51 protein-coding genes and 1 tRNA gene (1 of these 52 running past the window's edge) are annotated in these 57,671 nt (G+C 40.3%); 35 read left to right on the forward strand and 17 right to left on the reverse strand.

Going from position 1 to position 57,671, the window contains the following annotated elements; all coding sequences use genetic code 11:
- Positions 1-103 precede the first annotated feature (103 nt).
- Both D5018_RS08245 and D5018_RS08250 read right to left on the reverse strand, forming a co-directional pair.
- Positions 104-1,168, reverse strand: a complete 1,065-nt coding sequence (locus D5018_RS08245) for a DUF1800 domain-containing protein (protein ID WP_121838537.1) — start codon at positions 1,166-1,168, stop codon at positions 104-106.
- A 132-nt stretch (positions 1,169-1,300) separates the two neighbouring features.
- Positions 1,301-2,128 (reverse strand): ankyrin repeat domain-containing protein, encoded by an 828-nt coding sequence (locus D5018_RS08250; RefSeq protein ID WP_165905023.1) that lies wholly within the window; start codon positions 2,126-2,128, stop codon positions 1,301-1,303.
- A gap of 167 nt (positions 2,129-2,295) precedes the next feature.
- On the opposite strand from D5018_RS08250, the gene azu reads away from it, so the two are divergent.
- The 4 genes from azu to D5018_RS08270 all read left to right on the forward strand — a co-directional run bounded on the left by azu (position 2,296) and on the right by D5018_RS08270 (position 6,423).
- Complete coding sequence (azu, locus tag D5018_RS08255; RefSeq protein WP_121838539.1) at positions 2,296-2,748, forward strand: azurin; 453 nt, start codon at positions 2,296-2,298, stop codon at positions 2,746-2,748.
- A gap of 675 nt (positions 2,749-3,423) precedes the next feature.
- The gene (locus D5018_RS08260) at positions 3,424-4,401 is read left to right on the forward strand and encodes a DUF1852 domain-containing protein (protein ID WP_121838540.1); all 978 of its coding nucleotides are present in this window, start codon (positions 3,424-3,426) and stop codon (positions 4,399-4,401) included.
- 28 nt (positions 4,402-4,429) lie between these two features.
- The gene (locus tag D5018_RS08265) at positions 4,430-5,455 is read left to right on the forward strand and encodes a methionine synthase (protein WP_121838541.1); all 1,026 of its coding nucleotides are present in this window, start codon (positions 4,430-4,432) and stop codon (positions 5,453-5,455) included.
- Positions 5,456-5,535: 80 nt separating this feature from the next.
- A complete protein-coding gene (locus tag D5018_RS08270) occupies positions 5,536-6,423 on the forward strand; it encodes a LysR family transcriptional regulator (protein ID WP_121838542.1) in 888 nt (295 codons plus the stop codon).
- 13 nt (positions 6,424-6,436) lie between these two features.
- On the opposite strand, the gene D5018_RS08275 is transcribed toward D5018_RS08270, so the two are convergent.
- Both D5018_RS08275 and D5018_RS08280 read right to left on the reverse strand, forming a co-directional pair.
- Positions 6,437-7,636 carry an FAD-dependent monooxygenase gene (locus tag D5018_RS08275; protein ID WP_279386880.1) on the reverse strand — a complete coding sequence of 400 codons (1,200 nt, stop codon included), beginning with the start codon at positions 7,634-7,636 and terminating at the stop codon, positions 6,437-6,439.
- Positions 7,637-7,667: 31 nt separating this feature from the next.
- Entirely contained in the window at positions 7,668-8,651 is a 984-nt protein-coding gene (locus D5018_RS08280) for an ankyrin repeat domain-containing protein (protein ID WP_121838543.1), read from the reverse strand.
- A gap of 254 nt (positions 8,652-8,905) precedes the next feature.
- On the opposite strand from D5018_RS08280, the gene miaB reads away from it, so the two are divergent.
- From miaB to D5018_RS08315, 7 genes are all read left to right on the forward strand, one after another.
- Positions 8,906-10,330, forward strand: coding sequence for a tRNA (N6-isopentenyl adenosine(37)-C2)-methylthiotransferase MiaB (miaB, locus tag D5018_RS08285; protein WP_121838544.1), 1,425 nt, complete (start codon positions 8,906-8,908; stop codon positions 10,328-10,330).
- A gap of 103 nt (positions 10,331-10,433) precedes the next feature.
- On the forward strand, positions 10,434-11,489 hold the full coding sequence (locus D5018_RS08290; RefSeq protein ID WP_121838545.1) for a PhoH family protein: 1,056 nt from the start codon (positions 10,434-10,436) through the stop codon (positions 11,487-11,489).
- Positions 11,479-11,934, forward strand: coding sequence for an rRNA maturation RNase YbeY (gene ybeY, locus D5018_RS08295; RefSeq protein WP_121838546.1), 456 nt, complete (start codon positions 11,479-11,481; stop codon positions 11,932-11,934). Before D5018_RS08290 ends, ybeY begins: the two co-directional genes overlap by 11 nt.
- 29 nt (positions 11,935-11,963) lie before the next feature.
- Positions 11,964-12,824, forward strand: a complete 861-nt coding sequence (gene corC / locus D5018_RS08300) for a CNNM family magnesium/cobalt transport protein CorC (RefSeq protein ID WP_121838547.1) — start codon at positions 11,964-11,966, stop codon at positions 12,822-12,824.
- On the forward strand, positions 12,825-14,360 hold the full coding sequence (gene lnt, locus D5018_RS08305; protein WP_121838548.1) for an apolipoprotein N-acyltransferase: 1,536 nt from the start codon (positions 12,825-12,827) through the stop codon (positions 14,358-14,360).
- A 414-nt stretch (positions 14,361-14,774) separates the two neighbouring features.
- Positions 14,775-16,682 (forward strand): DUF1800 family protein, encoded by a 1,908-nt coding sequence (locus tag D5018_RS08310; protein ID WP_121838549.1) that lies wholly within the window; start codon positions 14,775-14,777, stop codon positions 16,680-16,682.
- Between the two features lie 2 nt (positions 16,683-16,684).
- Entirely contained in the window at positions 16,685-18,157 is a 1,473-nt protein-coding gene (locus D5018_RS08315) for a DUF1501 domain-containing protein (protein ID WP_207819236.1), read from the forward strand.
- 102 nt (positions 18,158-18,259) lie between these two features.
- On the opposite strand, the gene D5018_RS08320 is transcribed toward D5018_RS08315, so the two are convergent.
- Positions 18,260-19,591: an ankyrin repeat domain-containing protein gene (locus D5018_RS08320; protein ID WP_121838550.1), complete on the reverse strand. Its 1,332-nt coding sequence runs from the start codon at positions 19,589-19,591 to the stop codon at positions 18,260-18,262.
- A gap of 146 nt (positions 19,592-19,737) precedes the next feature.
- A complete protein-coding gene (locus D5018_RS08325; protein WP_121838551.1) occupies positions 19,738-20,238 on the reverse strand; it encodes a zinc ribbon-containing protein in 501 nt (166 codons plus the stop codon).
- A gap of 134 nt (positions 20,239-20,372) precedes the next feature.
- Here D5018_RS08325 and leuS point away from each other — a divergent pair, with 134 nt between their 5' ends.
- Genes leuS through nadD form a run of 4 tightly spaced genes read left to right on the forward strand, consistent with a single transcriptional unit; the run spans position 20,373 to position 25,150 of the window.
- Complete coding sequence (leuS, locus tag D5018_RS08330; protein WP_121838552.1) at positions 20,373-22,952, forward strand: leucine--tRNA ligase; 2,580 nt, start codon at positions 20,373-20,375, stop codon at positions 22,950-22,952.
- A gap of 23 nt (positions 22,953-22,975) precedes the next feature.
- Entirely contained in the window at positions 22,976-23,467 is a 492-nt protein-coding gene (locus D5018_RS08335) for an LPS-assembly lipoprotein LptE (protein WP_121838553.1), read from the forward strand.
- A 13-nt stretch (positions 23,468-23,480) separates the two neighbouring features.
- Positions 23,481-24,512: a DNA polymerase III subunit delta gene (holA, locus tag D5018_RS08340; protein ID WP_121838554.1), complete on the forward strand. Its 1,032-nt coding sequence runs from the start codon at positions 23,481-23,483 to the stop codon at positions 24,510-24,512.
- Entirely contained in the window at positions 24,509-25,150 is a 642-nt protein-coding gene (nadD, locus tag D5018_RS08345) for a nicotinate-nucleotide adenylyltransferase (protein ID WP_121838555.1), read from the forward strand. Before holA ends, nadD begins: the two co-directional genes overlap by 4 nt.
- On the opposite strand, the gene D5018_RS08350 is transcribed toward nadD, so the two are convergent.
- Together D5018_RS08350 and D5018_RS08355 are read right to left on the reverse strand one after the other, a co-directional pair.
- Positions 25,120-26,094, reverse strand: coding sequence for a hypothetical protein (locus tag D5018_RS08350; protein WP_133309257.1), 975 nt, complete (start codon positions 26,092-26,094; stop codon positions 25,120-25,122). The genes nadD and D5018_RS08350 overlap by 31 nt on opposite strands.
- 85 nt (positions 26,095-26,179) lie before the next feature.
- The gene (locus D5018_RS08355) at positions 26,180-27,088 is read right to left on the reverse strand and encodes an alpha/beta fold hydrolase (RefSeq protein WP_121838599.1); all 909 of its coding nucleotides are present in this window, start codon (positions 27,086-27,088) and stop codon (positions 26,180-26,182) included.
- A gap of 443 nt (positions 27,089-27,531) precedes the next feature.
- On the opposite strand from D5018_RS08355, the gene D5018_RS08360 reads away from it, so the two are divergent.
- The 5 genes from D5018_RS08360 to D5018_RS08380 all read left to right on the forward strand — a co-directional run bounded on the left by D5018_RS08360 (position 27,532) and on the right by D5018_RS08380 (position 34,157).
- The gene (locus D5018_RS08360; protein WP_121838557.1) at positions 27,532-29,076 is read left to right on the forward strand and encodes a hypothetical protein; all 1,545 of its coding nucleotides are present in this window, start codon (positions 27,532-27,534) and stop codon (positions 29,074-29,076) included.
- A 26-nt stretch (positions 29,077-29,102) separates the two neighbouring features.
- A complete protein-coding gene (locus D5018_RS08365; RefSeq protein ID WP_121838558.1) occupies positions 29,103-29,723 on the forward strand; it encodes a protein-tyrosine phosphatase family protein in 621 nt (206 codons plus the stop codon).
- A gap of 134 nt (positions 29,724-29,857) precedes the next feature.
- Positions 29,858-31,288 (forward strand): YfcC family protein, encoded by a 1,431-nt coding sequence (locus D5018_RS08370; protein WP_121838559.1) that lies wholly within the window; start codon positions 29,858-29,860, stop codon positions 31,286-31,288.
- Positions 31,289-31,434: 146 nt separating this feature from the next.
- A complete protein-coding gene (deoD, locus tag D5018_RS08375; protein ID WP_121838560.1) occupies positions 31,435-32,136 on the forward strand; it encodes a purine-nucleoside phosphorylase in 702 nt (233 codons plus the stop codon).
- Positions 32,137-32,939: 803 nt separating this feature from the next.
- Positions 32,940-34,157, forward strand: coding sequence for an ankyrin repeat domain-containing protein (locus tag D5018_RS08380; RefSeq protein WP_121838561.1), 1,218 nt, complete (start codon positions 32,940-32,942; stop codon positions 34,155-34,157).
- A 102-nt stretch (positions 34,158-34,259) separates the two neighbouring features.
- Here the strand turns inward: D5018_RS08380 and D5018_RS08385 are convergent, their stop codons facing one another.
- Entirely contained in the window at positions 34,260-34,781 is a 522-nt protein-coding gene (locus D5018_RS08385) for a lipocalin family protein (protein WP_121838562.1), read from the reverse strand.
- Between the two features lie 168 nt (positions 34,782-34,949).
- Between D5018_RS08385 and rsfS the strand changes: the two genes are divergently transcribed.
- The 7 genes from rsfS (at position 34,950) to D5018_RS08420 (ending at position 41,836) form a co-directional block, all read left to right on the forward strand.
- Positions 34,950-35,279 (forward strand): ribosome silencing factor, encoded by a 330-nt coding sequence (gene rsfS, locus D5018_RS08390; protein WP_121838563.1) that lies wholly within the window; start codon positions 34,950-34,952, stop codon positions 35,277-35,279.
- A 14-nt stretch (positions 35,280-35,293) separates the two neighbouring features.
- Positions 35,294-35,764 (forward strand): 23S rRNA (pseudouridine(1915)-N(3))-methyltransferase RlmH, encoded by a 471-nt coding sequence (gene rlmH, locus D5018_RS08395; protein ID WP_121838564.1) that lies wholly within the window; start codon positions 35,294-35,296, stop codon positions 35,762-35,764.
- A 34-nt stretch (positions 35,765-35,798) separates the two neighbouring features.
- Entirely contained in the window at positions 35,799-37,655 is a 1,857-nt protein-coding gene (mrdA, locus tag D5018_RS08400) for a penicillin-binding protein 2 (protein WP_121838565.1), read from the forward strand.
- Positions 37,655-38,761, forward strand: a complete 1,107-nt coding sequence (gene rodA, locus D5018_RS08405; RefSeq protein ID WP_121838566.1) for a rod shape-determining protein RodA — start codon at positions 37,655-37,657, stop codon at positions 38,759-38,761. Before mrdA ends, rodA begins: the two co-directional genes overlap by 1 nt.
- Before the next feature lie 18 nt (positions 38,762-38,779).
- Positions 38,780-39,775, forward strand: coding sequence for a lytic murein transglycosylase B (gene mltB / locus D5018_RS08410; RefSeq protein ID WP_121838567.1), 996 nt, complete (start codon positions 38,780-38,782; stop codon positions 39,773-39,775).
- Positions 39,762-40,541: a septal ring lytic transglycosylase RlpA family protein gene (locus tag D5018_RS08415; protein ID WP_121838568.1), complete on the forward strand. Its 780-nt coding sequence runs from the start codon at positions 39,762-39,764 to the stop codon at positions 40,539-40,541. Before mltB ends, D5018_RS08415 begins: the two co-directional genes overlap by 14 nt.
- Before the next feature lie 131 nt (positions 40,542-40,672).
- Positions 40,673-41,836, forward strand: coding sequence for a serine hydrolase (locus D5018_RS08420; protein WP_121838569.1), 1,164 nt, complete (start codon positions 40,673-40,675; stop codon positions 41,834-41,836).
- 44 nt (positions 41,837-41,880) lie between these two features.
- Here D5018_RS08420 and D5018_RS22245 read toward each other — a convergent pair whose 3' ends face one another.
- From D5018_RS22245 to D5018_RS08430, 3 genes are all read right to left on the reverse strand, one after another.
- Positions 41,881-42,009 (reverse strand): hypothetical protein, encoded by a 129-nt coding sequence (locus tag D5018_RS22245; RefSeq protein WP_279386881.1) that lies wholly within the window; start codon positions 42,007-42,009, stop codon positions 41,881-41,883.
- A 107-nt stretch (positions 42,010-42,116) separates the two neighbouring features.
- Positions 42,117-42,539 (reverse strand): hypothetical protein, encoded by a 423-nt coding sequence (locus D5018_RS08425; protein WP_121838570.1) that lies wholly within the window; start codon positions 42,537-42,539, stop codon positions 42,117-42,119.
- Positions 42,540-42,562: 23 nt separating this feature from the next.
- Entirely contained in the window at positions 42,563-42,922 is a 360-nt protein-coding gene (locus tag D5018_RS08430) for a glutathione S-transferase N-terminal domain-containing protein (protein WP_121838571.1), read from the reverse strand.
- Between the two features lie 190 nt (positions 42,923-43,112).
- On the opposite strand from D5018_RS08430, the gene D5018_RS08435 reads away from it, so the two are divergent.
- The 6 genes from D5018_RS08435 (at position 43,113) to D5018_RS08465 (ending at position 49,825) form a co-directional block, all read left to right on the forward strand.
- Positions 43,113-43,189 (forward strand) — tRNA-Trp (locus tag D5018_RS08435).
- Positions 43,190-43,687: 498 nt separating this feature from the next.
- Complete coding sequence (locus D5018_RS08445; RefSeq protein WP_121838573.1) at positions 43,688-44,506, forward strand: hypothetical protein; 819 nt, start codon at positions 43,688-43,690, stop codon at positions 44,504-44,506.
- A gap of 427 nt (positions 44,507-44,933) precedes the next feature.
- Positions 44,934-46,367: a hypothetical protein gene (locus D5018_RS08450; RefSeq protein WP_121838574.1), complete on the forward strand. Its 1,434-nt coding sequence runs from the start codon at positions 44,934-44,936 to the stop codon at positions 46,365-46,367.
- A 124-nt stretch (positions 46,368-46,491) separates the two neighbouring features.
- Positions 46,492-47,061, forward strand: a complete 570-nt coding sequence (gene ahpC / locus D5018_RS08455; RefSeq protein WP_121838575.1) for an alkyl hydroperoxide reductase subunit C — start codon at positions 46,492-46,494, stop codon at positions 47,059-47,061.
- Between the two features lie 81 nt (positions 47,062-47,142).
- Positions 47,143-48,684, forward strand: a complete 1,542-nt coding sequence (gene ahpF, locus D5018_RS08460; protein ID WP_121838576.1) for an alkyl hydroperoxide reductase subunit F — start codon at positions 47,143-47,145, stop codon at positions 48,682-48,684.
- A 322-nt stretch (positions 48,685-49,006) separates the two neighbouring features.
- Positions 49,007-49,825, forward strand: a complete 819-nt coding sequence (locus D5018_RS08465; RefSeq protein ID WP_121838577.1) for a hypothetical protein — start codon at positions 49,007-49,009, stop codon at positions 49,823-49,825.
- Positions 49,826-49,833: 8 nt separating this feature from the next.
- On the opposite strand, the gene queG is transcribed toward D5018_RS08465, so the two are convergent.
- Positions 49,834-50,991 (reverse strand): tRNA epoxyqueuosine(34) reductase QueG, encoded by a 1,158-nt coding sequence (gene queG, locus D5018_RS08470; RefSeq protein ID WP_121838578.1) that lies wholly within the window; start codon positions 50,989-50,991, stop codon positions 49,834-49,836.
- A 218-nt stretch (positions 50,992-51,209) separates the two neighbouring features.
- Between queG and D5018_RS08475 the strand changes: the two genes are divergently transcribed.
- Positions 51,210-51,893, forward strand: a complete 684-nt coding sequence (locus D5018_RS08475) for a hypothetical protein (RefSeq protein WP_133309258.1) — start codon at positions 51,210-51,212, stop codon at positions 51,891-51,893.
- A 61-nt stretch (positions 51,894-51,954) separates the two neighbouring features.
- Here D5018_RS08475 and D5018_RS08480 read toward each other — a convergent pair whose 3' ends face one another.
- From D5018_RS08480 to D5018_RS08490, 3 genes are all read right to left on the reverse strand, one after another.
- On the reverse strand, positions 51,955-53,643 hold the full coding sequence (locus D5018_RS08480) for an NAD-dependent malic enzyme (protein ID WP_121838580.1): 1,689 nt from the start codon (positions 53,641-53,643) through the stop codon (positions 51,955-51,957).
- A 38-nt stretch (positions 53,644-53,681) separates the two neighbouring features.
- The gene (locus tag D5018_RS08485; RefSeq protein ID WP_121838581.1) at positions 53,682-54,143 is read right to left on the reverse strand and encodes a YehS family protein; all 462 of its coding nucleotides are present in this window, start codon (positions 54,141-54,143) and stop codon (positions 53,682-53,684) included.
- Between the two features lie 443 nt (positions 54,144-54,586).
- Positions 54,587-55,828 carry an ankyrin repeat domain-containing protein gene (locus D5018_RS08490; RefSeq protein WP_121838582.1) on the reverse strand — a complete coding sequence of 414 codons (1,242 nt, stop codon included), beginning with the start codon at positions 55,826-55,828 and terminating at the stop codon, positions 54,587-54,589.
- Positions 55,829-55,972: 144 nt separating this feature from the next.
- On the opposite strand from D5018_RS08490, the gene D5018_RS08495 reads away from it, so the two are divergent.
- Positions 55,973-57,481, forward strand: a complete 1,509-nt coding sequence (locus D5018_RS08495; protein WP_121838583.1) for a S10 family peptidase — start codon at positions 55,973-55,975, stop codon at positions 57,479-57,481.
- A gap of 110 nt (positions 57,482-57,591) precedes the next feature.
- Here the strand turns inward: D5018_RS08495 and D5018_RS08500 are convergent, their stop codons facing one another.
- Positions 57,592-57,671: the end of an ankyrin repeat domain-containing protein gene (locus D5018_RS08500; RefSeq protein ID WP_121838584.1), read on the reverse strand. It continues 1,420 nt past the right edge of the window; the window shows 80 of its 1,500 coding nt (coding positions 1,421-1,500); the start codon falls outside the window, past its right edge — the gene reads right to left on this strand; it ends in the stop codon at positions 57,592-57,594.

Here is a 57,671-nt window from a genome sequence, read left to right on the forward strand (position 1 = left end):
GATCAACGAAGAAGTAACCAAGTTTTTTAATCAAGTCATGCAAATGGATACTTTTACATTACGCCAAGAGGCTATTTCAACTGAAAAGTTCCCATGATTTTAGCTAAAAATGAACTCCGAAACTTGAATTTAAAGCTCTACAGGTCGAGATGACAAATTCTCGTGGAGATTTGAACTTTTGTCGCTCTTGATGCCAAGCTTCATCTGACTTAATCAAAGTAATCATCACTTCTTTTAAGTTGCCATCAGTTGCCATCCAGCGGTCGGTCATTTTTTTGATGAGGGATTCAGGCGGATTATCTGAGACAAAATGACGGGCAAGTTGAGTGGATACATGTTTTGCAGTCGCTGGATGACGAGCCACAGCTTTAATCATCGCAATGCCTTGCGCTTCGCCACCTTGCCGATAGGTTTTACCGAGCAACACTCTATGACCAGGCTCATGACCATTGGCTCTGAACATGAATCCGATTGTATCGTCTCGCTGCGGTCTTGCCACGCTCCACCCTGTTATACCTTTTGCCATTTCAATTACATCGGCTTGAGTGTAGCCAGAACCGACTCCCATGGTATGTAACTCCATCAACTCACGCCCTAAATTTTCATTCAGGCCTTTACCGCGTTTACCTATTCTTGAATTCGGACCAAAAGACTTATCGTTGTTCAGATATACCAACATCGCTGGGTGATGCATTACCGCCAACACCATGTCATGGAAAGAACCAAACATGTGAGGTGCTATAGCTTCACGCTCAAGGGTTGGTGCCAATACTCGCATCATTTGCCCTTGAGCGGTCACGCTAAAATGATTCGACCAAAAATCCAGTAGTCGCCACGCTAGTGATTGATCGGAATGAATCGACCTGAGCAAAGTATCGCAGCATAACGCCCTAAAATTACCACCAAGATACTTACGGATTTGCTTTTGTTGCTTAGCAAAATCTTTCGCTTGTTCCGACTCTGGTTCTTTCTTAATCAAGCGTTTTTGTTGTTGATAATTGGCTAAATGAATCGAAAGTTGATCAGAATTAGGCAGCTTTTCATTAAAGCTGATTGGCTGTAATTGATCGATGAGATATTGAACAGGATCATGACTGGCTTTTTCCAGTTCTCCTTTTCTTGCTCCCAGACCAAAACGATTAACCGCGATAACGGCATCTGCTGACATGATTAAATTCCCTACAATCTAATATTGTTAATTTGACCATAGAGAATCTGTCTGAGAAGTCGAGTAGCTTTACAAGTCTTTACTTTTGTTTAATGTCGATTGGAATAGATAATCCCTGCAACGATCTGCGTTTTACTTAGCTCTATAGTTCACTTTCTTGGATTCTGGCCATGTATAACTAACATCTTGTTTAGCATCGCTGTCTCCCTGTTGCATGAAGATGTCAACAATATCTCTCCCCTTGTCATCTAACACTTTCAAGTCACTACTCAATCTTTCTCCAGTAAGTGTAAACACCTCTTGTACAACACCTTGTGATTGAAGAAATGCATTATAAGGTCCCATTGACTGTTGCTTTTCAGGATCAAAATCCTTCAAGGTATGATCAGCCTTTTTGTTGAGAAGAAACTCAATAACTTTATAATGCCCCTTAAGGCAAGCAATAAATAGGGGGGTACGCCCAGAAACACCTGTCGTCGAGCAAGTTACCCGCTCGTTAATGTCTGGTTTCCCATTATACAATAGTTCAACAACCTCCAATTTACCTGTGCGACAAGCAAGCCAGAATAAAGAAATCGATGGGTAGACTAGACCATCTATTTCACAATTTATTTTAGTGTTGGCTAATGTTTCAATGTCATACTCCATAATAAAGTCATCGATTTTTTGTACATTTCCTTTGTAACCAAATGCCAATGCCATTTCCTTCATTTCATCTTCGGAAAAGGTAACCTTAGCCTTTTTGGCCTTAAAACTGTCTAGCGTCTCTGAGTGAGAGCCCACTTCATCTGGTATTTTTTGATGAAACCCCCTTTTTTCTTCAGCAGCAGCTTGATTTGGCTCAACTTGATAATACAAACCACTTTCATCGTTAACTAAACTCGATCTATCCTGTTGTGACTCTTTTTTTTCAGCAGGGTTAACAGCTAAAGCCTCTCTCTCTGCACGACAAACTGACATTTCATATATCCTCTTTCGCTTACACATAACTCATAAAATAAATGACTGTGGTATTAAACAAAACAAAAAATCGTTTTATGTTCAGTTAGTTGAAAGGTATGAAAGTTGATCGCTTTCACTCTCTAGGGCGTATTTAGGTTTGATTAACTGAATAAGGAAGTGAAGTTATGAAAATCAAATTATGGTTAGCATCTACAGCCTTAGCTTTTTCATTTAATGCTTTTGCAGGCACTTGCTCGTTTGATATTGCCGTGATGGATGCACTCAAATTTAGCAAACCGAGCATAACAATTTCAAAATCTAAATGTGACAAGGTAACTATTAATCTCATGCACATAGGTAAGTTACCCAAAACGACAATGGGTCATAACTGGGTACTAACGAAGTCAACTGATGTTGAAGCCGCAGCATTAGCCGGTCAAATGGCAGGAGTCGCAAGTAACTTTGTGTTAATGGGCGATAAGCGAATAATAGCTTCGACCAAAATCATTGGTGGTGGTGAGTCAACCAGCATAACTTTTGACACTAAGATGCTAATGACCGGCGGAGGATATACCTACTTTTGTAGTTTTCCCGGTCATCACTACATAATGAAGGGAATGTTTATTGTTAATCCCTAGATGTCGTTCCCAATTAGATTTTTGATTGACCGACATACAAAGCAGTCGTTACTGCGTTGACCGACATACACTGCTGTCGTTACTGCGTTTAGTTCACTAAACTTCAAACTTTGTGCCTTGATTTTGCAAATTTTAGGCAGTAACAAATCAAAAAGTCTTTAATTGGGAACGGCCTCTAGCCTTTCTCAATGCCCGCATTAAAAGCGGGCACTTTTATTTAACCACCCAATTTTTTAACTCACAAAAATATATTTTTACTCACCTTACCAAGTAAAACATGAATAAAACTCATAACGCCATGAATAAATACCATTATTTTTCATTTGAAAATATAAGTATAAATTCCCTTCAAACTAAAAACATCAGTTGGCTACGTTCTCAAGAGTAGAAACGCAGTAATGCCAGTTTTGTATTGCGGTAAAAAATGATTGCTAGCAAGGCGTAGCTTGCAGCAAATAGTTGCTCTACTTGCAAAAGTTACAACGCAGCTAGCGGGCATTTTTACAAGCTTGTGGGCGTAGAGCGTTTCAGCCATTCGGTGAATGATTAAGACATTGAAATTATTACCAACTCAAATAGATATTAACTTATTGAGCGTTCAACTGATGTTTTTAGGTTCAAATATGTACTTTTAAACAGAGTGAATAAAACATATCTAAAAAGGACTTAATCGCCATGAGCACAGATTTTCGATTTAACATTAACAGTATTCGGCTCGATGAAGATTATCAGCCCTCAAACAGTACTCGCATCACGACTAATTTTGCTAACTTAGCAAGAGGAGAGCATCGCCAGCAAAATTTACAAAATGCGCTAACAATGATTGATAACAGTTTTAATGCTTTAGCTCATTGGGACAATCCTACTGGAGACCGTTATTCAGTCGAGCTTGAAATCATTTCTGTTGATATGGATATAAAGGGAAGTGGACAAAGCTTTCCATCAATTGAAGTATTAAAAACCAACATCATTGATCATCAAACCAATCAAAGGATTGAAGGGATTATTGGAAATAATTTCTCTTCTTATGTTCGTGATTATGATTTTAGTGTGCTGCTACTGGAGCATAATAGAGATCAATCTAAATTCAGCGTGCCTGATAATTTTGGTGAGCTACACGGCAAGCTATTTAACTATTTTGTTAATTCAGAGGCATATAAGGCACACTTCAACAAGCTGCCCGTTATTTGTTTGAGTGTTTCCGATAACAAAACCTATCACCAAACTGAAAATAAGCACCCAATCTTAGGCGTTGAATACTTACCAAATAGCTCATCACTTACTGAACAATACTTTAAAAAAATGGGCTTAAAAGTTCGCTATTTTATGCCTCCTAACAGTGTGGCACCTTTGGCATTTTATTTCTTTGGTGACTTACTGAATGATTACAGTAACTTAGAGCTTATCAGTACCATTAGCACGATGGAAACATTCCAAAAAATATATCGCCCTGAAATATATAACGCCAATGCTACGGCAGGTAAATGCTTTCAGCCTAATTTAAAAAACCAAGATCATTCATTAACTAAAATTGTTTACGACCGAGAAGAACGTAGCCAATTGGCAATCAAGCAGGGGAAATTTGCACAAGAGAATTTCATCAAGCCCTACCAAACCGTTCTCGAAAAATGGTCAGCTAATTACGCATTTTAATTCACTCAACCGAACGGCTTTACATTTAATGAAAACACTATTACCTACATCTACAGCCGGCAGCTTACCAAAGCCATCTTGGTTAGCTGAACCTGAAACACTTTGGTCACCTTGGAAAATGCAAGGCCAACAATTAACTGATGGTAAACAAGATGCTTTACGCCTAACACTACAAGAGCAGTCAGTGGCTGGTATTGATATTGTCGGCGATGGCGAACAAACCCGCCAACACTTTGTCACCACTTTTATTGAACACTTATCTGGTGTTGATTTCGAAAATCGTAAAAGCGTCAAAATAAGGGATCGCTACCAAGCTAGTGTACCCACCGTAATCGGCCCTGTTAGTCGCCCAAAACCTGTTTTTGTGGAAGATGCCCAATTTTTACGGAAACAAACTGATCAACCAATAAAGTGGGCTTTACCCGGCCCAATGACCATGATAGATACCCTTTACGATGACCATTACAAAAGTCGAGAAAAGCTTGCTTGGGAATTTGCGAAGATTCTCAACCAAGAAGCTAAAGAGTTAGAAGCCGCGGGTGTAGATATTATCCAATTCGATGAACCCGCTTTTAATGTATTCTTCGATGACGTAAACGACTGGGGCATTGCGTGTTTAGAAAGAGCTATCGAAGGCCTAAAATGTGAAACGGCGGTACACATTTGTTATGGCTATGGCATAAAAGCAAATACTGATTGGAAAAAAACCTTGGGCGCAGAGTGGCGACAGTACGAAGCTATTTTGCCAAAACTGCAACAATCAAACATTAATATCATTTCTCTTGAATGCCATAATTCTCATGTTCCTATCGAACTTCTAGAATTGGTTAGAGGAAAAAAAGTAATGGTAGGCGCTATTGATGTTGCAAACAGCGCCATAGAAACACCTGAAGAAGTCGCCGAAACACTCCGAAAAGCCCTCAAATTTGTTGATGCAGATAAGCTATACCCTTGTACCAACTGTGGCATGGCTCCCTTGCCTCGACAAATCGCGAGAGAAAAACTAGCCGCATTAAGCGCTGGTGCCGAGATTGTCCGTAACGAACTAAAATAATTCCCTCTCCGACTATGACCATTTGTCAACAGATGGCATTATGGTCTGATTCGAATTCAAAAGGAAAGTGGAGACAGCAGGTGCTAGAGCGTACCCATTTGGAAATATTAACAGCCATAAAAGAACATGGAACACTCACCAAGGCGGCCGACGCTCTGCATTTAACTCAATCCGCGTTAAGCCACAGTATTAAAAAGCTGGAAGCTCAGCTCAATACTGCTATTTGGGAAAAAAAAGGCCGTGAATTAAGGTTAACGGCAGCTGGAGAGTGCATTCAATCTCTCGCCATTAGAGTATTACCCCACTTTTCACATACAGAACTTTTGCTAGACCAAATAGCAAATGGAGAAAGTGGCAGCCTACGCATCGGAATGGAGTGTCACCCTTGTTATCATTGGTTACTAAGAGTAATCGAACCATACCTTAGTCGATGGCCAAGTGTAGATATAGATGTTAAGCAGGAGTTTCAGTTTGGTGCGCTTGGTGCTCTCCAAAATTTTGAAATTGATGTACTCATTACACCTGATCCATTATTTACCCCCGACATTCAATATACTCCTGTGTTTGGCTACGAGCATATGCTTGTAGTTTCGAGATTTCACCCATTAGCCAATCACGCTTGGGTTGCGCCAGAGGAATTAATTAATGAAGTTCTTTTTAGTTACCCTGTCGAACCACAGAGATTGGATATCTTTAGCCAATTTTTAACTCCGGCAAAATGCACAGTGAGAAAGCACAAAATCATTGAAACGACTGAAATCATGTTGCAAATGGTTGCAGCAGGCAGAGGCGTTTGCGCGCTTCCTGGCTGGTTAGTTGAGCAATACTCCAAAACCATGCCAATAAAAAGCGTTCGCTTTGGTGAGCATGGCATCGACAAGCAAATCTATATTGGAACCCGTAAGCACGAAGAGCAGATTGATTATCTAAATGATTTCATTACTCAGGCTCAACATGCAAGAACATAAATTAGGGCGTGCCCTAAAATCCAAGTGCATATTTCAGCACTTTTTGTTTGATGGGAGAATCAATATTCGCCACCTTCAGCGCTAGGTTTCTTATCGCTTTAATTGGCATTAAATTGTTGCTAAACGTTTTGTAAAACATATCCATACCGGTTTGCATCAACAGGTTATCTTTATATCTCTGGTTTTGGTATTCAGCTAATACTGAATTTTGATACCAGATTTGATTTTCACCCAAAGCTTCGGCAACTACAGACAATAAAGCATCAACATCTTTAAAGCCTAAGTTAACACCCTGCCCTGCTAACGGATTAATGGTATGCGCGGCATCACCTAATATCACCACGTTATCAGCATAATACTGATTGGCATGACGACGAGTCAGTGGAAAGCTGCCTTTATCTAACACGATAAAGTTTGGATCGAGTCGCTCTGGGAAATGAGCTCGAATTTGCTCAGCCAATTGCACAGGATTGAATTGCATTAATTTGGCAATAGTTTGTGGCGAGTCATACCACACTAACGAAGCATGATTATCAGGTAATGGTAATAAACTACGTGGCCCATTCGGCGTAAATTGCTGCCAAGTGACATCTTGCTGTGGTGTTTGAGTTTCAATATTGATCAACATGCACGCTTGTTGATAATCCCAACCTGTAATGCCGATTCCGGCCCATTGACGAACACTAGAGTTGGCACCATCACAACCAATTAATAAATTAGCAATGCACTGTTTGCCTGACTCAAGACTGACCTTAACCTGCTGAAATGATCCTTGCTGATATTCAAACTGAGTAACTATTTCGGGATAAAGGATTTCCACATTATCCATTTGCTCAAGTTGTTCCCACAAGCCCAATTGAATAACTCGATTTTCTACAATATGACCTAAATGATCTTCGTGAATTTGTTCACAATGAAACTGGGTGATAAAGCCGTCTAATTCCCAAGTTTCCAATCCACGATAAACAGCATGTCGCTTTTTAAACACACCATCCCAAGCACCCAAGCGATTCAATAACTTTTCAGATGCCGCGCTAATAGCCGAAACTCTAACGTCTAATGGCTGATTATCATCAAACGCTTTGGGCTCAATACTTTCAATAACTGAAACTGAAAGCCCTAATTGAGCTAAACCAAGTGCTGTTGCTGCACCGACCATACCACCGCCTATCACAATGGCATCTTTGTATTTTAGTTGAGAGTCCTTGGTCACAAGTATCAAATCCTAGGAAGTTTGAGTCAGTTTACACTCCAGAAACAGTATTGTTAAGAAAGCCTTCTATTAAAAGTTTTCGCATCAATTGATAAGTATCAATCAATTGTTCTTTTTGCTCTTGGTTAAAATTATTAGAGCTTTGTTGAGCTCGGTACGCCCTATCAAGTCGAGCTAGAGGATCGTATTCTCGCTCTTGTGCTATTGAGTAGCCAGGCTTAGCTTTATAAGACAATAGAAGTTCCAACATCTTAAGGTCAAAATTATCAACCGCAAAATCAACAGCATTGCAATTATAACCTGGTATTGTCGGATTCGTTCGAGGATGAACACTGGCACCAATGGCAAGAAGATTTTTTGCCGTATAATAGCGGCGATTTATAACTGCCAAGTGTAAGGGTGTTAAGCCTTCACGGTTGTATGTCGATAGTCGACGTGGCGACAGTAAAAAACGATAACGAGGTATCAATTGAAAGTGGCCATATACCGCCACTGTATGAAGTTCAGTCTGTCCATTTTGATCCAAACGATCAGGAAAAAACATACCCCGCTCAGCAACATAATTCACCCCTTGCATAGCTCGCTGTATTTCTTCTTTGGTGTTGGGTTCATTAACAGCTGATATGGCATGCTGTAGAGGTGTACGACGATCGGATGGGTATTCTTTTACAACCGAGTATGAGAGGCCACGTTCCTGTAAAGCTCGAAAAAAATCACCTTCACAACTGTTGTATACATCTCTAATTGCATCGGATGTAGTTACCCCAAAGTATTTACAAATGGCAGTGGAAATAACGTCAACAAAAGGTAAGTCATCAGGTTCAAAGATATCTTGACGAATAACATCATAACAACGATTATTCGATATTCTTATTTTATAAGCCCTCAATCCAAGACGGGTTTCTACTTGTACTACATCTCCATCTCGAATTGCCCCTCTTCTACATGTAGCAAGTTGTAAGCTATTAGCAACTGTTGAATATTCATTAAATCTTGCTGATATTGCTTCTGCCATAACTTATTCACTTATTTAGGTTTATACTCGAAGCACCGATGGCGTCGGGTAAAAGTTGAACGACCACAGACATTTACACACACAGCGATTTTTTTTCAAATTAATAAATATTCATTAAGGTAAAAATTAATTCTGAGCTATTAACTCAAGTATTTACAAACTAAATCACAACCTCAGAGTACAAAAGCTGGTCAGGCGAGTAATCTGGCGGTAAAATATGCCGCTATTTTTTGAGGTATGAGTAACACAAACTGATGAGTAAAAAACTCCACATTAAAACCTGGGGCTGTCAAATGAATGAGTATGACTCAGCTAAGATGGCCGATTTAATGGATGAATACGAAGGTTATACCCTGACCGATGAAGCTGAAGAAGCGGATGTTTTGCTTCTGAACACTTGTTCAATCCGTGAAAAAGCACAGGAAAAAGTGTTTCATCAGTTAGGTCGTTGGAAAAACCTAAAAGACAAAAATCCCGACTTGATCATTGGTGTTGGTGGTTGCGTTGCATCACAAGAAGGTAAGCACATCAAAGAGCGCGCTCAGTGCGTTGATTTGATCTTCGGCCCACAGACCTTGCACCGTCTACCAGAAATGGTTGACCAAGTTAAGCGTGGTGAAAAAGCGGTTATTGATGTCAGCTTTCCAGAAATTGAGAAATTCGACCGTCTACCAGAGCCAAAAGCTGAAGGCCCAACCGCATTCGTTTCTATCATGGAAGGCTGTAGTAAATACTGCTCATTCTGCGTAGTGCCTTATACGCGAGGTGAGGAAGTCAGTCGTCCATTAGATGATGTGATCTTAGAAGTGGCACAACTGGCTGAGCAAGGCGTCCGTGAAGTTAATTTACTTGGTCAAAACGTGAATGCTTACCGTGGGGCCACCTTTGATGGTGAAATCTGTACTTTTGCTGAATTACTGCGTTATGTAGCGGCAATTGACGGCATTGACCGTTTACGTTTTACCACCAGCCACCCCATTGAATTCACTCAAGACATCATTGATGTTTATGCTGATACCCCTGAGTTGGTAAGCTTCCTTCACTTACCTGTGCAATCCGGTTCTGATCGTATTCTTGCGGCAATGAAGCGTGGACACATGGCACTTGAGTATAAATCGATCATTCGTCGTCTACGTAAAGCTCGTCCTGATATTCAAATCAGCTCTGACTTCATCATTGGTTTCCCTGGTGAAACTCAACAAGACTTCCAAGACACGATGAAGCTGATTGAAGACGTAAACTTCGACCATAGCTTCAGCTTTATTTACAGTGCTCGTCCGGGAACGCCTGCGTCTGATTTACCTGATGATGTTGATTTAGAAGAAAAGAAACAACGTCTAGCTATTCTACAAGATCGCATCACCCAACAAGCTATGCGATACAGCCGTCATATGATGGGCACAGTGCAGCGTATATTGGTTGAAGGTCCATCGGTTAAAAACCCAATGGAGCTTCGTGGCCGTACCGAAAACAACCGCGTGGTTAACTTTGAAGGTCAACCTCAGCACATTGGTAAATTTGTCGATGTTGAGATTGTTGACGTTTACACCAACTCACTACGTGGTAAATTTGTACGAGCTGAAGAAGATATGGATCTTCGCCGTGAATTACGCCCATCTGACGTACTTGCTAAACATAGAACAGAAGATGATTTAGGTGTAGGAACATTCCAACCTTAATCCATACAAAAAAATTAACTAAACTTAAGGGCAGGGACACTGCCCTTTTTTGTCAACTTTGATAAGATAAACTAGATTAATTGATTTCATCTTGGAGACTTGCTTGTCCAGTAAACTGACTACGTTAAATCTGTACCTAGAACCTGCCGAACCACGTCGTCTTGCTTCTTTATGCGGCCCTTTCGACGATAACATCAAACAAATTGAGCGTCGTGTTGGTGTTGAGATCAGCTACCGTGATAATCACTTTACTATTGTTGGTCAGCCACAAAATACCCTAACTGCAAATAATTTGCTGCGTGATTTATACGTTGAAACTCAACCTGTTCGTGGCAGCACGCCAGATATCGAACCAGAACAAGTGCATATTGCTATCCAAGAAGCGGTATCGGTTGAAGCCTATGATAGTTCAGATGATAAAGAACTATTTATCAAAACTAAGCGCGGTGTCATCAAGCCAAGAAACCCAAACCAACGCCAGTACGTTGCTAATATTGTTCGTCACGATATTACCTTTGGTGTCGGGCCAGCAGGTACGGGTAAGACCTACCTAGCTGTAGCAGCTGCTGTTGATGCTCTTGAGCGTCAAGAAGTACGCCGTATTTTGCTGACTCGCCCAGCGGTTGAAGCGGGTGAAAAATTAGGTTTCTTACCCGGTGATTTAAGCCAAAAGGTCGATCCTTATCTTCGCCCTTTATACGATGCATTATTTGAAATGCTTGGCTTTGAAAAAGTGGAGCGTTTGATTGAACGTAACGTAATTGAAGTTGCTCCACTGGCTTATATGCGTGGTCGTACATTAAACGATGCCTTTATCATTCTTGATGAAAGCCAAAATACTACGGTTGAACAAATGAAGATGTTCCTAACCCGTATTGGTTTTAATTCTCGCGCGGTGATCACAGGTGACGTTACCCAAATCGACTTACCTCGCAATACCAAGTCAGGACTGCGTCATGCGATTGAAGTGCTAAGTAAAGTTAACGAAATCAGTATCAACTTCTTTGCTTCCCACGATGTCGTACGTCACCCTGTTGTGGCTCGTATCGTTGAAGCTTACGAAGAACACGACATGCACCAACAAGCCGCCAAAGCACGTCGCGAACAAGCCGAAAAGAAAGCCCAACAATCTGCAGAAGGCGATATAAATGAAGCTTGATGTCGATTTACAATTGGCTTGTGATGCCTCAAATCTACCATCGCAAGCTGAATTTGAACTTTGGGCTAGCACTGCTATCCAACATCATATGTCGGTAGCAGAGCTAACGATTAGAATTGTTGAAGCAGAAGAAAGTCAGCAACTCAATCATCAGTATCGCAACAAAGATAAGCCCACTAATGTGTTATCTTTTCCATTCGAAGCACCAGAAGGCATTGATTTACCTCTGCTTGGTGATTTAATAATCTGTGCTGATGTGGTAAAAAAAGAAGCGGAAGAGCAAAATAAACCATTACAAGCCCATTGGGCGCATATGGTTGTACATGGCTGTTTGCATTTGCTAGGGTATGACCATATTGACGATAACGAAGCCGAAGAAATGGAATCGTTAGAAACCGAGCTTATTGAAAGCTTAGGATTTGAAAACCCGTATAAGGAAAAATAACAGGTCTAATATTGACCTAATGAAAGACTATGAATGACGATATCCCCCCGAGTACCCACGCCCAGAAAAAGGGCTGGTTTGATAAAGTAAGCCAACTGTTTCAGGGCGAACCTCAAAACCGAGAAGAACTCGTTGATGTGATTGAAGACGCCGAAGAGCGAGATTTAATCACCGAAGACACTCGCGAAATGATCAAAGGTGTTTTAGAAGTGTCCGATTTACGCGTGCGCGATATTATGATCCCACGGGTTCAAATTGTCACTTTAGACATTGATGATTCCATTGAAACGCTTCTCAATACCGTTATTTCCTCTGCTCATTCACGCTTTCCGGTGATCAATGATGATAAGGATCACATCGAAGGTATTCTCCTAGCGAAAGATTTACTCAAATACGGTTTTAATCAAAGCGATGAACCTTTTGAGCTCAGTAAAGCGATTCGTCCTGCAGTTGTAGTCCCTGAATCCAAACGCGTTGATATTCTCCTTAAAGAATTCCGCAGCGAACGTTACCACATGGCCATCGTTGTTGATGAATATGGCGGCGTATCTGGCCTAGTGACCATTGAAGATATTCTTGAAGAAATCGTGGGGGAAATCCAAGACGAATTTGATCACGATAGCGAAGAAGAGTGTGAAATTCGTAAAATCAATGATTCAGCTTATATGGTCAAAGCGTTAACGCCCATTGATGACTTTAATGAACAATTTGGTACCGAGTTTAGTGATGAAGAGTTCGACACTGTCGGTGGTTTGGTTTCCCACGCATTCGGTCATCTACCTGAACGTGACGAAAACATCACCATAGGTAGCATTAATTTCAAAGTTACTAGTGCTGATACCCGACGCTTAAACCAATTAAGAGTTAAGTTTTTGAAGGATCAAACTTAAGTGAGTTTTATTTCTAAATTACACGGCCACAAGTGGACACGCTTTGTGGCCGCTTTTTTAGCCGGCGCTTCTTGTACTCTATCTTTTGCTCCCTATGATCTTTGGGGAGTTTTGCCAGTTGCATTTGCGATAAGCCTTTACCTTGGCCGTACACTGGGTGCAAAACAGGGCTTTAAGCATTGGTTGAGCTTTGGGTTTGGATATTTTGCTGTAGGTATCAGCTGGGTCCATGTCAGTATGGCTGAGTTTGGAGGTATCCCCCTGATTGCCTCCATGCTATTAATGGCATTATTGGCGCTCTATCTCGCTCTTTTTCCAGCTTTTGCAGGCTATTTGAGCCGTCAAATTTGCAAAGATAATCATTGGCAGCATGATGTGCTTTTATTTCCTGCGCTTTGGGTATTAATGGAATGGGCAAGAGGTTGGGTATTAACAGGCTTTCCTTGGCTTTGGGCTGGTTATAGCCAAACTCAAGGGCCGTTATCCCCTGTGGCAGCTGGATTTGGTGCAATTGGTTTAAGCTTGCTATTAGTTACGCTGGCAGGTGCTTTAGCACAACTATTCCAAAAGCGCTGGCAAGCGATTGCTGTTTATACGCCATTACTATTAGTTCTCATTGTTATAGCTCCCAAATTCTCAAATGTCACGCCAACTGGAAGCAACATGAAAGTGGCGATGATCCAAGGGAATATTCCGCAAAGCACAAAGTGGCAACCTGAAATGTTGTGGCCAACCTTGCTGAAGTACATGGATCTATCTCGAAATAACTACGATGCAGATGTGATTATTTGGCCTGAGGGAGCCATTCCTGCACCAGAGTATAAAGTTAGTGATTTTTTAGCGAACGCCAACCAATCAGCTAATTTAAATGACAGTGCGATTGTTACAGGCATTATTAGTCAAACAGGGCCACAAACCTTTTATAACTCGCTTGTTGTCTTGGGAAATACTCGCAAAAAGCATCAAGCAAATGGTGACTATACCCCTCATAGTGACAACGAATACCGTAAACATCACTTGTTGCCTATTGGTGAGTTTGTGCCATTTGAAAGCATACTAAGACCTATCGCACCGTTATTTGATTTACCTATGTCTTCGTTCACTCGTGGGAGTTATGTTCAGCCAGATTTACTGGCTTTGGGTTATCACATTACACCCGCAATTTGCTTTGAAATCACCTTTCCTGAGCAAGTAAGAAACAACCTAAAAGCCAACAGTGACGTGATCCTTACTGTTTCTAATGACGCTTGGTTTGGTACTTCTATTGGGCCATTGCAGCATATGCAAATCGCTCAAATGCGAGCGATTGAGTTAGGTAAGCCCGTACTTAGAGCAACGAACAATGGTGTTACTGCCGTTGTTAATCCTAAGGGTAAAATCACAGAACAATTACCTCAGTTCAAAACTGGAATATTAAGAGCTAACGTACCGCTAATGAAAGGGGAAACCTTATTTTATAAGCTCGGTCAATTGCCAGTATTGCTGCTTTGTGGACTAGTTGTCGCCATAGGGTTTGTTTACAGTCGTAAAAACTAAAATTCATTAACAATGGTTCGGACACTTTTTATAAGCAATTGAATTTACAAAATTTTATGAATTGAATCTGAAAACACAGATTCATTAAAATTCAATGACTTACTAAATATTGAGGCACGACCAATCAAAAACTGTCCGAAGTATTGATTAAGCAACTCTATTGATATGAATAGAAAGACCCATAATGTCTGTGTTATGGGTCATTTTGATAGAACTCCACCAGCTTCACACTCTGAATTTATCACCATAAATTTTCACAACGACAATATTTCTTTGAAATCATATAGATACGCTCAACCCCCCAATTTAATTGATGCTTATCAACAAAAACATAAATTTTCAGCTTGAAAATTTAAATAATTGTTGTAACTTTGTTCAGTCACTTCATGCATTATTATAAACAGAGTCGCAGATATGAACACAAAAGAGCAAGCCTCCCGCTTTTTAATGCAAGCTACCTTGGGAGCGAACTACCCACTGATTGAAAAGGTTAGTCAAGATGGTATAAATAACTGGCTCGATCAGCAGTTAGAACATCGAGTTGAAGAAGAAAATGGTTTTGTAAAAGATGGTTTCTACCAAAAAACCCATGATATATGGCGTGGTAAATCAGAAACAAAAGGCTTTAAGAAAAAACTGATCGATGCCTATACCGAATCCAACATCAATGGCGCGGGCAATAACCCTGCTCTTCCATACAATTACTACTTTAGACAAGCATGGTGGCATAAAACCTTAGTACAAGGCAATTTAGCCGAAGATACAAACCTTGATAATGATTTTACTGAGCAGCCAAAAATCTCAGAAACTGAAGCCAATGCTGATAACTTAGTTCGTCACAGAGTGGCTCAAGCATTAAGCGAAATTCTCGTCATTTCTGATAACTCGATTCTCGAATTAGATGCAGAAGGCATGGCAAGCTACTATGACTTGCTTTACAAGCACGCTCTAGGTTCATACAAAGACTTATTAACGGATGTGTCATTACACCCTTGCATGGGCGTGTACCTCACTCACATCAACAATCGCAAAGCTGAACCAACTAAAAATATTCACCCTGATGAAAACTACGCCCGTGAGATCATGCAGCTATTTACCATTGGTTTGTTTGAGCTAAATCCTGATGGCAGCCATCAGCAAGAAAATGGCAAGGATATTCCGACTTATAATAACGATGACATTAAAGAGATGGCGCGAGTATTCACTGGAATCAAGGCATCGGAATACAATTTTGAATACCCTAATGCTGTTCTGAACTTTGATGGCGAAGATGTAAGAATGGCTGACATTAACGGTCAAGAAATTGATTTTAATGATGGTATAAATAACTCAGTCAAAATGATCCCTTATGTATCAATGATCAAGCCAATGGCAACCGAAGATGATTATCATGATCTTGAACCTAAGAAGCTCCTAAACGGGTGGATTGACTTACCAAAACGCACAGCAAGTGGTGGTTCAGCAACCTTAGCCGACATCAAAGCAGCTGTATCTCGATTAGTTGAGCACAAAAATACTGCACCTTTCATCGCGAAAAAGCTCATTCAGCAATTGGTCACATCGAACCCTACCCCAGCTTATGTTAAGGCCGTTGCCAGTGCTTTTGGTAAATCAGGTAATTTAAAAGCCGCTGTAAAGACCATTTTGACTTATCCGCAGAGCAATGTTGTTACCATTGGTGATTCCGATATTAGCAATATCCAAAAGTTAAAGTCTCCTTTATTGCGCGTTACCCAATTACTTCGTGCTTTCAATGTAAGTAATGAGCAAAAGCGTTTATGGTTGATCGGGAGTGATATTAAAGACGATTTGAATCACCATATTCTATCTTCGCCGACGGTATTCAACTTTTATAAGCCTGACTTTATTCCCCATGGTGATATTGAAAAAGAAAATAAAGTGGCACCAGAGTTTGAGCTATATAACGCCCATACTTCAATTAGCTATGTGAATATGGTTTACCGTTGGTTATTTGGTGAAGCATTACCTTTAGTTAGCACTCAAATCAAAACAGGGGTAACCCCTCCGCACGTTGTGCCAGAACTTGATGCCGAAACATTACTGGCTAATACCCAAAGTAAACTAAACCTCAACTTTGATGCTGAGCTTCCACTAGCAGCCGATAAAAACAAATGGTCACAACTTATCGAGCGTGTTTCGTTAATTTTGACAGGCAAAGAACAAAGTTCAGTCAAAACCAACATTCTTGATGCACTTGATAAACAGAACGATCCTAGTAATCCAAATAACAGCCTTTGGATTGTCCAAACAGTGGTATTTATGATCGCTGTTTCACCTGACTTTGCTATTCTGGAGGCTTAATCATGTCAAACAAAAATTATACTAGACGTCAGTTTTTACACACCTCCACAGTATTTATGGTGGGAACTACGGCTATGCTGTCTGGTTGCGGTGGCGGTAGTGACAACGCTGGAACTCCGGTAACACCACCTGTTACACCTCCGGTCAATCCACCTGTTACCCCTCCTGTAGCAGGGCCACTAAAAGTGGCTAAACAGGCCAAAAGCTTAGTATTCATTATGCTTGATGGCGGTAATGACAGCTTTAACATGCTAGTGCCTCGCACCACTGCTGATTACAAGGAATATGAAGATACTCGTGGTGGTTTAGCTATCGCTAAAAACGAGTTACTTAACCTTAATGATGTTAGCTTTCAGCAAGGCAAACAATTTGGTTTACACCCAGCCTTAGAGAAAACTCAAAAACTGTTTAATGATAAAAAACTATCATTTATCGCTAACGTCGGCCCTATGGTTGATAAAGTGACTAAAGCCGAATATAGAGCTAATTCAAAGCCACTTCCGCTCGGTTTAATGTCACATTCAGATCAATTTAAACACTGGCAAACATCTCGCCCAAGTGAACGCTTAAATTCGGGTTGGTTTGGCACAATTGCAGATGTGGTTCAGCCTGACAAAGCCAATGATGCTATCTCAATGAACATCTCATTAGCTGGCAGTAACATAATGCAAAATGGCGTGGAAAGCCGTGAATATGCCATTACCAAATCGGGGAGTGTAGGCTTAACCGTTAAGGACAATTCAAACCCAGCGCTTAAAGAGCTTAACGATGTTCTATTGAAAGGCTTTAACGATATGCTTGAGTCAACTTCTGGTTCAAGTTTCGATAAAACCTACGTCAATGGGGTGAAATACTCTCAAGTTCAATTTGAGAAATTTGAAGATGCCACTAAAGCCATCACTGTTGACTGGAAAGGCGGTGATTCAGAGCTCGCCCAACAGCTTGAAATGGTTGCAAAAACCATCAAAGCTAGAGCAGCTTTGGGGATGGCAGGGCAACAACAGACGTTCTTTGTACGCTATATCGGCTGGGATCACCACAGTGAATTACTCAAAACCCACAATAGGATGTTGGGTATCGTGGATGACGCGCTTTCAGGCTTCCAGCAAGCATTAGAAGATCTAGGAGTTGCAGAAGAAGTGGTTACCTTTACCGGCTCGGATTTTGGTCGCTCATTAACCTCAAATGGTAACGGTACTGACCACGGCTGGGGCGGTAACACCTTAGTCATGGGTAATGCTGTTAAAGGTGGTGAGGTATATGGTAAATATCCTGCACTTAGCTTAGGCGACGCCAATCCTTTAGATGTTGGCGGTGGAGTTATGATCCCAACCACTTCAACCGATGAAGTTTATGCCGAGTTAGCTATGTGGTTTGGGGCAGAAAAAGCCACACTACCTAAGCTATTCCCTAATTTAGGTAACTTTTATGATGTAGCATCTGATAAGAGCCCGTTAGGTTTTATTAAAGCATAATTTTTTCTTAAATGGCTCGATAGCTCTAATGTTTCGAGCCATTATAGATTTAAAGTATGATGCCTTCTGATACAAGTTGAATAAGGGCGCATTAATAGTTCATCATACCTCTGTCGATTTTGATTTAATTGTGGCACCCGCAGCAGGTGGAACACTTAATTTTGAATCGATAAAATGCTTCGTCTCTGCGCTAAAATTTTTCCAGACTTTTTTACGATCTTTAAACACCTTAAAAGCTTCAAAATCTCCTTTAAGCAATAAGCCTATTAAGTCGAAAAACTTTTGTTTGACTAAGCAATAAACAAAGCAGTCTTGAAGCTTGTCCACATTTTGCTCAACTTTACTATCGATTAATTTGTAATATTCTTTAACCTCTCTTAAACCTTTAAACTGAGCAATTAGAGCTTTATTTTCTTTTATATTCTTTGCTGAAAATCGATTATCTTTAAATAATCGAAAAGCGATGCCCCAATACTGCTCTTCCGCCGCTTTGGCGATAAGACTGTCACTAGAAAAACTCGCATCCGCTCTCAATCGGCTTCCTTCCATCATATGCCCAACGACTTGAAACGGCGTATACCCATTACTGTTTTTACACTCTAGCCGTGCCCCTCTCTCGATAAGCACCACTGCACTGTTGAAACAACCATACGAGATAGCAAAATGCAATGCAGTATTGCCCCATTTATTCTGCTCATTAATACCGGCTTTCCCATCGAGTAGCGCAGTAGTTAATTCAGAAGAATTCCGTTTTGCCGCCAGCATTAAAAGACGATTTCCGGACACTTGGCATCGAATATCCAAGCGAGCGCCAGCCTCAATCAGTATTTTTGCAACACATTCTGGGTGCCGATAGTCGTCATTAAGAAGTCTAAATAGTGGTGTGAGTTGTTGCTTTGAACAGTGGTCAGGGACATAACCTCTTTCCAAAAATGCCCTTAACTGTTCAGGTGAATTTAAAAATACACACAGTTCGATGTATGTGTTCTTCGTTGGCTCAGCTAATTTTGTGCCAGTTTCATCAGCATGTTCAAATATGGCCTCAATCATAGTTCGAGATGCCTTTTGATGGCAGGCAAGCTCAAGCGGTAAAACGGTATCGCAGGGAGTATTTATCCCTTGTCTACGAATTATGGCAATTGCACGATCGACATCATCTTGAGTAAATGCCAATTTTAATGCCGCATTATTATCTGTAGAAAGTTGATAATCTTTTATCGTTGAAGTGCCCGATGTCTTTTTTTCAGGGGCAGAAGCAGCCATAGATAAGCTATGTTCAAGACTATCAGTTTGAGTGAGTTTATATTCACGCTCGTTTATTTTAGTTTGCTGGCTTGGAGAGCTCTTACCCTCTTTTCTTCCTAAAGTACGATAATAATCTGGGGCTCCATAACTACTACGGATACTCACCTCTCCAGAACCAACCCCAGCCATAAGCACCTCGACTCGCTACTAATATAACCTCGAAGTACTTTCGATTTTTATTATTTTGAGTGATTCAAGCCCTCTGACAACCTACGCTTTTGAGCTGAGAAGGTAAAGGCTAGATTAATTTAAAGTCATCAGCATAAAATCACAATTTAAGGATTTAACGGTAACCTTATAAACTGTTCACCATCACACTCAGGACAACTTGAAATCACTGAAGGAAAATCAATTTCAACACCATGACCACAGTCTTCACAAATCATTCTACCTTGGCTGACTATTTCCCCTGCTTTGTATGCACCTGCCATTTCAAGCTCTTTAGATAACTCATGCCACTCCACTTGACTACGGTCTGTGATTTCACCTAACCAATGAAATAAGCTGTTTTCCAGCATCAGGAATGTTGGGCTAGCGCTAACTTCTTGTTCATGCTGGTGCTTGACGAATTCAGAGATCTCACGGTGCAGAAACGCTTTAACCAAGTCCAGCTCAGCATCATCAATATCTTCTTTTAAAGATAAAAACGTCGCCCCTTGCTCCACCGACTGTATTAGATCATTGGCTGTTAACGAAGGATCATTTTCATACTTATGCTTAACTTGCTGAATAAGCTGCTGGTATAAATCTAACAAGGCTTGCTTTTTTTCTTTCATCGTCTTCACTCCTTAATTTAGAGGAATTCATCAAAATATTGTTCAAGCAGACTCATATATAGTTTATCCTATGCTCATTTCCTAACACTAACCTAGTGTTAGATCAAATTAATCAGCATTGCCGGAAAAAATTGATGCAAGAGCAATATACTCCCTCGGAAATCGAATCGAAAGTTCAGCAACACTGGGCTGAGCAAAAAACCTTTGAAGTCACTGAAGATCCAAGCAAAGAAAAATTCTATTGCCTGTCTATGTTCCCATACCCATCAGGCCGTCTGCACATGGGTCATGTTCGTAACTACACCATTGGTGATGTGATCGCTCGTTACCAGAAGCTTCAAGGTAAAAATGTACTTCAACCAATTGGTTGGGACTCTTTCGGTCTACCTGCTGAAAACGCCGCCATCAATAATAAAACGGCACCAGCACCATGGACATACGAAAACATTGATTACATGAAAAACCAGCTAAAAATGCTGGGATTTGGTTATGACTGGAGCCGTGAACTTGCGACCTGTACTCCAGAATACTACCGCTGGGAACAATGGTTCTTTACCAAGCTTTACGAGAAAGGTTTGGTATACAAAAAGACTGCACAAGTGAATTGGTGCCCGAACGATCAAACCGTTCTAGCCAATGAGCAAGTACAAGATGGTTGTTGTTGGCGCTGTGATACCCCAGTAGAACAAAAAGACATTCCACAGTGGTTCATTAAAATTACTGCTTATGCCGAAGAGCTACTGAATGATTTAGACAATCTACCTGATTGGCCGGAGCAAGTTAAAGCCATGCAGCGCAACTGGATTGGCCGCAGTGAAGGCTTAGAAATCACTTTTAATGTGAGCGACAGCGAAGAGTCATTTGATATCTACACCACTCGCCCAGATACCCTAATGGGCGTGACTTATGTTGCGATTGCAGCCGGTCACCCATTAGCTGAACAAGCGGCAGCAAATAACCCAGAACTAGCAGCCTTTATCGAAGAGTGCAAAAATGCTTCAAGCTCTGAAGCGGACATCGCCACTATCGAAAAGAAAGGGGTATTTACAGGTCTTTACGCTACTCACCCCATTTCAGGCAAACAAGTTCCAATTTGGGCTGCGAACTTTGTATTAATGAATTACGGTACTGGCGCAGTAATGTCAGTTCCAGCACACGACCAACGTGATTACGAATTTGCTAACGCTTATGGTCTGGAAATTGAAGCTGTAATTAAACCTGCCGATGCAGAACTAGACATCAGTGAAGCGGCATTCACTGAAAAAGGTGTGCTATTCAACTCTGGTGAATTTGATGGTCTAGAGTTCGAGAAAGCCTTTGATGCGATTGCCACTAAGCTAGAAGCTGAAGGTAAAGGCACTCGTAAAGTTAACTATCGTCTGCGTGACTGGGGTGTATCTCGTCAACGTTATTGGGGTGCACCTATCCCAATGGCGACCTTGGAAGATGGCACGGTAATGCCAATTCCAGAAGAGCAGCTTCCAGTTGTTCTTCCTGAAGACGTGGTCATGGATGGCGTTCAAAGCCCAATCAAAGCCGACAAAGAGTGGGCGAAAATCCAAATCAATGGTCAAAACGCGTTGCGTGAAACAGATACCTTCGACACCTTTATGGAGTCAAGCTGGTACTACGCACGCTACTGTAGCCCACAAGCCGATCAAATGTTAGATCCAGCTAAAGCGAACTACTGGTTGCCTGTCGATCAGTACATTGGTGGTATCGAACACGCTTGTATGCACTTGTTGTATTTCCGTTTCTTCCACAAATTATTGCGTGATGCAGGCTTGGTTGACTCCAATGAGCCTGCTAAACAGCTACTAACTCAAGGTATGGTGTTGGCAGAAGCCTTCTACTACACCAATGAGAAAGGCGGTCGCGTTTGGGTTTCGCCACTCGATGTAGCTGAAATCGAACATGATGAAAAAGGCCGTATCACCAAAGCGGTAGACAAAGACGGCAACGAGCTGGTATACACTGGCATGAGCAAGATGTCTAAGTCGAAAAACAACGGTATCGACCCTCAAGTTATGGTTGAAAAGTACGGTGCTGATACGGTTCGTCTATTTATGATGTTTGCTGCACCACCAGAGTTAACCCTAGAGTGGCAAGAGTCTGGTGTTGAAGGCGCACACCGTTTCTTACGTCGTTTATGGAAATTAGCCGCTGATCATATTGCTGCAGGTGACACGCCAGCCCTGAATAAAGACAGTTTAAATAGCGATCAAAAGGCTTTACGTCGTGAGCTTCACAAGACGATTCAAAAAGCCACTGACGATATTGGTCGTCGTCAGATGTTCAACACTGCCATTGCTTCAGTAATGGAATTGATGAACCATCTACAAAAAGCGAAAAAAGACGGTGAGCAAGACCGTGCTATTATCGGTGAAGCACTATCAGCTATCGTACGTTTACTTTACCCAATCACTCCACACATGAGTTTCGAACTGTGGAATCAACTAGGTAACGAAGGTGCGATTGAAGATAGCCATTGGCCTGAAGTTGACGAGTCAGCTTTGGTTGAAGACAGTAAGCTGATTATTGTACAAGTAAACGGTAAGCTGCGTGCTAAAATTACCGTTGCAGCTAATGCCAGCAAAGAATACGTAGAAGCCGCAGGTTTAGCCGATGACAACGTAACTAAATTCACTGACGGCAAAACCATCCGTAAAGTGATTTATGTTCCGGGCAAACTGCTTAATATTGTTGCCAACTAATACAACAAGGAAAGCGAACACTCATGCTAATTAAACGCATAGGTTTCGCCATGATGGCAGTGAGCATTATGCTCACTGCCGGATGTGGCCTCAAATTACAGGGCAGTTACTCTATACCGCAAGAGCTGCAAACCATGAGCCTAACCAGTCAGGATAAATACAGTAAACTGACTCGATTAGTTCATGAACGTATGCAACTCAACAACATTTCAATTGTTGACCTGAACCAATCAAAGCCAAGATTGAATTTGATTTCTGATTCATTAGAGCGCTCAACCCTTTCCTTTTATCCAAGTGGTAACGTCGCAGAATATGAGTTGATGTACCATGTTAACTTTACGATTCAGTTACCAAATCAAGAAGCAAAGCCTTTTCAAGTCGAGATCCGTAGAGACTACCTTGATGATCCGCGAACAGCCTTGGCAAAGAGTCGAGAAATGAATCTTCTTGTTAACGAAATGCGCATTCAAGCAGCCGACAGAATCGTGCAAACTATCGCTGCTTTTAAGCAATAAATAAGGAGAAAAAATGAAGCTGTTTCCCGATCAGCTGTATAAAAACCTTTCTCCTTTTAAGTCCGTTTACCTACTATTTGGTGATGACCCTTGGCTGATTGAAAATTGCAAAAGTCAGATCCTTTCCGAAGCCAAAAAAAAAGGTTTTGAAGAACGCATACAGCTTCACCAAGAAAACCAATTCAACTGGAATGACTTAGTCAATGAATGGCAAGCGATGAGCTTATTTTCCAGTCGTCGTATTATTGAGTTATCTCTACCTACATCTAAGCCCGGTACTGAAGGAGCGAATGTTTTAAAGGAGTTAATGGCACAGCCTAATCCAGATACCTTACTTATCATTCATGGCCCTAAAGTCACCGCCGAGCAAACCAATAGCAAATGGTTTAAATCACTTGATACACAAGGCTTATATTTGCCGTGCAATACGCCAGAGGGACCACAGTTTCAGCGTTGGTTAGATGGACGAATCAATTACTTCGGTTTAAGTTTACAAGCCGCTGCTCGTGCTATGTTAGTCACCTTATACGAAGGTAATTTATTAGCCGCTGATCAAGCACTACAGCTGTTACAACTGTTATCCAGTAAAGACCAAATATCAGCAGAGCAATTGAGCCTATATTTTGAAGACCAATCTCGCTTTAGTGTATTCCAACTTGTTGATGCATTGCTTATCAACAAAAAGAAGAAAGCCATGCATATGCTGGCACAATTAAAAGCTGAAGATACGGCGATGCCAATTATTCTGTGGGCTTTATTTAAAGAGCTTTCTACCTTACAACAACTTAAACAAGCGCAAAAAAATCGAGAGAACTTAACTGCACTTTGGAAAAAACTGCGTATTTGGGACAAGCGTAAACCCATGTATCAAGATGCCCTTAATCGCTTGAGTCTTTCTAACATTGAGCATATGCAAGCCATGGCTTCTGAGATCGAACTCAACCTAAAACAACATGGTATCGAAGACTGGACAGCCACCAGCCACTTGTGTTTGCTGTTTGATCCTGTTGCCCATAATTCACTTGCTCATATAAAATTATCATGAGAATAGGCATCCTTGGTGGCACATTTGATCCTATTCATTACGGCCATATTTGCCCAGCTTTAGAAGTGAAAGAAAAATTAGGCTTAGATAAAATCTGGCTAATGCCTAACCACATTCCACCTCATAAACAAAGCACTCATGCAAGCACTGAAGATCGCATAAAAATGGTGGAGTTAGTCTGTGAAGAATATTCTGAATTTGAACTGTGTGATATTGAGTTAAAACGAGATACACCGAGCTATTCTGTACAAACTTTAGCGGAATTAAAGCAAGCGCACCCAAGCCATCACTTTGTATTCCTTATGGGCACTGACTCGCTATTGTCGCTGCATACTTGGCATCAATATGAGCAGCTTTTCGAGCTTTGTGATATTGCTGTTACTCAGCGACCTGATTACACTTATTCGGCTCAAATCAAGGGTAAGATTGCTCGTCGTTTTATCAAAAATCATTATAAATTGGACAATACCTTAGGAAATATTTTCTTAATTCCAGTAAAACCTAAGCCAATTTCTTCCACTTTCATAAGAAATCAATTGCAACAAAATGAAGATTGCAGCCAATTATTTCCCTTAAAAGTACGAAACTATATCGACTCGAAGTCTCTTTACCTATCCAATACCCGCTCAGACAAATAAGTCACTACTCTCGGGGCAATGGGCCTCAGTGTAGGGATTAAGTATTTTGTCCCATTGGGATCCCTTACAGGGACTTCTCGAATGATCATGCCAGTAATACCTGAGCTATGAAATAATCCAAACATCGACTCGTGATGTTCGATTCTGTTCCATCGTTGCTCCTGCAATCGATACGTTGCCGTATCCCAAAACACATTGTAAGGACCACGTTGCATTTTAGCCTGTTGGCCGAAAGGTAAATAAGCCTGTCCACCCAATACCGAAGTTTTAACTGCACTGTTAAATTCTTTTGTCCATTCGGGTTCATGCTTCCCTTGAGGTAAGTACTCTAAAGTTGCAAGCTGATGACACTTATCTGTGAATAATTTAGATTTATTTGTTAAATCTGTAACGGCTGCATTAGCTGCGGTTCTTTGTTCCTGAGGTAGGGATAGAAAATCTGCTGGAGATGTTGGAAAGCGCTGTCTCACTTTAGCTGCAGAAATGGTATCTGAAAAATACCCGTTCAACTCTCGATAACCGAATGGTTCTGTTAAAAATGAAGTATGATCATCGCTTCCCCTTAGTCCAGGAATTTTATAGGCAAGCTGGAAACTGGAGTTGTCACCTTCTTCACTATTAGGTAAGCGCATGGTATGAAGTTTGACAGTAACAGGCTCTTTGGCACCTTGAGTCATTCTACTCAACAGATATAACGCCTTTGCTTGCTCCATGACTTTTTCAGGGGCATCCTTTTTTAAGTACTCTTTATTAGTGAGCACATACAATGCCTTATAGACTTGAGCACGTTTAGAACCAGTAACCCAATCCATTTTGCGCACAACCCATGAATCAATATTTTCAATTTCATCGGCACTTTGTGCATCAGCAATTTTATCCAAGGTGCTTTGCTCAATCACTCTACTGGGCGTGACAGAAATACCACCAATAATTAACGACATCATTGATTTCCTAAAACGGCTTACTTATTATAAAGTTAAGCTCACTTACGGAAATATTTCCATCAGGTAAAGCCCTGATATTTAGTAGTTAGATTTTTAAACCTTTATACCATTGCTTTAACTCAATAAAATGATCGTACTCAGCATCCGCATGAGTAAGCATGTTGGCATGATCATAATCTTGCCTATTACCATTGTGCTTACTTAAAATTAAAAACTGCCCTTGCTTAAATTGCAGTTCATCAAAAGTAAACTTTACATCCTTGGGATTCCCTAAGACTGCATCATTTTTCGCTGCAAAGAACCATGCTGGCGGTAAATTAGCATTAGATAGTTTGGCGCCATAATCAAACCCATCTTCAGGGTCCACCCAATCACCATCGAGCCAAGGAAAGGTTTGTGTCAAACTAAGAAAGCTTTCGTTATCCATTCCTATTCCTAAACCTGCAGCAGGAAAATAGCCTTTAAGTTTCATTAAAGGGATAGACAAACGCTTCCACACCAAATCAAGCATCACTGTTCGGTGTACGTTCTTAACACTTACACGGCGTTTAGTACCAAAGGTGACAAACGAAGCCACCTGAGATTGCAGTTCAGAATAACGCAGCATAGTGGCGGCCATTAGTACACCGCCCCATGAATGAGCAAGCCAATGCACTTTATCGGCCAAAGGATTCGCTTCTAAGATAAATGCTTGAATACTGGGTATCACTTCTCGAATGACTTCGGTTTGGCTAGGGTTTACCCCACGCGCAATTTTAGGGGTGCTCAGGCCTCGCCCCGGCATATCCAACACATAAACTTTATATCCCTCTTTAGCGAGGGAGCAAGCGAGCCCTTTGCCCGATTTTGTATAAAACACTCTGCCATTGGAAATAGAGCCATGAAGCATAAAAAATGGGGTCAAGTGCGGTTTACCACCTACAGGTGCGATTTTTCGAAGATGAAGATGCCCTTCTTTGTATGGGTAAAATATCGATTCTTGCTGGATTTCAATCACTCTTTTGCGTCCAAGAAGTGGTTTAATTGATAATTAGCTTTATGCCTACCAATTACTATGAATGCAAGAGTTTTCCAATACTAAAAACAGAGCTTGGAATCCATTATCCTAAGCAAAAGAAGTATCTGTGAACAACACTGATTTAACCTTAATATTAACGATGAGTTGCCTTTCTTTTTTGATGATTATTCACTATTCAAGACTGGCAGTTCAATAATTGGACTTTACCAAACTGTATCCAACAGTATTCACAATGGAATGCAGATTGATAATTAAATACAGATAAAACGGATTAACGTTTGTAAGCCTTACATTAGAGGCAAGACTGAATGTTGAAAGCAATACGTCTTCATTAACAATTGTTTACCTTTATTTTTTTACCTTGTTTTTTTGGTAACTTGTTGAAACGTATTTAGCTGATTTTGATTAACGAGGTATGTATGTCTGCTCAAGCTGCATCCTTTCAAAGCTCCCCATCAAGTTCCTTTTTCCCTTTTTCCATTTTCCCTACGCTAGAAAACCGTTATGAAGAAAGAGGGTTTTGGCTTAATGGTTGTAGCTACGCCCAAGAAGAAAAACATAACTTACACCGCCAAATTCTTGTGGCCTTTAATAAAAAAATGGCCGAAAGCGACCTAGAAAGTCTCACTTCTGCAGCTAAAGATAAACATACTCATGACATGACAGATTCTTTTAATTTATCAACACTTGGGCATGGAGTAGCAGCCTTTCTCTTTATCGCGACCGCACCTTATACAGTAAGAGAGTCATTAAGAATTAAAGAAGAACCTTCAAAAAATGAAGTTAAATGGTCTGTTGGTTTAGGCGTAGCAGCCGGCATACTCACCGTTGCAATGGAGGCTGGTTATGACCGTATATACACCCCTGAACAAAGAGCTAGAAAAGCACACAATGATGCGCTAAGAGAACTAGAGCCTCATTTACATTTAAGAGTGAAATTTACTAATGAAGTCGAAGACCTTGAACGAGAATTAACGGGTTTACTATTTCGCCAAAAACTCCCTGAGATAGATGTTTGGAATCAACAAGACCGCGAAACCAGCCTTAAATATTATAAAGAACAGTGCGATCAAAATCGTAATTTCAGAGACTTTATTATCGCTTACAATGCACTGTGCGAAACAGATATCATGTTTAAAGAAAGTAATCATCAACTTGGTATATTAGAAAGTCAGCTTTCATCAAAAAAACAGAACAAAACTAAAGTATCAAATGATTTGAAAATGTTACAAACAGCCAAAAAAGAAGCAGAAAAACAATCTTTCCTCAATACGACTAAACAGACAAACCCAATACCCGATTCAAACGCCAGATTAGCAAATAGGTTACAGATCACGAATGCAGGACAAACAGAACGGCAACTAGAAAGAGATCTGACAAAGCTCAACGATGCAATAGAGGAATTAGAACGACAAATAGCAAGTCAAACAATAGAACTAAGCCGTCTAGAAAATCTTCGAGAACAAAAGCTAAAAATTACCCAGCAGGCAAAAAAAGAAATATGCGATACCCAAAATGATGATTACTGTAAGCAACTTGAACCCTACCTGATACTCGCTGATATCTCGGATACTTTTAAACGATATAAGAATACTGGATATCAATCTCATCTAAAATCAGTGTTAGAAACAGGAGTGGATGATTGGTTGTTAAATACCAGACCTGAAATCCCCGTAATAAAACCAAAAGTTGATGACGATAATGTTGAATCTTACATTAATCGCTTGTCTGTATTAGGTGAAAAGACAATTGCTTCTTCTACTACATCATCAGCTCCAGTCAGTCCCTTAGCTTCAGCATTTACTACACCGCAGTTCACTGAAGAAGCAAACGCAAAAATGGAACCAAAAACTCAATCAACTGAACAGCAAGACGATCAATTGAACTCAGCTGAGGAGCTTCCCATAGAGACAGAATCTGACATAGAGACAGAATCTGACAGTGAAGTTAAAGATAATACATAGTCAATCAAATCTCGGCTGAAATTAACATGATTGAACCTAAAGAAATGACAACGCCGGTAGGAGAGTCGGCGTCTTGTGAGAGACCGTTCGCCTCCCAAGATGAGTTTCAGGGATTTAGAGTAAATCAAAGCTATGAACATTCGATATTATCTTTTCTACCCGGACATAAATCGACAGCCATACCTTACAAAGTAGACTTTAATAGCCTTCAAAAACTCTGTATTCAAAATCTTAAGCAAATTTCTGATATTGAAATCTCATCAGGTTCCATCACTGCCGAGCAACTAGCAACAATCAAGCAAGCAGGAATTTGCAGTATCATTTGCTTACTTCCTGATAAGGAAATCGATAAAAATGAACAAGCTGAGGCTTTAAAGTTGGGATTGAATTTCCGTCGTTTACCAATCCGCGGAGTAGAAGATATTACTTTTGACAATGCAGATAAATTTGAACAGATCCTCCAAGAAGTAAAAGGGCACCCTTTTTTGGTTCACTGTAAGTCGGCGAATCGTAACGCCAGCCTTATCACACTAGTGGCCTACAAATACAACGATAACGATGCCGAGCAAGCGCTAGTATTGGGTAAATTTTGGGGACCGATACGCCCACCTTTTGAAGCTAAACTCAGACAGCTGATGTCACACTAACAATAGAATACTTACCAGACAAAGACCTTAAAGAAAGACTTACTTTCCTCATAGTTAATTTAACACTCCAATTTGCCCTACTAAATTTCTTTCGGTACATTGGTATTAACTTTTTGCTAATAACAATAATTCCAATGAAAGAAGGATTTAAAGTACCTCATACGCTAGTGCTACTGCTTTCTATGATGCTGATTGCCTACATAGCCACTTGGATAGTTCCACAAGGTTTCTTTGAAACAACAACCTTAGACAATGGACGCCAGGCTGTCATTCCCGGCACATATACATTAGCCGACACCTCTACCCATTTGACTCCAATGGACTTTCTTGTTGCTATACCAAGAGCCTTCGCTGCCGCTCAAGATGTGATTTTCTTTGTTTTGATTATCGGTGGCGTACTGGCAATTGCTCGAGCAACGGGGACGATTGATGCATTAATTGGAAGGTTATTAGAAAAGTTTGACCACAAGCCGAATCTGCTCATTTTTATGGTGGTATTTTGTTTTGCAATGGCCTCTGGGGCCATCGGAACAGCAGGAGAATACATCCCCTTTGTTTTAATCCTTGTTGGATTGTGTAAAGCCATGCGCTTAGACGCAATGACGGCAGTGGGAATGACCATTGCAGGTTATGGCATAGGCTATGGCGTATCTGCTTTTAATCCTTTTACAGTAATGGTGGCACAAAACGTCGCTGATATTCCTGTATATTCAGGTATAGAACTACGTTTAGCTATCTTCCTTCCATTCGTGTTGATTGGCTTTCATCATGTTTGGAGCTATGCGAAGAAAGTCTATGCCGATCCCTCTCAATCATTAACTAATCATTTACCTTGTCCACTCGCAAACCATGATGAACAGGGTTATCCAGCACTCAATGGTCGCCACAAATTAATTTTATTGGGCCTCATTGCGACCATCTGTACCGCGGTGTGGGGGATTTCTCAAAAGGGTTGGTATTTATATGAACTAGGTGCGGTGTTTATCTTCTGGGGTATTTTTACGACCATAATCGGTCAGCTAAACGCTGACCGAGCAGCAAACGAATTTATTGAAGGTGTGAGAGATTTAGCCAGCACGGCTCTTTTAGTGGGAGTCGCACGCGGTATTGCGCTTATTATGGAAGACGGACAAATTTTGCATACTCTTGTACATGCAATGTCTTCACCTCTTTCTCATTTAAGCGCCGAACTTGCAGCTGTTGGCATGTTCATCATGCAGACAGTGTTAAACCTATTTATTCCATCTGGAAGTGGTCAAGCTTATGTCACTATGCCATTGATGGCGCCAGTAGGAGATATCATTGGTGTTAACCGTCAAGTGGCAGTACTCGCTTATCAATTTGGAGATGGATTTTCTAATATGATCATCCCGACCAATGCAGTGTTAATGGGTATTATCGGTATGGCTGGCGTCCCTTACCACCTTTGGTTTAGATTCTGCCTACCTCTTATCGGTAAACTGACCGCAGCCGCTGCTCTTGTTTTAGTTTTGGCCGTTACCTTTGATTATGGAGCTGATGTCCAACCTAAGGTTGACCAAGCTAACCTCAACGCCACACAATAGCATCATTTAGGGTTACTCACATTTAGAGTACCCCTTTCCTTTTATGTAATACTTTCTAAAAAATTGGTATATCTATTGTCTACCTTTCAATGGTACTTTTTCATTTTGAGGACAATTGTCCCTATATTTGTTGAGGAAAAGTGATAATGACTCCACACATAAACGCAAAACAGGGTGATTTTGCTGACATCGTATTTATGCCGGGTGACCCACTTCGTGCTAAATACATTGCAGACAATTATTTAACCGATGCCAAATTGATAACTGATGTCCGAAATATGTTTGGGTATACGGGTTATTTCGAGGGTAAGCAGGTGTCGGTAATGGGGCACGGTATGGGCGTACCTTCCGTTTCAATATACGTTCACGAGCTTATTACTCATTACAATGTTAAAACCATTATTAGAGTAGGCAGCGCAGGCGGCATTGCCGAAGACGCAAAAGTTCGTGACATCATTGTAGCTACGGGAGCTGGTACGGCATCAGCGACTAATCGAGCCAAATTTGCAGGTTACGATTGCCCAGCAACGCCTGACTTTGCATTAGCAATTCGTTGCCATGAAAAAGCCAATGAACTTGGACTAGATGTGAAATTTGGAAATGTCTTTACCAATGACTTATTTTACGGTTGCGATAAAAACCTAATCCCTGCCCTACAAAAAATGAACATTCTGGCGGTAGAAATGGAAACAGCTGCATTGTATACCTTAGCTATGGAACACAAGATCAAAGCATTGAGTATTTTGACTATCTCTGATCACGTGATCACTGGAGAAGAAACCTCAAGTGAAGAACGGCAAAATGGCTTTAACGACATGATGAAGTTGGCATTAGCAACGGGTTGTTAATCATTGTTAAAACATCAAAAATAGATGACTCCCTATCTTTTATTCTTTAATAAAGGGCTGGTTTCTGAATGACAGTGCATTGCACTCCAATATACTGAGTCTTCGTAGTTTCCCATTGCAAGTGTTTCTTTAAATTGCTTGCTTTCAGATACTGCGTCCTTAATAGACTTATTTAACGCGGCTGTGACACCATCAACAAGACTGGAAGTATCTCCAACCCCTCTATCTTGAGTATGAAACTGATAATAATGACGGCAACAACCTGATTTACTTTAGCGTTAAGTCATATTCAATACTACTTTGGTGGCTAGTTATAGTCATGTAACTAACCTTCAGTTGCTGAGTATTCGCTAACGACTCAGCATTTTTCTCCCACCATTGTCTATTCAAACTCGGCAGTCATATTCCTTCTTTTTCAACATAAAGATAGCTAACAAGATTAGGTACTTGAGCAGTTGGTTCAGCCATATACAAACTAATCAATAAGCAATTATCGGGTACTTCCAATGGTGGGCTTCAACTCGCAACAAAACAAGTTAAGCTTTGTTCATTTTGAATTTGCTCAGTCACTCATAGCATCGAAGAAAGCTATCGCCTTGCTTATCTCTTTTAAGTTTTGGGTTAAAAATAACCCCATATTTGTTGGTTTACAAATCCATTGCATCTTTATAAAAAGATGCCAACACGGAATAGGGTTATCTTGTTGTTCATAAATTATTATTAACTTTTTTTAATGCTTTTTAATTATTTTTTGTTTGTACAGCCACATATTATATTTTTGACTTAAAAAAGAGATATAAATCATGGCTACTTCTGCTCCACAATCTAAAAATTATCCAGAAGTTCAAATTCAATGCCAAACTAATGGTGACTTTGAATTTAATACCAGCTTAATCACTCGTTTTGCGGCCTTAGAAGGCAAGCAGTTCATCGTTACTTTCGCCAAAGCTCCCCCACAAAGAGAATATGTCTCATTACAAAGAGGTGAAGATAAATTACTCAGTTTTCACTTGCCTAGCAATGCATTTTCTACCTATCAGGACACAGGCTCAGATACAACGTCATTAACTGGTAGCAAACCTTTTAGACAGTATTTCCTTAGAGTAGAAGTTAAATTAAATAAGAGTAACCTTAAACTGGCCAAATCCTGTGAGTCAGGACTCGATGAAAAAGTAAAAGGCAAACTCGCTAAAGGAGTCGATGTAAATAAGCTAACGGCAGAAGGCAAAACGTTACTTTTTATCGCTGTTCAATCAGATCACTCGCCAATAGTAAAACGCTTAATTGAAGCAGGTGCCAACCCCTCAAAACCAAACACTGATGGAATGACTCCATTAACGGCGGCTGTCAGTAGTAAAAATTCAGCCATGTTTCAGCAGCTCGTTGATGCTTCTGCTGATGTTCAGTGTAAAAATAAAGATGGACAATCTTTACTTCATTTAGCTGTGAAAACTCACGATCCTGATATAGTTCAAAAGGTATTAAAGGCTGGTTTAAACATAAATGCTCAAGATAAAATCGGTCGGACAGCGTTACATTTAGCTTGCCAGAATGGAGATCTCGATATCGTATGTGACTTACATAGGAAAAATGCAGACATAACAAAACTGAATAACACTGGATTTAGTTGCATCCATTTTGCCGCAGCAGGTGGGGCTATCAGTTGTATTCAGTATTTATTGCAATATGATCAAGATATTTTTGCCAAAGATAGTACTGGCTGGACTTGCTTACATGTTGCCGCCCAGCAAGCGCAGGCACCAATTATCCACTATTTACTTTCGAAAGGTGTGCTAATCAATGTTCAGAGTGCTAATGGCGAGACTCCTTTGCATATTGCAGCGTCAATGGGGCAATTTGATTTTGTGAAGGAACTACTCGAACTGGGTGCCGACCCACTAATTCTCAACAAAAAAGGCAAAACAGCATCAGATTACGCACAAGAAAATGGGCATACTGATTGTTTGTTGCTTTTAGAAAAACTAACACCTACAGATATATACGCGACTGTTCCAACCTAATGACTGCGTAGCAAGATAGCGGGCATTGAATTGATCTTGTTAGAAACAAGATCAAGCGATTAAGGCATAATCATCGTTTGATTACACCTTCCTTAAACATTTTTACTCTTGATTAACTTGAATGATATTGTTCACCTTAAATCCTTTTGCTTTGGCTGTAGCATAGAAATCATCAAGTACAGCTTTTGATACGGTTGGCGTTCGTGAAAGCAGCCATAAATAGTCCTTGTTATAGCTGGTCACATACGCATAGTTATAATTCGGATCAAGTTTAAAAATCACATAAGATGCGCTAAAAGGTTTAAAAAAAGATACCTTTAGATAGCCAATATCTTCTGTTCTGGCAAACGTTGCAGAACCTTCAATGTTACTCATTTCTCCACTTTTGTTATTAATGCCTTGATTGATGACTTTGATACTGCCGTCATCGTTCAATGAATAATTAGCGGTAACATGATCCAAGTTTTTCTCAAAATCATTCTTCATCCTTGCAATCTCGTACCATTGTCCGCTGTAACTTCCAATATCAAAACTTTCTACTGGCTTTATGCCTTTAGGGATACCCAAGCAAGCACTTAGAAACAAAGGGAGTACCACTGTAGCGAAAATATGTTTAATACGCATATGAACCTCAATATTTGAATTTGTCTCTCTTTAATACGGATGAAACTCAACGTTTAGATAGAAAAAAACTTTATTTCATATTCCTACCTAGCTCAAATCCCTCGATATATTTCCCCCTTGTTTCTTGCTATACTGCGCCGCTACTCCGTTTTCATTGAGGTATAAGGCGTGCAGAGCGCAGAGTTAAAAGCATTTATTGTTGATAAGATTGAAGATCTTAAAGCCAGAGATATCGTCGAGCTAGACGTTAAAGAAAAATCCACCATCACTGAATATATGGTGATTTGCTCTGGTACATCCAAAACCCACGTTAAATCGATCGCAGAGCATGTTGCGCTAGAAAGCAAAAACGCTGGCATTCCACCGCTTGGCGTTGAAGGACGTGATGGTAGCGAATGGGTACTGGTTGATATGGGCAATGTAATTTTGCATGTCATGCAAGATCACACTCGTGACTTCTATCAGCTTGAAAAACTATGGTCAGATAATCACGCTTAAACCATCCAAAGAGTATGAAATTACAACTAATTGCTGTTGGCACTAAGATGCCATCTTGGGTAACACAAGGTTTTCAAGAATACCAACGCCGTTTTCCGAGAGACATGCCGCTAGAGTTAGTCGAAATTCCTGCCGGTAAGCGTGGTAAAAATGCGGATATTGCTCGCATTCTTCATAAAGAAGGTGAGCTAATGCTAGCTGCGATACCTAAAGGTAATCATATCGTTACTCTAGATTTACCTGGAAAAAATTTTACCACACCGGATCTTGCAACCACGTTAAATAAATGGCAACTTGATGGTCGCGATGTCAGTTTATTAATTGGCGGCCCAGAAGGATTAGCTCCAGCCTGTAAACAAGCAGCGCAGCAAAGCTGGTGCTTATCGGCGTTAACCATGCCACACCCGCTAGTACGAATTGTGGTAGCAGAAAGCTTATATCGAGCTTGGAGCATTAATAACAACCACCCTTATCATCGCGAATAAAAAAATACTTTATTTTTATTTGCCGGAGAAACCTGTGTCGCCGAAAAAGCGAATGACCATACATGATCACGCCGCTGAGGCTTCACTGTTTAAGCGTCGCGCCTTATTTACATTTTTGTGCGTGATGGCCATGATCAGCATTTTGCTGTACAACCTTTACTACCTTCAAGTAGAGAGCTTTAAAGATTATTCTACTCGCTCCAATGATAATCGTATTCGAGTCGTTCCAGTATCCCCAAACCGAGGGCTTATTTATGATCGTAACGGCGTACTACTGGCTGAAAACCGCCCGTTTTATTCTTTAAAGGTTCTCCCCGAAAAAGCCAAAAACCTTGCCGATACTTTAAAGCAATTACAGCAGGTCATAGAGTTATCAAATGACGAGATTGACAATTTCAATGAGGCTTTGAAATATCAACGCCGATTTAAGCCACTTACTTTAAAATCTCGTTTAACCGAAGAGCAGGTAGCTGTATTTAGTGTCAATCAATATAAATACCCAGGTGTCTATGTTGAAGCCGGACTAAAGCGCTACTATCCCTTTGATGGATTACTTACGCATGTCTTAGGTTACGTGGGAAAAATTAACCAAAAAGACCGAGCTAGACTAGAAGCCAGTGACGACTGGAAGAATTACGCGGCCACCAAAGATATCGGTAAACAAGGCATTGAGCGATATTACGAAAGCTTACTTCACGGCACACCAGGTCACTTAGAAGAAGAAGTCAACAACCGTGGTCGCACGATTCGTACCTTAAAAAGCACGCCACCAGTTTCAGGACAAGATATCTACTTAACCATTGATATTAATCTACAAAAGAAAGCCATGGAAATGCTAGCGGGTCGTCGTGGTTCAGTTGTTGCCATTGATCCCCGTGATGGTGGTATTTTAGCATTGGTATCCAGTCCAAGTTACGATCCCAATCAGTTTGTACATGGTATTTCAGGAAAAGCTTATCGTTCATTATTAAATGACGATTCTCGTCCATTGATTAATCGTGCCACTCAAGGCCAATATGCCCCTGCTTCTACCATCAAACCACTCATGGCGCTAGCTGGGCTTGAAGATAATACCATCGACGAAAAAACCCGTATTTGGGACCCAGGTTTTTGGCAAATTCCCAATGTTGAGCACAAATACCGAGATTGGAAACGTTGGGGACACGGCTGGGTAGACATCCATCACGCTATTATTGATTCATGCGATACTTTCTTTTATGAAATGGCATATAAACTTGGTATTGATCGAATTTCAGAGTTTATGATGCCGTTTGGATTTGGTGATAACTCAGGTATTGATATTTTCGAAGAATCACCCGGCAATATGCCTACTCGTGACTGGAAACAACTGAAGTATGAGCAGCCATGGTATATTGGTGATACGATTTCTATTGGTATTGGTCAAGGATACTGGACAGCAACGCCACTGCAGCTGGCAAATGCTACAGCCATTCTCGCCAACCATGGACGCCGATACGTTCCACACTTATTACGTGCTATGCAAAGTCAACAAACCAATGTACCAGCCCCCGTGGATGAACGCCCCCCTATTGTGCTTAAGGATGAGAATAACTGGGATATTGTAAATGATTCTATGTATCGAACAGCCAATAAGATCCGATTTAAAGACTCACCCTACAAAGCAGCAATGAAAACTGGTACCGCACAGGTAGTCAGCGTGGCTCAAGATGCAAAATATGATGCAAAAGCCATTAAAGAACGACATAGAGATAACGCTCTTATAGTGGCATACGCTCCTTATGAAAATCCCACAATTGTGGTCTCGGTGGTATTAGAAAATGCCGGTTGGGGCGGCGAAAATGCAGGACCTGTAGCAAAAGCCATGTTAGATGAATATCTGTTACGGCCAAAAACATCGGGTAAAGAATAATGAATTCACAACACTATCGCCCAAATATTTGGCGCCGTATGCACATAGATTTACCGCTATTAATCGGTCTTTTAGCCCTAATGGTATATGGCGCGTTTGCGATTTATTCAGCCAGTGGTACTAATTTCGCCATGGTTGAACGACAAGCGGTTCGTATGGCATTAGCGTTAGGAGCTATGCTTTTTATGGCGCAAATTAACCCCGAAGTGCTTAGGCGGTGGGCGTTACCTATTTATCTCACTGGTGTTGTTTTACTGATTGGTGTTCATTTTTTTGGTGAAGTAAATAAAGGCGCTCAACGTTGGTTGAATATCGGCTTTATGGAGTTCCAACCATCGGAACTTATGAAACTGGCCTTCCCTATTACTATGGCTTGGTACATTAGTAAGTTCCCGTTACCCCCAAAGAAACGCTATCTTTCAGGTGCTGCGGTGCTGTTATTAGTACCCACACTACTGATTGCCAAGCAACCGGATCTAGGAACATCTATTCTAGTAGCTTCATCCGGTGTTTTCGTGTTGTTTTTATCGGGTATGAGCTGGAGAATTGTGCTTAGTCTCATAGGCTCGGCTCTCGCCTTTCTTCCTGTACTTTGGTTTTACCTAATGCACGATTATCAGCGCACTCGGGTATTGACATTACTTGATCCTGAAAAAGATCCCCTTGGAGCTGGCTATCACATTATTCAATCTCAAATTGCTATTGGCTCCGGTGGGCTATGGGGTAAAGGCTGGCTACAAGGCACTCAATCTCAGTTGGAATTTTTACCTGAGCGCCATACCGATTTTATCTTTGCCGTGATTGGGGAGGAATTCGGCCTCATTGGTAGTCTGATTTTATTAGCTATCTATCTTTATGTAATTGGACGAGGTCTCGTTATCGCTTCACGCGCTCAAACCAGCTTTGCTCGTTTATTAGCAGGCAGTATCACTTTGACCTTTTTTGTTTATATCTTCGTTAACATTGGAATGGTTTCTGGTATTTTACCTGTAGTAGGAGTTCCTCTACCATTGATCAGCTATGGGGGAACTTCTATGATTAGCCTAATGATTGGTTTTGGTATTTTAATGAGCGTAAGCACTCATAGACGCTTTATTAACCGTTAATATAAAGGACTCTTTTTTATGCGCTTCATTCGCTCTATCTTCCCCATATTAGCGTTAGCGACATCGGGTTGCGCAAGCTCCTCTGTGCCACCGGCTCCAGAATTAAAGCTAAAAGATGACTTTATTCAGCAGCAAGCAGATAAAGGCATGGACAGAGCAGAAGTTCAGCAGTTACTTAAACAAGCGAAATTTAATCAAGAAGTCATTGATGCCATCACTCGTCCTTGGGAAGCAAAGCCTTGGTACAAGTATTACCCACTATTTTTAACCGAAAAGCGTCTCAATGCCGGATTGAAGTTTTGGAAACAACACGAAACGACTATTACTAAAGCCTCTAAACAGTTCCAAGTTGACCCAGAAGTTATTGTCGCGATTATTGGTATTGAAACCTTTTATGGAAATTACTTAGGTCGTTATTCAGTTTTAGATTCCTTATACACTCTAGGTTTTTATTACCCACCCAGAGGTAAATTTTTCCGAAGCGAGCTGGGCAATCTTATGCAGCTTGTGAAAGAGGAAAATCTCGATATTAATCAGCTAAAAGGTTCTTACGCTGGTGCTATGGGCTTTGGACAGTTCATCCCATCCAGCTATCGTCATTATGCTGTGGATTTTGATAAAAGTGGTAATCGTGATCTTACCGGCAGCCCTGTTGATGCAATTGGTAGTGTTGCTAACTACTTACATAAACACCGCTGGCAACTAGGTCAACCCGTTGCTTTACAATTAACTTCTGCCAATAACGTGGCACCTAAAGCCAAAGCTTGGAAAGGCGAGCGCTTAAAGTTAAAAGTTAGTGATATTCTGTCAGCTCAAGTGTTTTTAAAACACAATTTAGATATTGACGTTTCTCAACCAGCCATGTTGATTGCGCTAGACCAACCAAAAGCAAAGGAATACTGGTTAGGATTAAACAACTTTTACGTGATCACTCGTTATAATCGCAGCCCACTGTATGCTATGGCGGTGTATCAATTTAGTCAGCAACTCAAACAAGCCCATGAAAAAAAGTAATCTGTTTACTGGCCTTGTGCTTATGTTAATCATTAGTGGTTGTAGTAACAGCCGCTACCACTTGTCGGATGACAAAGCCCCCGTAAACCCTCCCGATTTATCGCAAATTGAAAATGCTCATCCACGATATGAACCACATTCAAGGCAAGGGAATAACGCTTATGAGGTATTTAACAAAAAATACCAAGTATTACCCTCTGCTAAGGATTACGTAGCCATAGGAAAAGCCTCTTATTACGGGAAAAAGTTTCATGGCTATCACACCTCTAATGGTGAGATTTATGATATGTATTCTATGTCTGCAGCCCACAAATCTCTGCCCCTACCTAGCTATGTTAAGGTGACCAATCTAGACAATGATAAATCAGTCATTGTTCGAGTGAATGATCGAGGTCCTTTTCATAAAGGTAGAATCATCGATGTATCCTATGCAGCCGCCTACAAATTGGGGATGCTTAAGCAAGGCGTGGCTAATGTTAAATTGGAAGCCATCCATTTGGTTCCCCCTTCCATAAATAGCCCCAAAACGGTATCCACGACACCTGAAAAATTATTTATTCAGCTTGTTGCCTCCAAGAATAGAGTGCGACTGGCATCATTAGCAAAACAACTACAAGCGAAATACCAATTCTCTACTCGCCTGCAAGCGGTCAAAGGCTTATATCGCTTACAAGTTGGCCCAGTCTCTGAAGCTGTTTTAGCTGAAAAGCTACTAGAAAAGCTAAAAGCTGACGGTTATCCAAAAAGCTTCATTATTTCTGAATAATTGATTTAATTTTTGTTAATTATATTTGTTATTTCGCTGAACCTTATGATTTTTTAACGGTCATAATTAACTGGATTAATGCTATAATCCTTCCAACTCTGTAATTAATTAACTAGATACGTGCCTTATTGATGATGAATTTTTCTAAATTTTCTTGTAAAGCTCTGCTGCTCTCCTTTGTTTCTTTTTCTTCTATAGCAGCCCCAGTTGTCATCCCCGATGCTCCAAAAGTTGCCGCCAAAGCTTATGTTTTGATGGATTACCATACAGGTAAAGTCATTGCAGAAGAAAACGCATACGAATCACTCAATCCAGCCAGTTTAACCAAAATGATGACAAGCTATGTGATTGGTCATGAAATGAAAGTAGGCAATATCAAAGAAACAGACGAAGTCACCATTTCAAAAAAAGCCTGGTCTAAAAATTTTCCTGATTCATCAAAAATGTTTATTGAGGTTGGAAAAAAAGTCTCAGTAGCGGATTTAAACCGCGGCATCATCATTCAATCAGGCAATGACGCTTGTGTTGCTATGGCAGAGCATATTGCAGGAACTGAAGACGGGTTCGTTGATTTAATGAATTCATGGGCAAAACAGCTTGGGATGCAAGACAGCCATTTTGAGAATTCACATGGTTTAGATTCAAACCTACACAAAACCACCGCTTATGATATGGCATTACTTGGTGCCGCTTTGATACGAGACGTGCCAAACGAGTATGCTATCTACAAAGAGAAATCATTCAAATTTAACGGCATCAAACAATATAACCGCAATAGCTTATTATGGGATAAAAGCATGAACGTGGACGGCATTAAAACCGGCCATACATCGGGCGCAGGTTTTAACCTTGTTGCTTCAGCAACCAAAGGTAATATGCGCCTGATTTCAGTGGTTATGGGTGCAAAAAGCAATACGGCTCGTAAAGCTGAAAGTAAAAAGCTATTAAATTATGGCTTCCGCTTCTTTAAAACACTTACCCCTTACAAAGCTGGTGATACTTTCGTCACTCAAAAAATCTGGTACGGCGATCGTCCTAATGTTGATTTAGGCGTAAATACAGATACACCATTCACAATAAATCGTGCCGATGCTAAAAATGTTGAAGCTAAGTTTGAATTAACCAAACCAATCGAAGCTCCAATTGCCAAAGGCGAAAACGTAGGCCGTTTATACTTCCAAGTAAATGGTAAAGAAGTTGCGCAATTCCCATTGGTTACGCTAAACGAAGTAAAAGAAGGCAGCATGTTTAGTAAAGTTATGGACTACTTTAAGAAGATGGTATCTGATAAATAAATATATCATCTATAAAAAAGGCGCCGAAGGCGCCTTTTTTATGTTTAAGAACAAGAACCACAACAAAATGTAGGTGCTTCTTTTTCTTCAGACTGTGTTGTTTCAAGATCAGTTGTTTGCTCTAGTTCAGTAGTCTCATTATTTTGAACTTCAGGGCTTTCTTTCTGGGTCATGGTGATTACCTCTTTCATTTAATAAGGTGAGGTTATCAATCCTGAGTATTTCACTCGAGTATTCTCTATTTGATGTTTGATCTGAATTAATAAAACATCAATTAAAGTTACTCAACACCATCTTTACACTCACCACGGATCATCACTTCGTTATCTAACACAGTACGATCGAGTTCAATATAACCACCTTTACAGTAACGACTTTGCCCAAGGGTACGCGTTAACCCGTACTCTACAGCGGCTTCCCACTGCGCAATTCGCTTTTCTCTAGCGCGCAGCTCACGAAGTAACTCCGAGCGAGATTTCATCTTCACATTTAATCGCTGTCGGTTAGATAACGAACCACTTCTTTCTAACGGAGAAGTTCGCCACACTTTATAAGTAAAAAGCTTTATTCCACCCATTTTCGTTTCAGTGGTAAAGCTATCTCTTACTTGGCCAGCATAATCAGCATTGGTTACTGTTGGCTTGCTACTACAAGCAGATAGACTAGCAGCGAGTAAAATTGGCATTAGTCTTAACCCTGTCATAGTAGTTCCTTTCATGCTTTATTTTATTTAGATGATAAATCTTCGAGGTAAGTGATGATATCCGATGATTCATACATCCAGGTTACTTTGCCATCTTCTTCAATACGTAAACAAGGCACCATTGAGCGACCACCAAGATTAACTAGGTCTTGCTGATGCTGTTCTTGTTTGGCATCCACCAGCTCAACATTCAAACCTAAGCGACGAATAGCACGACGAACTTTTACACAAAATGGACACGCATGATATTGATAAAGCTTAAGGTTTTTCGTTAGCTCGTCTAACTTAGATTGAGTCTCTGAGCTATGATTTGGTTTTGCTGGTGCAAAAATGAAATTGAACAATAAAATCAAACGACCAAGTATCCAGCGGATTATAAACATGGGTTACCTCTAAATTAACTTTTGCGAGCAGTGTACCTAATTGACCGTTGTTCTGTATAGAAATGCACAAAAGTTAATGCTAAAAATAACCACACTCCTACACTTGATTGAAAAAACTGCAATTAAGTTAGCTAAAGTAAAAAAGTCCTTTACCTTTATAGAGGCTTTGAGCATAATGCACCTCGTCCACAGGGGTGTAGTTCCAACTGGTAGAACAGCGGTCTCCAAAACCGACGGTTGCGGGTTCGAGTCCTGCCACCCCTGCCAAATTCTAGAAAGCCTTGCAGCAATGCGAGGCTTTTGTCTTTCTGACTTCAAGTTGTTTTTAAATCTAGTTCAACCTTTTCAAGCGCTAAGCAATGAGAGTAATTTTTGAACAAATATCATAATCTATGTATATTGATCCTTAGAGTGCGTTGACTACATGAATTAAAGGATTAAGAATGAGAAAAGCAATTTGGACTGCTTCATTTTTGGCTCTAATTTTGGCTCTGTTTACATTTTACCTTGTCTATACAAAACCCATATTCAATACCATTGAAACACACAATACCTCGCTAGACAAAGCAACTCCAATATCTACGCAAACAGCTAATAATAAGCCTAAAACTTTGGCAAAAAAATGCCGAAGTTGAACTCACCACTTCTCCCCCAATTCGCACTTGTGATGAGCCAACAATAGCCCAGTTACTTGAGCAGTTAGAGCAAGATTCATTAGAAAATGACTTACTCAAGACGCCAAGGCTCGTTAATGAACTATCAAAATTGACCACTTTTGAAGCTAAATTTGCATTTAGTATTCTCTCAAGCAAAACACAACAAGAAACGATAGAAAAACTGCGAGCTCTGATTAAAGACTCCCCAGACAATAAGTATCTTAATTATCAGTTGCTGTCTATGTGTGTTATCGACAAAGAACATCAATGCTCAACTTCTGTGATTGATTTCAGTATTGAAAACGATAAACAGAATGCAGCTGTTTGGATTTTGAAAGCCCAATATGAACTCAATAATAATCATTCAAAAAAACTAGAAGAGGCGATTATTGAAGCCGCTAATGCAGCACTTATCGATACTTATTGGGGGGAAAGTTACGGTGTATTCGATTCGGCCATTGAACAAGTTGGAGTGCCAAACTCCCTCCAAAGTAAAATGGCTGCTATAGGTATGGTTGCAGCCTTACCTATGTCTCCTTACCACAAGTTGATCCAGTACTGTAAAAACTTAAAACTTTCCCAAGCAGAAATGATTGAGTCTTGCTTACTTCTGGGTAAACAACTCAGTTATGGAAAAGCAACGCTACTTGAAAACTATATGGGTTATGCTTTGCAAGAACACGTCCATAAAAGGTTTAACAACACCAAGCGGTTAGATGAACTAAAACAAGAAAAGCAAAGACTAACTGAGACTATGAATTTATTTCAAGATGCGACTTCTTATTTATTCTTGAGTAACAACCGAACTTCAGAATGGATGCTAAAACAGAAAGAGGTTGGTGAGCTTGAAGCCGCCACCTACATTGTTGAAGAAGCCATTCGTCTTTCAGCCGATCCTAATTTTGATCCTTGCAAAGTCGATTGGTAAAGGTTAACTACGACTCAGGTCATTTACAACTGACTATAGACGCTTGGCACTGTCAATTATATCCAGATAAACTCAGCAAATTTGGGTTACTTTTCACTAGAGGGTAAAGGCTGTGCAATCAACTAAAGCTCACCATTCAATTGTCTTAGGTTAGACAAAAATAGGAAAGATCACACTAACGCATAAGACAAGTAACAAAACTCTTAAAAAAGCAATGAATTACACCTATAAGACACAAAATAAGGTAATGTTATCGAAGCATGGTATGAGTCTTTGCTTACACCTTCCTCAATGAATGAACATTTCAATAAAGACTGCTCCATTCCAAAACACTATTAGCTAGCTCATCAAGTTATTTTTCGATACACCTCGGTAGGTTTATATTGCTTCGAATAATTTTTGCTTAATTAATTGATATTAGATCAAAATGGCTTTTGCTGCTCAGCGTGACGATGAACTCATCAGCTCTTATATTTATAGACAAGACTCTGGGGTTTATAGTGAAGATTTTCCGCATAATTTAAAATATGGAGAATACTCCTTCACCCCTAATGACCTAACAAATCCAATACCTGCTGCCTTCTCTACATTTCACCAACCTCTAACTCAGTTTCCCCCCCAACAAAAAGAAGCAGAAGAAAAACTTTATATTTTAACTGATCAAGATGACTTAGAAATTGATGCCTTGCTTCAAGCTCCCCCAAGCATGGACGTTGCTAATAGCAGCCCTTCTGAACAAACGCCATCTGAAAAAGCCACTACCGTTGTAAAAACTCAACCTTACCTTCATCCGAATCATGCTTTAAGAGCAAAAACAGGCGTCCATTGTCAGCCGTCTAGACAATATCAACAAACGAGTAAAGAGTTTTCATTACTCAAAGACTCTGAGTTAGAAATAAAACTCATTGAGAATTCAAAAGAACCAAGCCGAATTGATGTCAGTTTTTCCCTTTCAGCTATCAAATTTCATACATGGGGAAGCCAGATAGAATACATAAACATGACGCATAAATTAACAAAAGTATCCACGCCCTCAGAAGCCAAAACAGTGACGTTACGAGAGATAAAAAAAATAACAGCCGCAACCTCTAGAGCTACACTCGAAAGAACGGCCTTAATCACTGCCTTCCTCCAGTACTGCATTAACAATCAATCGCTTGCGCCATTACCGGAAGTGCGCGACATATTATACCACCAATTAACCCCTTTCTCGGTGAACGTCTCTAAGACATTCTGCAGTATGTTTATTGCTTGCTGTATTGAGGCCGCTGATGTCGCTTCTGCTAAGAATATGCTTTTCGATATGCAAAAAACATTTTCACAAGTACCGAATGTTCATGTAATTAAGAGTCTATTACTGGTCTATGTAAGTGCTGGAGACTGTAAATCTGCATATCAATTGGTATGGAGAGGAACATTTCAAAAACACGGCATTAGTTACACAGATCAAATTTTCAAATACTTGTTGTTAAGTTATGTAAAAAACCGAGAAGTTAAGCGCGCATTTGAATGTCTCAAAAGAATGAACACACATTACCCTCGACATATAGACGAACAATGCTTTTTAGCTTTTTTAGCCGTCTGCCGCGTCTCTGACAATACATCCTTTGCCAAAGCAGCAATCTGCAGTGTTTGGCTTAATAAAAAAACGATAACCCCCACAATCACTCGAGCTTATATTGATATCTGTATATACAAAAATGATAAGAATGCGATAACGGAGTTCATGCATATTTCTCCATATCAAAGCATCTCATCTTTATACCGCAATTTATTACCTTCGCAGACTCTACAAGTGAAACAAATAGTGAATCCGCCATATCAACCTCGAAATCACTATCAAGGGCGACACAGAAAATAATCTAAAAATACGATTACAACGATTCATTTTATCCGTTATACAAGATAGATAAAACTCACTAACATTTGCTTCAACGACACGGCACTAAGCCAAATTAATTTATACCTACACTGGAGCAAACACCATGTCTCAATCATTGATTAATACAAAAGTAAAACCTTTTTCAGCTACTGCATTCCACAACGGTGACTTCGTTGAGCTAACCGAGCAAGATCTATTAGGTAAGTGGTCTGTAGTATTCTTCTACCCTGCTGACTTCACTTTCATTTGCCCTACTGAACTAGGCGATATGGCTGATCACTACGCTAAATTGCAAGAAATGGGCGTTGAAGTATATGCAGTGTCAACAGACAAGCACTTCACTCACAAAGCGTGGCACGATACTTCTGACACCATCAACAAAATCAAATTCCCAATGATTGGTGACCCAACTGCTGCTATCAGCCGAAACTTTGGTGTTCTAGTTGAAGAAGACGGCGTTGCACTTCGTGGTACATTTGTAGCGAACCCTGAAGGGGAAATCAAAATCGCAGAAATCCATGACCTAGGTATTGGACGTAGCGCTCAAGAACTGCTTCGTAAAATTCAAGCCGCTCAGTATGTAGCAACTCACGATGGTGAAGTTTGCCCTGCTGCTTGGACTCCGGGTGAAGAAACACTTGCACCATCTTTAGACTTAGTAGGAAAAATCTAAGTACGATTTCTATCTCTGCTAATTTGGGCATCGATATTGATGCCCTCTTATTTCCCTTCAGCATTTTTATAGGGCTTTGATATGTTAGATACCAATTTAAAAAACCAATTATCCGCTTATCTATCAAACTTGCGTCGCCCAATTGAGCTTCACGTTAATCTTGACTCTTCGGTTACTGCAAAACAACTTAACGAAATGGCAAATGAAATTGCCGAGCTTTCAAGTTTGATCAGCCTGAAAGAAGTCCCTAGCAAACGCGCTATAGAAATGACCGTATACTCGCCTGAAACTAAAAGCCGCATCTCTTTTGCAGGCATTCCAACGGGTCATGAATTTACTTCATTAGTATTGGCGTTACTTCACTCTGGTGGACACCCGATAAAATTAGATGAAGATGTTATCGAGCAAGTTCGACAATTAGAAGGCACCTTTGAATTTGAAACCTTCGTCTCATTAAGCTGCCAAAACTGCCCTGATGTCATTCAAGCGCTGAATATGATGGCGGCTATAAACCCAAACATTACTAATGTGATGATTGATGGAGCGGTATATCAAGATGAAGTCGATACTCGCAATATTATGGCTGTGCCCTCAGTATTTTTAAATGGCGAATCCTTCAGTCAAGGTCGTATCACTTTAAAAGATATTTTGGCTAAAGTTGATACAAAATCTGAAGCTCAAGCAGCAGAAAAAATCAATCAAAAAGATGAATTTGATGTATTGGTTGTAGGTGGAGGTCCAGCTGGATCTAGCGCCGCCATCTATGCCGCACGCAAAGGCCTAAAAACAGGAATTGTTGCTGATAAGTTTGGCGGTCAAGTGAGTGAAACCATTGGCATTGAGAACTTTATTTCAGTAAAAGCTACCGAAGGCCCTAAATTAGTGGCTAATTTAGAAGAACACGTAAAAGATTATGACGTTGACATTATGCAAGGTCAGCGTGCCAATAAGTTGATCACAGATAACGGCTTTACCATCGGTCTTGAATCTGGTGCCAGTTTAAAAAGTAAAACCGTATTGCTAGCAACGGGGGCTCGCTGGCGTGAAATGAACATTCCCGGTGAACAAGAATATCGCGGCAAAGGAGTAGCATACTGTCCACACTGTGATGGCCCATTATTTAAAGGTAAGCGTGTAGCTGTTATTGGAGGTGGTAACTCAGGCATTGAAGCCGCCATCGATTTAGCAGGCATTGTTGAACACGTTACTGTATTAGAGTTTGATAGTAAGCTTCGTGCTGATCAGGTGCTTCAAAACAAAGCGAATTCAATGGGCAATATCGATATTATTACTCAAGCCCAAACCACAGAGGTGATAGGTAATGGCACTAAAGTAACGGGACTCAATTATACAAACCGTGAAACAGGTGAGAACCATCATGTCGAACTAGCAGGAATTTTTGTTCAGATAGGTTTAGTGCCAAATACCGAATGGTTAGATTCAGTCGAACTAACGAATCGTGGGGAAGTCATTGTCGACAACCAAGGACAAACCAATATCCCCGGTGTATTTGCGTGTGGCGATGTAACCAACAGTGCTTATAAGCAAATCATTATTGCGATGGGTAGCGGTGCTACCGCTTCATTAGGTGCATTTGACCATTTAATCAGGCAAGCAGCTTAATTCAAAAATTTATTGGTATTATCCTCTTGGTTTTATCCCAAGAGGATGTCTAACCAAGAAAACATTATACCATTCACATCAATTAACTGTGTCATTAGGGACAATTTTCTAAGTCAGTACAAGGCGCAGTAACGATGCATAGCCATAGCTATGGTGAGGAGTTGCAACGCAGTAATGTCGACGAACCTTTTCAATTTAAGACGTAGTTATCTGGTACGAATGGGATTATTTCTTAAATCATTTTCTTATTAACCTTTATTTACTTGTTATTCCGTCCCCTGCCTTTTATAACTAATATCTATGCCTAATCAGGATATTGTTTATGTCATGCTTAAAACCCGTTATAGATTATTTTTGGTCTGGATCGTTAAGCAATCAATTACGTAACGAGTATCTTCATCAGGTAAGAACAAATGGCAAACAAAACACTCATAGCAAATTTATTCATGAAAACGACAGCTATTACATAGAGGAAGTTTCTATATTTAGTCCAAAAGATAAAGGAAGAGTTGTTTATAAAGTTGCAGGCCCATTTAAAGCAGAATCAACATCAGGTGGCTTAACTTTTCAGAGAATTTTCTTGTTTCACCATATTGGAGACAATTACGGAACATTAAAAGAGCGGTTTGCTGAAAACCAAATTAATGACCCAAAGCACGTCAATATCAGAGCTAAACTAGAGCAAATCGTCAATGACGAAAGTAATTACACAGTTGCTTCGTCGATTGACTTGGTTCGCCAAGGAGTAGAATTCAAAAGGTTTCACGAACAAAGAAAATCAGAGGCCTCTCCCACAGTATACTTTCTGCAAGCTTGCAACCCTCTGGAGACGAATAATTCGAGGAGCCAGGATAGGAATACGCCACAACCTGTGGAAACACAACAAAGAATAGCAACAGCAACAGAAAGGGCGATAGAGGATGGCTTTTCGGTAATTGATGTGTCCTATAGAGCAGCTAGAAGCAATTCCCCAAGAGTTCGTTTATCGCCATTAAACTGTGAACAAACAGGTGAGCCTAATGCACAATTACAAACTCAACCATTACCAACTACCGAAGAGCTTTTAGCTACATACCCCGCACAATCAACCAATATTTTTTCAATGGGCTTTGGGTATTTAAAAAGAAAGTGGAATTCCTAGAAAACGGTTTAGCGATCACGTTGTAATCCCCTTTCAACCGCCTTGATAACTCGAAGTGTTTTTCGATTAATATCCAATTCGCTTTCACGCTTGATATTCTGCTGCTCAAGCGCCCAATCAATATGCTCGCGTACCATTTCTGAAACATCGTGTGCATCACGCTTCAGTTTTAGCACTTGTATAATTTCTTCTGAAAACGGCGCATTACCTAATGCAATGGCTATATTTCTCAGCCATAGTGAATGACCAATACGGCGTATCGCACTGCCCTGCATTCGAGTTAAAAACTCCTGATCTGTCCACTGGAATAAGTCCACCAGCTTAGGCAGTTTTATGGCATCTCGAATATGGAAATCCCACTCTTCTGTTAGAGGAGCTTCGCTATTGACTGGACACACCAACTGACAGTCATCACAACCATAAATGCGATTCCCTATTAACGGACGAAACTCTTCAGGAATAGAACCTTGATGCTCAATGGTAAGATAAGAGATACAACGACGCCCATCCACCACATAAGGTTCAACAATAGCATTGGTTGGGCAAGACTTAATACAGGCTACGCATTTACCACATTCATTATTAACAGGTTCATCAACTGGCAAAGGGACATTAATTAATAACTCCCCTAGAAAAAACCAGCTACCCGCATTACGACTCAGTATTAATGAGTGTTTGCCTGTCCAGCCAATTCCAGCTTTATCGGCTAAAGGGCGTTCAAGAATAGGCGCAGAATCCACAAATGGTCGATATTCCGGCATAGCTTCACCAAGCTCTTGTAAATGGCTGGCAATTCTATCACCAAGCTTTTTGATTCGATTACGCATCATTTTGTGATAATCACGACCGCCAGCATAACGCGAGATATAACCTAAATTAGGATCTTTAAGGTTAGTGGCAAATCCAGCTTCTGGTGGCAGATAATCCATTCTGACACTGATCACTCTTAGGCAACCCGGCTGTAGCTCGTGAGGTCTTGCCCGCATCATGCCATGATTCGCCATGTAGTGCATTTCACCGTGGTAGCCTTTATCTAACCACTCTTGCAGCTTTGGCTCTTCATCTGCTAAATCGGTATCACAAATGCCAACATGAGCAAAGCCTATCTCTTTAGCCCAAGATTTTATATTATCGGCTAATATTTTAAGCTGAGAAGAATTGAGCATTTCAAAAAATTAATAAATTGTAATTAGGAGATATTATACCACTGTATTTACACTGTCCCCACTACAGCTTAACAACTCCAAAATGCGACTTAAACATGTCCCCTTGGCTTCAGCTTAATCCAATACAGCGAAGATATATCCAAGCTTATCAAGCTACTGTAGAAAGAGATATTACATCAAAAGTGATTTCTTTCATCTTCGAAGGAAACAAATACACAGTGATTCAAATCGAGGGGGACCTTGTATCTTTATCTATATCTCCATTACTCAACTTAAAATTTCAGCCAAAATCGGCTGTATCTGGCATTGATAAGATTGCTGTATTCTCAACCTTAAACGAAAAAAAAGTTCGGAAATCCCTTAAACAATTTTTTAAAAATCAAGGTAAGACCAGCCAAAGAGATATTCCTATTGATGAAGAAAATGATCTTGAAGTTGCTGAAGTTTCACGAAGAGCAAAACTAACCTTTGGTTGTTATGTCGAGAATCTAAAAAAAGCTAACAACCTAACTCCTATATGCTTTTCTGAATCACCACAAAACACAATATGCACAGCAATAATTCCAGTAATCAAACCCAAGCCAGAATACCACCAGCATACTCCACTATATGCTCGCTCAAAAGAATTAACTGAAGCTGTCGATGAGTTACTCGAAGAAACAATAAATGAAGAAACTAAAGATACCCTTCAAGAAGAAATAATCGCTGAAATAAGCAAAGTAGAACTAGCCAAACTAATACAAGAAGAAGTTAAAGAGATAATAAAAGAAGAAATTGAAGACGAAAAACTGATTCGATTACGCATTAAAACAAATTTGATACAACAAAATATTTTTAGCATTTTAGTGTATTATGTTTGCTTTGTATTGGCTTGTATTGTGATTGAACTCATTAGAGAATGAAAAATATAGAGCACCTTAGTGATGCTCTATAAACTATCTTTACCGATTATAAGATGAAGACTTAGAAAGAAGTACGTTTATAGCTACGATATTCCGGCTGCCAAAAACTCTTTTCAATACTTCTAAGGATGTGCTCATCTGTAATTGGGCGAGCCACGCCATCTTCAATGGCTGCTTTAGCAACAGCGAAAGCAATTTTTTTACTCACTTCATGGATTTTTTCCAATGAAGGCAATAATTGCCCTTCACCTTCTTGTGCTAAAGGAGAACACTCTGCTAAAGCACGACTTGAAGCCATTAGCATTGCGTCAGTGACACGCTTAGATTTAACTGCAATCACCCCAAGTCCAATCCCTGGGAAAATATAACTGTTGTTACACTGAGCAATTTCAAAAGTTTTATCACCTAACACAACCGGTTTAAATGGGCTACCCGTTGCCACTAACGCTTGGCCATTTGTCCATTTCAAGATATTTTGAGGTGTGGCTTCAACACGACTTGTCGGATTGGAAAGTGGGAATACAATCGGGCGTTCACAATGCTGATGCATGGTTTTGATCACGTCTTCAGTGAATAGCCCTGGCGCACCTGACACTCCAATCAATACTGTCGGTTTAGCATGCGTGATCACATCGATAAGAGAGACATTTTCACCAGCACCATTCCAATCTTTCGTAATTCCGGTGTGCTGAGCTAGTTTTTGCTGGAAAGGCAATAAATTAGGCATACTGTCTAAAAGTAGTCCCCAGCGATCAACCATAAATACTCGTGAGCGTGCTTCTGACTCTGAAATACCTTCAGATTCCATTTGTGCCACAATGGCTTCAGCAATTCCACAACCAGCACTACCTGCACCAACAAAAGTAATACGCTGCTCACTTAGCTTAGTACCTGCTGCTTTACAGGCTGCTAATAAAGAGCCAACTGTAACGGCTGCTGTACCTTGAATATCATCGTTAAAGCAGCAGTATTTATCTTTATAACGCTCCAGAAGTGGCATCGCATTCTTTTGTGCGAAATCTTCAAATTGGATTAGAGCTTCTGGCCAACGCTCTTTAACCGCCGACATAAAGTCTTCAATAAATTCAGCGTACTCATCACCAGCAATACGTGGATGACGCCATCCCATATACATAGGGTCATCCAATAACTGTTGATTATCGGTGCCAACATCTAAGGTAATCGGTAAGGTGTGTGCTGGAGATATACCACCACAGCTAGTGTAGAGAGCGAGCTTACCGATTGGGATACCCATACCACCAATACCTTGATCTCCCAAACCAAGAATACGTTCACCATCAGTGATCACAATCACCTTAACTTTATGGCGTGTGGAGTTGTTAAGAATATCACTGATGCGCTCACGATTTGGGTAAGAAATAAATAACCCACGATTTCGGCGGTAATTCTTAGAGAATTGCTCACAAGCTGAACCTACCGTTGGCGTGTAGATGATTGGCATCATCTCTGTAATGTGATTCTGCACCAAACGATAAAACAGAGTTTCATTGGTATCTTGAATATTTCTCAAGAAAATATGCTTGTTTACATCACTATCAAAGCGACTATATTGTGCATAAGCTCGTGATGCCTGCTCTTCGATTGTTTCGATAACCTGAGGCAATAACCCTTCAAGATTAAAGAAAATGCGTTCTTCTTCAGTAAACGCGGTGCCTTTGTTGATCAATGGCGCTTCTAGAATTGCTGGACCAGCGTAGGGAAGATACAGCGGACGTTTTTTATCACCCATCTAATAGACCTTTAACATTGGTTGTAATGAATGGGAAGTTACTTCCCTTGATACTTTAATGATAACCCTTTGATGAAATTACGTAACATTTGATCACCACAAGGTTTGAAATTTTTATGCTCAGGATTACGAAAAATCGCACCAAGCTCTGACTTTGACATTCGTAAATCTGCCAGAGCTAGGACATTAATGATATCTTGCTCTTTTAGCTCAAAAGCGACTCTCAACTTTTTAAAAATTTGATTATTATTCAATTTGGTTGGCTTAGGCAGCTCGCTTCCTTCACGTAAACCCCGTTTCTCAATAATAAGCCCATCTAAGAATCGACATAACACTTTATCAATACATGGAACGAACTGTTTATCATCTTCTTTTCTTAGTAGATGATGAAGTTCGACATTGGTTAGGGTTTGGCCAGTGTGAGAGAACATAGAGAGCATCTTGGCATCATCGTAATCTAAAACGAAACGCAGTCGGCGCAAAATATCATTGTTATTCATGGTAAATTTATCAGTAAGAGCTTTAGGGTGGCATTATATACTGAAAATAGACTTTTAATGCTGCATTTTGATGGATAACTTATGCGTGATATAACGCAAGTCTTAAATCCTTATAGGTAATCAATAAAACACTCTGTTTAGATATTAGGGCGTGTTGATCTTTCGTGATTATTTTTGCAGCGATAAATTGGTTATCTTATGCAAGGCAGAGTTTGTGCAGTGTGGTTATTACCGACATACAAACCTGTCGTTACTTCGTTTCCACATAAACAAACGGTAACGCAGCAGAAGTGACCAATTTACGCTGTCTTCGATGCTTTTGAGCACTTCCTGTTCTGTGTTGTGACCAGTTTACTTAGATGGCTAAGCTTCACTGCTCACGCCTTGAACAAAAAGCGCTCAAATAGCACGAAGTTTAATCCTGAAAGATCAACACGCCCTAGCTAAAGAAACTTTTTCTTCACATAATTTATTACAGTTCCTACAACGGTCAGTTCATTATTTTTTGCTGATTTATAATCTTCTTCGTGTCTCTCTTCCTGTGATTCTTGCTGCACGTATTCCCATTCATCAACAACCTCATCAGGAACAGTGATATTGCTAACTAAAGCTACAAGTGATGCTCTATCATCGATATATTTATATTCTCTCGCTATTTCAAGAGCTGTTTTTCCGAAAGAATCTCTCAATTGTGCATCAGCTCCAGCATCCATAAGAGCCTCTACTATCCCTTTATCGCCTCGCCTTACAGCAGTATGCAAAGGCAAGTCACCATTGGGGCCTCCCTTATTGACATCAGCATTATGCTTGAGCAAGGTTTGTACCGTCTTCGAATATCCGTTGTTGCACGCAAGCATTAGTGCCGTTTCCCCCTGATGACTAATAAAATTGAGTAATTCCTTATCTCTGGATAAAAAGCTTTCCATCATTTTTTCTGATTGCATGCGACAGACACTGAAAAAAACATAATCCCCATGGTAATGAGTCACTCTTGTTGAGCCTTGTTTGTTTAACAATAGCTCAAGCATATCCTCATCGAAATGCTGAATAGCATAGGCAATAGGCGTAATGTGTACAGCATTAGAGCAGCGCGTTGAAGCATCATAATCTAGCAATAAGCGCACACAGTCATACCGCTTGTTCTTAACCGCCATCATCAAAGCGGTATCCCCTGAATATTGATCACGTTTATCAACGCTTACACCTGCTTTTAACTGTTGTTCCAAAGTATTTCTATCACCGCTACTAGCTGCCGCCCACAAATCCCCATGTCGCCCCTCGTTATTCAGCTCTGACACCATTTTGTTTAATGCTGTTTTAACCGTTTTTTTATCGTTCCACTTATCTAAAAAGCGCTGTTTATCTGATAAGTCTTGCATAGGAATATCATTGGATTGTTCAGAAGTGTCGCGAGCGCTTCTCAAACTGACTGCTTCTACGGTTTGAGAGAAAAACGCTTTAAAACCTGACGAAACATCACAGCTGTACGTGAATGCTCTATAAGATGAGGACACTAGATACTCTATCGATAGTGCTGTTGTTGGTTCAACAAATCGAACTGTAAATGATGAGTCTGCTCTCTCAATACCATTAGCAAGCTTTGTTAGCTCTGATGTAGATGCATACTGATTGACGTTAATTTCGACTACTTTGTTTTTTTGTGTCGATACAGCTGAACTAGCCATACTCTTTCTCACTGCTGTTTCAATATAAAAAGCATAGTTGAAGCAAAAGGTTAGAGGTATTTTTAATAACACCTTTGCTTACAAAAAGTCTTTTTATTTTTATTGCCAGTTCAGTAAGCTAACAGCAATAAATAGGAGATCATTATGTCTTTAGGAAAAGATTTGAGTCGTCAAGCATTACTACTTGCCGTTTCATTATTGTTCATAACCCCAAATGCGTTAGCAGCTAAAAACCCAACTGAACCTATAGCTAAACCAAAAGTTTCAACGACTAATCATAAAGTTGAAATTAGTGGGGAAACAGTGCGCTATAATGCCATTGCTGGCGGAACTTTATTAAAAAATGAAAAAGGTGAAGCTACGGCCAATATCTTTTCAAGCACATATCTGCGTACGAATTCTGATAGTGACAAGCCAAGGCCAGTAACTTTTGTGTTCAATGGTGGCCCCGGCTCAGCTTCCATTTGGTTACACCTTGGTATTTATGGCCCCAAAAGAGTGGTTGTTCCAACTAATGCAAAAGATGATGGTGCCGCACCTTATCAGTTAGTGGACAATCAATTCTCTCTTTTAGATGTCACTGACTTAGTATTTATCGATCCTGTGGGAACTGGTGTTAGTCATGCTGTGGGCAAAGCCAAAGACAAGGATTTTTGGGGCGTAAAACAAGATGCAAAATCTATTGCCCAATTTATTCGCCAGTGGCTAACTAAGCAAAACCGTTGGAATTCTCCAAAATATTTAGCTGGTGAAAGCTATGGCACTGTGCGAGCCGCAGCGGTAACAAATGAGCTGCAAGGTAGTTGGACTGACGTATCTCTTAATGGCGTTATGCTGATTTCTTCTATTTTAGACTTAACCCATGCACGTTATCAGCCGGGCAATAACCAGCCTTATATTGGTTTCTTACCAACCATGGCAGCAACGGCATATTATCACGGTAAAGTATCACAAGCCGATAAAGCACTAGGTCTTGAAAGGTTTGTAGAAGCCTCTCGTCAATTTGCACTTAATGATTATGCCCTAGCATTGCTACAAGGTAGCCGTTTATCTGACGATAAGCGTCAGCAGACCATTAAAGAACTAGCTCGCTTTACCGGTCTAAAACCAAGTTATTTAGATGCTGTAAACCTAAGAGTCAGTGCTCATCGTTTCCAAAAAGAGTTACTAAGAAATCAACACAAAACTGTCGGGCGTTTAGATAGCCGTTATATTGGTAAAGACTATGACTCTGGCGGCGAACGTATCGATGCAGACCCATCAGGTTATGGTATTGACGGCGCTTATACAGCTGCCATTAACCACTATTTAACTAACGATTTGAAAGTGAAGCTAGATAGACAATTTCAAGTGTTATCAGGAAAAGTATTCGCGGGTTGGGATTGGCGTATGAGTGGTAATCGTTTGCATTTTGTTAACGTAGCGCCTTACTTAAGTAAAGCTCAACGTGAAAACCGTGACTTCAAGATATTTGTTGCTAATGGTTATTTTGATATGGCTACGCCTTTCTTTGCAACCGAAAACACCATCGCCGACAATGGTTTTGATGCTAGCCGAGTCGATATGAAATATTATCCAGCGGGACACATGATGTATGTTGAGGATAAATCCCTTAAACAACTTTCCGATGATTTAAGGAGCTTTTATAAATAATTATTTTAGGGCTGATGATTCACCCATCAGCCTTTTATCTCATTTAACCCTTAATAAGACTTATGACAGTCTATGCTTATCATCGCAAATATTAACATTAGACAGGAAGTTCAATATCCACGTCTTCGTCGCCTTGAATTCTGTGTTGCTTTTGCTTGCATTCCATCAATATTATTTTGACTCTTTATAT

Source organism: Parashewanella curva, assembly GCF_003675895.1.
In the GTDB taxonomy this organism is placed as follows: Bacteria; Pseudomonadota; Gammaproteobacteria; order Enterobacterales; family Shewanellaceae; genus Parashewanella; species Parashewanella curva.

Bases quoted from the DNA above. Each gene is read 5' to 3' on its own strand.
- D5018_RS08245 (WP_121838537.1), bottom strand. From the start codon at position 1,168: ATGTCAGCAGATGCCGTTATCGCGGTTAATCGTTTTGGTCTGGGAGCA.
- D5018_RS08250 (WP_165905023.1), bottom strand. From the start codon at position 2,128: ATGTCAGTTTGTCGTGCAGAGAGAGAGGCTTTAGCTGTTAACCCTGCT.
- azu (WP_121838539.1), top strand. From the start codon at position 2,296: ATGAAAATCAAATTATGGTTAGCATCTACAGCCTTAGCTTTTTCATTT.
- D5018_RS08260 (WP_121838540.1), top strand. From the start codon at position 3,424: ATGAGCACAGATTTTCGATTTAACATTAACAGTATTCGGCTCGATGAA.
- D5018_RS08265 (WP_121838541.1), top strand. From the start codon at position 4,430: ATGAAAACACTATTACCTACATCTACAGCCGGCAGCTTACCAAAGCCA.
- D5018_RS08280 (WP_121838543.1), bottom strand. From the start codon at position 8,651: ATGGCAGAAGCAATATCAGCAAGATTTAATGAATATTCAACAGTTGCT.
- miaB (WP_121838544.1), top strand. From the start codon at position 8,906: ATGAGTAAAAAACTCCACATTAAAACCTGGGGCTGTCAAATGAATGAG.
- ybeY (WP_121838546.1), top strand. From the start codon at position 11,479: ATGAAGCTTGATGTCGATTTACAATTGGCTTGTGATGCCTCAAATCTA.
- corC (WP_121838547.1), top strand. From the start codon at position 11,964: ATGAATGACGATATCCCCCCGAGTACCCACGCCCAGAAAAAGGGCTGG.
- D5018_RS08310 (WP_121838549.1), top strand. From the start codon at position 14,775: ATGAACACAAAAGAGCAAGCCTCCCGCTTTTTAATGCAAGCTACCTTG.
- D5018_RS08315 (WP_207819236.1), top strand. From the start codon at position 16,685: ATGTCAAACAAAAATTATACTAGACGTCAGTTTTTACACACCTCCACA.
- D5018_RS08320 (WP_121838550.1), bottom strand. From the start codon at position 19,591: ATGGCTGGGGTTGGTTCTGGAGAGGTGAGTATCCGTAGTAGTTATGGA.
- D5018_RS08325 (WP_121838551.1), bottom strand. From the start codon at position 20,238: ATGAAAGAAAAAAAGCAAGCCTTGTTAGATTTATACCAGCAGCTTATT.
- leuS (WP_121838552.1), top strand. From the start codon at position 20,373: ATGCAAGAGCAATATACTCCCTCGGAAATCGAATCGAAAGTTCAGCAA.
- D5018_RS08335 (WP_121838553.1), top strand. From the start codon at position 22,976: ATGCTAATTAAACGCATAGGTTTCGCCATGATGGCAGTGAGCATTATG.
- holA (WP_121838554.1), top strand. From the start codon at position 23,481: ATGAAGCTGTTTCCCGATCAGCTGTATAAAAACCTTTCTCCTTTTAAG.
- nadD (WP_121838555.1), top strand. From the start codon at position 24,509: ATGAGAATAGGCATCCTTGGTGGCACATTTGATCCTATTCATTACGGC.
- D5018_RS08350 (WP_133309257.1), bottom strand. From the start codon at position 26,094: ATGATGTCGTTAATTATTGGTGGTATTTCTGTCACGCCCAGTAGAGTG.
- D5018_RS08360 (WP_121838557.1), top strand. From the start codon at position 27,532: ATGTCTGCTCAAGCTGCATCCTTTCAAAGCTCCCCATCAAGTTCCTTT.
- D5018_RS08365 (WP_121838558.1), top strand. From the start codon at position 29,103: ATGATTGAACCTAAAGAAATGACAACGCCGGTAGGAGAGTCGGCGTCT.
- D5018_RS08370 (WP_121838559.1), top strand. From the start codon at position 29,858: ATGAAAGAAGGATTTAAAGTACCTCATACGCTAGTGCTACTGCTTTCT.
- deoD (WP_121838560.1), top strand. From the start codon at position 31,435: ATGACTCCACACATAAACGCAAAACAGGGTGATTTTGCTGACATCGTA.
- D5018_RS08380 (WP_121838561.1), top strand. From the start codon at position 32,940: ATGGCTACTTCTGCTCCACAATCTAAAAATTATCCAGAAGTTCAAATT.
- D5018_RS08385 (WP_121838562.1), bottom strand. From the start codon at position 34,781: ATGCGTATTAAACATATTTTCGCTACAGTGGTACTCCCTTTGTTTCTA.
- rlmH (WP_121838564.1), top strand. From the start codon at position 35,294: ATGAAATTACAACTAATTGCTGTTGGCACTAAGATGCCATCTTGGGTA.
- rodA (WP_121838566.1), top strand. From the start codon at position 37,655: ATGAATTCACAACACTATCGCCCAAATATTTGGCGCCGTATGCACATA.
- mltB (WP_121838567.1), top strand. From the start codon at position 38,780: ATGCGCTTCATTCGCTCTATCTTCCCCATATTAGCGTTAGCGACATCG.
- D5018_RS08415 (WP_121838568.1), top strand. From the start codon at position 39,762: ATGAAAAAAAGTAATCTGTTTACTGGCCTTGTGCTTATGTTAATCATT.
- D5018_RS08420 (WP_121838569.1), top strand. From the start codon at position 40,673: ATGATGAATTTTTCTAAATTTTCTTGTAAAGCTCTGCTGCTCTCCTTT.
- D5018_RS22245 (WP_279386881.1), bottom strand. From the start codon at position 42,009: ATGACCCAGAAAGAAAGCCCTGAAGTTCAAAATAATGAGACTACTGAA.
- D5018_RS08425 (WP_121838570.1), bottom strand. From the start codon at position 42,539: ATGACAGGGTTAAGACTAATGCCAATTTTACTCGCTGCTAGTCTATCT.
- D5018_RS08430 (WP_121838571.1), bottom strand. From the start codon at position 42,922: ATGTTTATAATCCGCTGGATACTTGGTCGTTTGATTTTATTGTTCAAT.
- D5018_RS08450 (WP_121838574.1), top strand. From the start codon at position 44,934: ATGGCTTTTGCTGCTCAGCGTGACGATGAACTCATCAGCTCTTATATT.
- ahpC (WP_121838575.1), top strand. From the start codon at position 46,492: ATGTCTCAATCATTGATTAATACAAAAGTAAAACCTTTTTCAGCTACT.
- ahpF (WP_121838576.1), top strand. From the start codon at position 47,143: ATGTTAGATACCAATTTAAAAAACCAATTATCCGCTTATCTATCAAAC.
- D5018_RS08465 (WP_121838577.1), top strand. From the start codon at position 49,007: ATGTCATGCTTAAAACCCGTTATAGATTATTTTTGGTCTGGATCGTTA.
- queG (WP_121838578.1), bottom strand. From the start codon at position 50,991: ATGCTCAATTCTTCTCAGCTTAAAATATTAGCCGATAATATAAAATCT.
- D5018_RS08480 (WP_121838580.1), bottom strand. From the start codon at position 53,643: ATGGGTGATAAAAAACGTCCGCTGTATCTTCCCTACGCTGGTCCAGCA.
- D5018_RS08485 (WP_121838581.1), bottom strand. From the start codon at position 54,143: ATGAATAACAATGATATTTTGCGCCGACTGCGTTTCGTTTTAGATTAC.
- D5018_RS08490 (WP_121838582.1), bottom strand. From the start codon at position 55,828: ATGGCTAGTTCAGCTGTATCGACACAAAAAAACAAAGTAGTCGAAATT.
- D5018_RS08495 (WP_121838583.1), top strand. From the start codon at position 55,973: ATGTCTTTAGGAAAAGATTTGAGTCGTCAAGCATTACTACTTGCCGTT.